The sequence below is a fragment of the Candidatus Nitronereus thalassa genome, from assembly GCF_032191465.1.
Taxonomy (GTDB): domain Bacteria; phylum Nitrospirota; class Nitrospiria; order Nitrospirales; family UBA8639; genus Nitronereus; species Nitronereus thalassa.
Map to the genome: position 1 here is coordinate 339,364 of NZ_JAQOUE010000001.1, position 57,671 is coordinate 397,034.

The following is a 57,671-nucleotide window of genomic DNA, read 5'->3' on the forward strand; positions in this document are numbered from 1 at the left end:
GCCGAATATCAGATCAAACACCATTTCCAATTTTCATTGAATACGCCATGTTGAGGAATAAAAAATTTCTAAAAACCTGTTTTGAAATATAAATGGTAGGAGGTTGTTTCGTGCATTATAACCTACAGGTTCAGGTCAAATGGGCTAGGATCTCTGCTGGAGGCCTTGGGTTGGCATTGCTGCTGAGTTTGGGATTGGCCTATGGTCAGCCCGGACCTACGCTCATTCATCAGGCGGAGGAGTTTTTTCCCGATCAAATCGGCAACGAATGGCGTTATCAAGGTCGTATTGTTGAAGGGAATGTGAACCAGATTGCGGATTCCACCTTTGAGAATATATCTTCCGTGACCGGGATGGAAATGAAAGATGGTGTCCAGGTGACGGTCTTTCATGATACCAATCCTGGCAATCAAAATCCGACGGACAGTTATTATCTTCGGGATGCTGCAGGGATACGTTATTACGGCTCTAAGCCGGGGACGATGTTAGAACAACAATTAGTGCCCTACCAAATCGTGCGATTTCCGTTAGAAATTCCGAGTTCGTTTGAACAACTGAATCGTACAGGGTTAAATCTTGGATTGGATCTTGATCATGACGGCCAAGCGGAGAAAGTGGACGTCTTGGCGACCGTGACTATTCATGGTCAGGAGCCGATCACGGTTCCCCTTGGAACCTATAAGAATGCTGTGCGCATGGAAGCCCAAATGAAGCTGCTGGTACATTTATCCCGGGCAGGTACGCAAGTGAAAGGATTCGACTCCATGACTATATGGTTTGTCAAAGGAGTTGGTTTGGTGAAATATGCCGAGCGTCAAATGATTCCCAATCCTCAAAGTGGGAAAGATCGAATTATTGAAATTACTGAAGAACTTGTGGAAGCCAAATTACGAGGAGGCACTCAATTATTGAGTCGGAGCAAATCCACGTCGCATGGTGTTCTCACTCGTCACACGTTGGACCATGAATTGTTGCAGATACCCTTCCCCTCCCGCCTTGGTGCCCACCCCTGACAGACGATGTCCGCCAAAGGGTTGACGGCCAACCAGTGATCCTGTGATGGGTCGATTGATGTAAAAGTTTCCCACGTCGAATGATTCCCGAGCCTTTTGGATATTCATGGGGCTTCGCGAATAAATTCCTCCAGTGAGTGCAAAATCTGATTGCATGGCCATCGTCAATGCGGCTTCAAATGACTCGGCCTTTAACACGGATACCACAGGTCCGAAAATTTCTTCTTGCGCCAGTCGGTGATGCGGTTGAATGTTCCCAACGATCACCGGACCTTGAAACCACCCCTCTTGGTCCATCACCCGGTCGAGCAGCACTTTCCCCTCTTGATGAGCAATATCCACATATTGCCGAACCTTCAGCAATGCGCGTTCGTCGATCATGGGACCCATATGATTTTTGGGATCTTCCGGAGCTCCCACATTCAAGCTGCGAGCTGCTTGAGTCAACCGATCAATAAAGTCTGCATATACCGGCTCCAGTGCAATGACTCGTGAACATGCCGAGCATTTTTGGCCTTGATATCCTGTAAAGGAATAGAGCACTCCCTGTACAGCCTCGTCCAAGTCCGCGGTCTCATCGATGATGATGGCGTTTTTTCCACCCATTTCTGCAATGGCATGAGGCACATGATGTTGTCCTGGTGCCACTTTGGAGGCTTGTTGGATGATGTGCAGTCCTGCTTCCTTGGATCCAGTAAAGGCGATGACGTGAATTTGGGGATGCGAAACCAGGGCTTTCCCAACCTCAGGTCCACCAGGCATGAAGTGAAGGACGCCGGAAGGCAAGCCGGCTTCTTGGAATAGTTGAAACAGGTGGTAGCCCATCATCGGGGAACGTTCGGAAGGTTTGAATAGTACTGCATTGCCTGTGACTAAGGCAGAGGACACAAGACCGGTGGGAATGGCTAATGAAAAATTCCAAGGAGAAATGACCACGGCAAGCCCACGAGGACGCCATTCGAGATGGTTGAGCTCCCCAGGAGCTTGCCCAAGTCGTTGGGGGCGACCCAAGCGACGCATATCGCGAGCATAAAATTCGAGAAAGTCGATGGCTTCGGCAATGTCGCCATCGGCTTCTCGCCAGGGTTTGCCAGTTTCAAAGATTTCCCAAGCTACCAACTCATGGCGCCGTTGACGGATCAATTCGGCGACTCGACACAAATAATCCGCACGGGTATCCGGCGTCGTAGTCCGCCAATGTTTCCAGGCTTTTTGTGCGGCTTGAATGGCGGCCTCGACTTGCGTTGGAGCATAGATGGGTATGCGCGCGATAATGTCCTTTGGTCTACTTGGATTCGTAGAGACAATTTCGTCTTTCAATGATCCAAGAGAGGAAGGGACAGGAAAAATTATAGTCTGCCCAAGTTCCTTTTTGACCTTCTCAAGAGCGTGACGCATGGCCTGTCGTGCTGGTTCTCGTGAAAAATCAGTATGTGGCTCATTTTCAAATGGTGATTGGACGTTTTGAGAATGAGGCAGAGGGGGCGATCCCGAAACAGAAAAGGGTTGTGGGGGTGCCAATAAAACCTCTAGGGGAGTTTCGTGATCTCGCTGCTTCGAAATGAAGGATTCATTCGATGTATTTTCCAACAGACGTCGAACAAGGTACGCCATCCCTGGTATGAGTTCTCCCACGGGAGTGTACACGCGAACCCGGCGCCCATATTGCACAACAGCATGTTGCAAGCTCTCGGCCATACCGAACAGCGATTGATATTCGTAATCCTGTGGGCCGAAGTTATTTGCTTGGGCGATGGCTTCTGCATGGGCCAGGCTTCGTAAATTATGAGTACCAAAGGCTGGGCGGAATAGGGTGGGGTGGGCAAATAGTTTACCGCTGATGTATTCGAAATTGGCATCAGTTTCTACTTTGTGCCGTAAGACGGGAATTGGCCAACCACGCTGTTCGTTTTGAATATTTTCTGCGTCCCAATAGGCACCCTTGACCAATCGAATCGTAATGGGGGTGCCCCGTTGACGGACCCAATCAACTAATCGATCAAGCGTGATGTCGGCATCACGAAGATAGGTTTGGAGAGCAATTCCGGCATAAGGAAAATTGCGATAGTCAGGTTCAGAAAGAATACGCATAAAGATTTCGTAGGTGACATCTTTAAGTTCGTATTGCTCGAGATCGAAGGTGATCGAAGCCGGAAGTTGAGTGGCAAGATTAAGGATGGGGCGTAATCGGGAAGCCACCCCTTCAAAACTGCCTTCAGGGTCAGCCGGGTCAAGCTGTGAATAGAGAGCAGAAATTTTAATTGAAAGATTGGTCCGAGGAAGCAAGCCGTGATGGTCCTGTTCCAATAGTGTATTAGTGGGCCATCGTTGAGCATGATCATGAAACACTCGAAGGGCATCGAGGCAATGATCTCGATAGGCATCTGATTCAGACTCACTTACCGTGGCCTCACCAAGAAGGTCAACCGAGGCACATCGCCCAGATCGCCAAAGTTTCTCAAGAACCGGCATTGCATTGGCCATGGAGTCACCGGCCATAAATGTATGGGCCATACGCAGGAATTGCCTACGCAGTACCAGGGCCCCAATATGCGACCCAACCCAAAAACTGGGAAGTTTATTGAGGGACCATTTCAATGGTTTGGGAAGGATTGGCGTACTACCAAAATATTCCGCGAGTACCCGAGTAAATTGTTCATCGGTTTTTAGTGTAGGCAGAACATCCACAAATCGAAACAATTGCACCTTGAAGTCCTCATCCCGCATCCCCCAGTCCATAAGCAAGTCGTTCCACCAGCGTTGGCTAAGTATTGTTGTGGTACTGGCCTTTGAATGTTTGGCGAGGGTTCGGCCGATTTGTTGAATGGATGATTCGAGGAAATTTTCAGAGGTCATATTCGTCCTCCCTAGTCTGTCATAAACATTATACCTTTTCGGTATGTCCGGAGTAAGAGTACAGAGGGAGGAGAATGGTCTTGGGACCTTAAAATCAAAAGACAGTTCTCGGGAAGAACTAAAAATCCTAACAGGGGGAATATGAGATCAAAAATAAGAGGAATTAGATAATGTGGGTGACTTACGAAGAGACCACTTCTGTGCAGGAGGTTATGGCTCGGAACATGGTTTGACCAGGCGTGCGGTGATGTTGCCGTTGGGACCCAAGTTGTTCACAAACGTGCCGGATAAGGCTCGGTCTTTTTCGCTAAACAGCAGGCTTTCTTCTTGAATAATTCCCCGAGGGAACACCCATCGAATGTAGACTGTATCACCCTGGACTTGAATGGTCGCAGGTCTGGGATCCATCCGGTCATACTGCGAGGGTGGGGGGTAAATCATGAGGGTTTTGTGATCACCATGGTTTTGATGGTTATGAATGAGCCATTGCCAGGTGCCACAGAGCCGGAAGAGCCCCTGAGCATTCGTTTGTTCTTTTTGCCATTGTCGTAATTCATTCCAGAGGACTCGGGCTTGACGCTCTGTTTCTATTTGTAGCTTCATCAACGCTGTACGCAAGAAGGCTTGGTGTAAGGGAAGATAATATTGATGGACATAGCGTGCCGCGTAGGAATCTTGGTCCGCCGATGAAACTTCATGATTGTCCGAGGTGTTTGTGGTCTCCATCCTCCAATATTCATATAACCGTTGGGTAATACCTTGAATTCCCTCCTTCTTTGCGATGGTCAGCCATCTTATATTTCCATTTATTTCGGCGGAGTATTGTTGGTGAAGATAATGGGCATAGTCCGGAAAATCAGTCAATGATGCATTTGGGGATTCTTGAACATTTTTGAGTTCCAGGTAGATCGCAGCCCATTGTTGGACGTGATGCAGCGTAGATTGTGGTAATACACTTTTAACCCAGTTTAGTTGTGCCTTCGATGTCTTTGGAGGTAAGGATTCTGGACTCGCTTTTTCTGTTTGAAATGTGTTTTCCAATTCAGTGGCATAATGCCATTCGGCTGTATTCGCGCTTAGTTCAACCATTTTTTTAATAAGAAATTCTGGTAGTGGCGTGTTTTTCCGGGAGCGATTTCGAAACTGGGAGCTTGGAAGTGCTTGGACAAACGGTCCCATAATGGACTGCACTAGCTCTTGGGCCTGGGAGTCCGATGTCACTTCATGAATTGCGGGAGATGCCTTTAGCAAAAAGTGTTCGAAGTTCAACTCTTGCGCATGAGCGGATGATGGAAAAAGTGTCAGGTGAAATCCTTGGGCATAAATAAAGGAAAACACGCAAGCCGCGAGGAACATTAGTCGCGATGCCGATCCAGAAACTATTTCTGAAAGAATAGGTCTTGGTGGTTTGGGCCTAAAGGATGGGAAGGAAATGGGGCGACGGAGAAAGCCACACACGGTTACACGTCGGTTTAAACCTTGAGGACCTTGTTGATGAACGCCAAGGTTTCTTCCCACGCCTTTTCAGCGGATTCGGCATGGTAGACATCGGGTTTGGATTCATTAAAAAAGCTATGAGTTGTCCCAGGGTAGGTAATGATTTGGAGGTTTTTGTCCGCATCGTCCGCAGCCGTTTTGAAGGCATCGAGTTCGTCCTTAGTGACCAGGTCGTCTTTTTCTGCCGCATGAATCAGCAGTGGACAGAGCATCCCTTGGATATGCTCTAGGGAGCTTGTTGGGTTTCCATAGAACGCTACGGCAGCTCGTAACCGTCGCCTGCGACACGCAAATCGAATGGCGAGGGTCCCGCCAATTCCAAATCCAATGACGGCATGAAAATTGCGTCTTGTCTGATCGAGCAGTTCGTCTTCGGCAATGTTTGTGTTGAGCCATTCACAAGAGGCATTAATGTCTTCGAGGACCGTTTCTTGGTCCATTCGGTCAACCAGGGCATCGGCGACTTCGGCATTAGCGGTAATCATCCCTCCCTGGCGTCCGTAAAGATTGGGGATTAATACCACATAGCCCTCACAGGCCAATCGAGTGGCCACCGCCTTTATCTGTCCATTGAGCCCCCAACGCTCGTGGAGTAAGACAATTGAGGGGAATTTGCCCTTTTCTTGGGGGAAAAAATGCACCCCTTCGACTTGAGCTTCTTTGGGGATCCGAGTTTGGGCATAGGGATCCACCATTTTGTCCTTATGAGTGTCAAAAACCCCCTTACTCGAAAAGCGAACCGAACTGAAACCGATTTGGTTTGGAGTAAAAGGAGTCTCACGTTTTAACATGGGATTTTTCCACTTTCTAATGATTTAATCGCTAAAGGGACAGGCTATTAAGACCGAAAAGAACTATATCGACCGTGTCAAAGTCTTGTCAACGAAACCCTTCTCTCAGCGCGATGAGAAGGAACACACTATAAGGCCCCAAAAACCTAAGCAATTGATGGCTCATTTCGGAGCATATTTATTGGTGATTTTTCACTCAAAGTAAGGACGATCCCTATGCGTAATCCAATGTTGAAAATGACAATGTCCGTGACCTTGACCATTGCGTTGATCGCCACAGGGTGGGGGTGTACGCAAATGTCAGCGGAGGAGAAAAAAGTTGAACATATCTCAAGGGGACAGGCTTATTTCGCTGAGGAAAAATATCGGGAAGCCCTGATTGAATATAAAAACGTCGTGCAGATCGATCCGAAGGATGCCAATGCGCATTATCAATTGGCGCTGATTCATATGAAACTTGGGGGAATGAGTGACCTCCAAGCGGCATTTGGGGAATTGGCCACCACTGTTGACTTAGATCCTTCGATTCAAGATGCCCAAATTAAATTGAGTGAGTTTTACTTATTAGCCAAACAACCGGAAAAAGCCCGAAAACATGCGGATATTGTATTGGCTTCTGCGCCTCAAGATCCTAAAGGGCATTTATTGCGGGGAAGGTCTCTGATCATCGAAAAAGAATTTGATCAAGGAATTGAAGAATTTCGACAGGCCATTCAACTCGATCCAGATAATACCAATACATACATTGATTTGGCCAAAGCCTATATTGGATTAAAAAAGCCTGAGGATGCCTTTGCGGCGCTCAAGGAAGGGTTGGCGAAACAACCAAATTCCACGGAGTTGATCTTAACCTTAGGTGATATTTACCTCATCACCGGGAAGGTCGATGAGGCGGAACAACGGTATCAGAAGGCGTTGGAGTTGGAACCGGACAACGAGGCCTTTTACATTAAACTGTCCCGATTTTATCAGTTAGTGCGGAAATGGGAGAAAGCTGAAAAGACCTTACGCCAATTAGTTGAGAAAAAACCGCAAAGTGAAGTGGGGCATATCCAACTAGGGGAATTTTTCGTTCAAATAGGAAAAGGGGATGAAGCCATCGCCCATTTTCAAAAGGCGTTAGACCTTAAACCTGACTCAGAAGTGGCTCAGGAAAAAGTCATCACTTATCATTTGGATGCCGGAAATCTCGACAAAGCTCAACCCCTGATCCAAGGGCTGTTGGATAAAAATAAGAATAACCTCTTAGGGCGGGTGTCCAACGCCCGAGTCCAAGTCATGAAGGGGAATGTGAGCGAGGCCATTGCGACACTGCAACGCGTGATTAAAGAAGAGCCTCGAATGGCTATGGCTCATCACTATTTGGGTATTGCTCATGCAGCGAATAACGATGGGGCACAAGCCGTGCACGAGCTTACTGAGGCGGTGAAGCTCGCGCCCAATATGATCGCGGCTCGTAATGCTTTGGCCGGAATTCGTTTGGCTGAAGGCTCCTATGATCTGGCGATTGAAGGGGCCCAAGCGGCGTTTCGTTTAAACACACGAAATCTTCCCTCTGTTCGTGTTTTGGCTGAAGCCTATTTTCGAAAAGGGGAAATTGCCAAAGCGAAAAAGGTATATGAAGCGATTGTTGAACAACTACCCATGGATGCATCCAGCCAATATCGCTTGGGTGTGATCGCGGCTAATGATAAGGATTACAAGGGGGCCTTGACACATTTTGAGAAGGCGGTCGAAGGTAATCCGAATTTCGTGCAGGCGGTCTCTCAAATTGCGGCGGTGCATCTGACTCAGGGCAAAGCAGATAAAGCTCGTGAACGGGTCATGAACCAAATTAAAACGGTGCCGGATAATCCTTTGCTTCACAACCTCCTTGGTGGCCTCTGGATGCAAGCCAAGAAAATGGATGAAGCTGAACAGGCCTTTCGAAAGGCCATCAGCATCGATGATACGGTTCAAATTTCTTATATGAATTTGGCTGAATTGTATCGCAAGACCGATCGCGTGAATGATGCGGTCAAGGAATATGAAACGGCATTAGCCAAGAACCCCAAACTGGTATCGGCCCACATGATGTTGGGGATGATTGCCGAGCAGCGGAAAGATCATGAAGGAGCTAAAGAGCATTATCGCGAAACCTTGAAAATAAACGACACCTTTGCTCCGGCAGCGAACAACTTGGCCTGGATTCTTGCCGAGGAGGGAAGTAACCTGGATGAAGCGTTGTCTTATGCCAAAATTGCTCGTGAACAACGACCCAGTGATCCGAATATTGCCGATACGTTAGGCTGGATTTACTATAAGAAAAATGCTTATTTGAAGGCCGTGTCGTATTTGAGCGAGGCTGCGGAGAAATTGCAAGACAATCCCACTGTCTACTATCACTTGGGAATGACCCAATTGAAAAAGGGAGATCCAGCAGAAGCGAAGAAGGCCCTTAGCAAAGCCCTGAAGCTGAGTGATCGTTTCCCCGAAGCCGAAGAGGCAAAAAAAACGTTAGCTGAATTATAAGAAGTAACCGTCGTAAAATAAATAAAAAAGCCCGGCTTTGTCTTAACCAAAAAGCCGGGCTTTTTTTATGTCTAACAGGAAAATTCGACTAATTCCGCATTCTTTAACCCGGCCTCAACCATCTCCTGAATGGCCAATCCTTCCTCCGCTTTGCAAATGTCATGTGAGCGACATTTGGTGTTCGGGTGCGGCGGGACAAATAATGTACAGCAATCCTGGTCCGGTTCAATGGAAGTGTCAAACGTCCCAATTTGTTGCGATTCGTTGGTAATTTCAATTTTGTCCATGCCAATGAGTGGTCGCAAAATGGGCAGCTTAGGAATTTCACTGACCACCTGAATGTTTTCCGCGGTTTGGGATGCCACTTGCCCAAGGCTGTCTCCGGTAACCAAACCCCACGCCTGTTCTTTTTCGGCGATGTGATCGGCAATGCGCATCATCATCCGACGATAGAGGACCACTCGAATCGGGGCTGGAGAATCCAATACGATTTGTCGCTGAATTTCACCAAAGGGGATGAGGAAGAGCCGAGAATAGAGTTGATACCGTGTTAAATGCTTCGCTAAATCTCGAACTTTTTCCTCCGATGCCCTGGAGAGATACGGCCGACCGTGAAAGTGTACAAACGTCACTTTGCAGCCACGCTTCATCATGCGATAGGCAGCCACTGGAGAATCAATCCCGCCTGAGAGCAAACACACCACCTTCCCGCTCATGCCAGTGGGTAACCCGCCCGGACCCTGTTGGCGATTTAGAGAAAAATACGTTGTGTGATCCACGATCTCGATAAAAATCGTCAGGTCCGGCTTATGTAGTTGAACCGGTTTTCCCGTAATCTCATGAAGGTATGCCCCCACTTCTCGATTCACTTCCACGGACGTGTGAGGAAATCGTTTATCCGCCCGTTTGGTCGTGACGCGAAAGGTGTGGAAGGATTGAGTGGGGAGTTGTGCTTCAATGGCTTTACAGAGGGGTTGCAAGTCTGGGTTTCCATAATCGATAGGGAGGGAATATGCCAGAGAATAATTGACCACGCCAAAGGTATGCCGAATGCCATCTTCGATGGCTGTCCATGGCGTACCGTCCTGGAAGCTGACCTTCACCCTCCCCGGGAGGGAGTCAACTTGAATGCCGTTATGGTGGCGAAGGGAATTTCGGAGGTGTTGCACCATCCGTTGGATAAAGAATTTTCGGTTCCCACCCTTGAGGGCCAATTCGTGATAGTGCACGAGGGCACAGGGCATTATTCAGACGCCTCCAAAAAGCGTTCAGCATCGAGAGCGGCCATGCACCCCGTACCCGCTGCCGTAATGGCCTGTCGATAGTGAGAGTCCTGCACATCTCCGGCGGCGAAGACTCCGGGAATATTGGTCGCGGTGCCATGTGTAGTTTGAATATAGCCGTTGGCATCTGTGTCGATCTGTCCCGTGAAAATCTGGGTGTTGGGGGTATGCCCAATGGCTACAAACACCCCTTTGCAATCCAGAGTCTCGGGTTGGTTGGTCACGGTATCGCGGAGTCGAATGCCGGTGACCACTTCGTCTCCCAAAATTTCATCAGGAACCGCATTCCAGCGAAACGATAATTTGTCATTTTTCATGGCTTTATCTTGCATGATTTTTGAAGCTCGAAGTTTATCGCGTCGATGGATGACCGTCACATGGCTGGCAAACTTCGTTAAAAACGTGGCTTCTTCCAACGCACTGTCTCCGCCACCAATCACAGCGATAGGCTGCCCTCGGAAGAAAAATCCATCACAGGTCGCACAGGTAGAGACTCCATGCCCAAGGAGCCGGCTTTCGGAAGGAAGCCCCAATAAATTTGCAGAGGCACCGGTGGAGATAATCACCGATTTGGCCTGGATCGTTCGTTCGTCATTAATCGTGATAGTAAACGGACGTTGGCTAAAATCCACCTTGGTCACATCCGCAGCCTCGAAGGTGGTCCCAAAGCGTTCCGCTTGGGCTCGCATATCCTGAATAAGTTGCGGCCCCATAATGCCCGTGGGAAAACCTGGAAAGTTTTCAACATCGGTGGTAAGGGTGAGTTGCCCTCCAGCTTGTGAACCTTCCAGCATATAAGGGGCGAGGTTGGCGCGAGCGGTGTAAATGGCAGCCGTGAGCCCGGCAGGGCCTGATCCAATAATCACAACGTTGTGCATCTGACAAATCCTTGGGTTGAAGATGAAAATTTTTTAAATACGGGTATTAGGAACTATGATACCGATTTCGTCCTGGTCCTGAAAAGGTAAAGAGGTCTTCAGGTTGAATGCCGGTTAGGGCTTTGCTTTTCGATGGTTCCGAGATTCGTGGGTTTTCTGTTGGGCTTGGGCCAAGAGGTCACCATAAAGATTATGAACTTTTCCTCGAAGTTCACCGAGGGGCAAAGTGCCATCAATCAGATAATCCGCCAATTTTTTTTTGTCCCGCATGGGAAGTTGGCCACGTATGCGGGCCAAGGCTTCCTTTCGAGACATTCCATCCCTTCCACAGGCTCGAGAAATTTGGGTGCGTTGATCGGAGGTCACTACGATCACGCGATCCATTCGAGCATGCGCATTGGCTTCAATCAATAAGGCCGCATCATAAATAATGACGGCATCAGGGTGTTGCTTGGCGATGGATCTGGCGATGTTCGCTTGCTCGCGAGCGACCCGCGGGTGCACGATAGCATTTAAGTTTTTCAGTTGCTTGGGGTGTCCAAAGACCCGGGCAGCGAGGGCTTGACGATTAAGGGTCTGGTCATCGTGTAGAATGTTTGTACCGAAGGTCGCCACCAAGTCTTTCCAAGCCGCCCGTTTGGGTTGGACTACGGACCGTGCGAGTTGATCGGCATCGATCACTTCCGCCCCGCATTCTTGGAACATTTTTGCCACGGTGGTCTTTCCTGACGCTAAACCTCCGGTTAAGCCAACAAGTAACATGGGAGCCCATATTACCGAGATTTCCCCTAGGCGTCGAGTGTGGAAAAGATGGAGTCTCACCCCTTCGACACTTGACCGTCTCTCAGAATTTCCTGTATTTGCCTAAGAAGGGTGTCTCAATATGTGATTGAGGCGGGGGGGAACCGCGTACCGCTCCTGAAAAAATGAAACATATGAAATTTCTATCAACCACAATCATCATTTTGGGGTGCCTCCTTTGTGGAGCAAGTCTGGTCACGGCCCAAGAGGGTTTTCTCCCCCATGGATCCGAAACACCTGGTGGGGCGACATGGGTTGTGGCGTTAGATGGAACCGGGCAATTCATTTCCATTCAAGAGGCCATTGATCAAGCGCATAATGGCGATACCATTTTCATTAAGGCAGGAAACTATAGTGAAGACGTGACCGTCCATAGTAAAGAGGGACTGAAAATCGTCGGCGAGGGATGGAAGAAAGTATTTATTGCAGGGTTGAACCGTGTTGGCACGCTTCATATTGGCAAGTGGCCGTATGGCGCGACTGATGTCGAAATTAGCGGGATGTCGATTCAACAACACGGTGGTCTTGGAATAGGTATTTTTAATGGGGCGGGGGTGATGCTTCGAGACATACACGTCAATGGATTAATTTTTGTCCAGCAAGTCCAACGAGTGCGAATCGAACACTGCATTGTGGGTGGCAGTGAAACCACGGGCATGGCCTTTGCTGATTCAGACGCAATTCTCGTGGGCAATATCATCCACGATAATGATCACGGCGTTTCGGTGGGAGGTACCTCGAAAGTTGAAATGAAAAATAATGTGATTACTCGGAGCCTATTTGAGGCCATTTTGGTGGCAGATAAAGGTCAGGCCTCTATTGTCCAGAACACGCTAGTCAACAACGGTGGCGGCGTGAAATTTCAAGATGAGTCTTTCGGAGATATTCGAGGGAATATTATTAGTGATTCAAAAGTGGGAGTGGCATATTCTTCCACGGCGAACGTGACACGATCCTACAACGCATTCCATAACAATGGTGCCCATGATCAAATCAGCGAAACTGCTCCCACATCCTCATCTGGTAATTCCCAACACAATGCACTTTATGTATCTCCACATTTTGTCGCCCCGGATCGTGGCGATTTCAGACTACAAACCGACTCACCGTTGTTGAATGTCGGAGAATTCCCCTTTCTCGGCGCGCTTGGTCCTATCAGCCAATAATATTGCTCCCAAAAATTTTGAGGTTTTCTGCGAATTCCACCTGATTACATTCATGGGATCAAGGCGAGTAGTGTTTGTAGGGTTGGTCGTGGTGTTATCGATTGAGTTAAACCTTGCTAAAAGGAAAGAGTAAAACGTTACTTCTTTGCTTTGGGACGTAAACGAAGAAAGCCTTGGTCGGCGTCGAGGGTGACTTCGAAGTTTCTGAGGAAGGACATCCCGAGGAGGCCGGATATTCCTGAAATTCCATCTGGTAAATCATGGATGGCGACGGCCACATTGGAAGCATGGGCTGCTCCAACTTGGAGGGATTCCAAATTTGACATGCTGACCTGAACCGACCCACCGGCCGTATTGACCGTATTCAAACTCACATCCGATCCCGACAGTAACCCCAGTTCAATTCCGATATCGTACGACAGCACTGTCATCGTGGCACCTGTGTCCACAATTAGATGGGCATCAACCGAACCATTTAGCGTCACTTGGACTACCATAGAACCGCCAATTTTTGTGATGGGGACGGTAATCGTCTCAAGTTCTTCTTTTTTTTTGTCAATGGCCTCGTTATCTTGGTCGGATTGTTCCTTGGTCGTGCCTTCTTTGGTCTGTTCGTATCTTTGTGAGATGGAAGCCCTTTTGGGATGTTGCCGAGGGGGATGAGCCTGTGCTGGATTCGGAATTGGAGAAGGCGCTATTTGCGCCGTAGGTTTTTTCGGATCAAGGATCGTGCAGTCTTCGAGTTGTGCTGGACTGTCGGTTAAAACCACCGAACCTTGGGCGTCAAAACATCGATACATAGTAGCCATGGCCGTAGGGTTGATTGCCACAAGAACAAGGATGGTAAGTCCCCATGCGAATCCTTTCGAGCAAAATGTGGATCTTGTCCGCATCGGTTAGGTTTTATTTCCGTCTTTGGTCAAGGGAATTGTGGCTTCCACGGTTTCTCCAATGCCCTTCAGATATTTCGATAACACGACGGCCGTAGGTTCAATGGATTTCACTTGAATATCCCCTTCTAGTGTTTCTCCTTGCTTCACAATGTATATCGCTTGACCATTGCTCAGGAATACCTGTTGGTCACCTTTTTTGGTTAAGTATCCTAAAAATTGGTATTGCCGCAATTGTTGTTGGGCCTGCTGAGCGGCCAAATTATTCGGTGAAGGTGGTGGAGGAGGTGGCGGTGGGGTGTTGACCGGTGCGGCCTTCGGGGCACGTGGTTTGGGCGGCGTGGCTTCAGGTTTGGCCCGCGTTTTGGCTACGGTGGGTTTTGGTTGATTGGGATCTTTCAGAGGAGCAAAGATGTTTCTGGGAGTATTGAGAGTGATTGGTACAGTGTGGTCTACACCAAAACCCAAGGGACCGGTTTCCCGGGAAGCGGGTCTTGTGGCTTGGATATTTGTGGGGGCGTATTGTTGAGCCTCCTGTTCCATATCTTCAACAATGATCAAGGTGGCTCCAAGAAGGAGGACGCCTATGAGTAGGAGGCCTTTTTCGCGTTTAGTCACGGTGAGGTGAATCCTTTCACGGATAGAGCGCCTTCCGGTTTGAAATACGTTCCAATGCGCATTTTAAAGGCGACATCTTCACCTTTTTTTGATCGTTCAGCCGTTAACTTTTCAATGATGAGATAGGTCCCCGAGGTCTCCAACTCGAATATAAACTTTCGGATGGCCTCATACGGACCAAAGGCATCAAAGGAAATATCCCCCTTTGCTGCGAGTTTATTCTTCTGTTTGTTCTGATGGTATTGCATCCCGGGGATTCGTACGTTGTTGGATTTGGCCAGTGTTGTGATTGTAACTCCCAAATCAGAAAAATCTTCAGGGACGGGTAGTTTATTCCATATTCCGGCTAATTGCGTTTGGGTCGTTTTGGCCTTCTGCCGCTGGACGTGTTGTTGTTGCAATTGAGTAAGCGTGGCTTCCACTTGGGCATGCCGGTCTTCCGTTGGAATAAGCACACCAAAATACATTCCTATGCACCCAAGTAAGCTGGCGCACGTGAGACCGACTAAGGGTTTTAAAAATCGAAGCGTGGTATTGGCAGTTGGTGAGAGTGTCGTGTTTGGCAGATTCATTTAGGCGCTCTTGGGGACTTTTTGTCGTGATGGTTCCTGCCCCTGAGGTTGGTAGGTGACTTCTAAGTTAAACACGAAATAGGAAAACTTGTGTTTCTTGTCTTTGTCCTTTTTCTTTTGAAATTTATGATCGGACAACACAATGTCTCGAAACGCCGGATGTTGTTCGAGCCCATTTACGAGCGCGGACAGGTCCTCTAGTGTGAGGGCGGTCCCGCTTAAGGCGATGGTCGAATGTTGGAAATCTAAGATCACGGATTCCATGGCAATGCGGGAAGGAACGGCGGATTCCAAATCGTTCAATAGTTGGGTCCAGGAAAATTTTTGTAGGGAGGTCAATTCTTTCGCAAAGGTGACTTGTTGCGAGAGTGCCTGAAGTCCTTGATCCGAGAGGTTGTAGCCGTTGGATTCGGCTTGTTGCCGAAATTGTCGAGAGGTTTCCATCACCCGTGCGATGGTTTCTTCCTCTTTGAGAGTCTCGGCTTCAATCTGTTGCGTTTCCCACCAGATCCAACTCATCGTCAATAGGAGGAATACGCAGATACCTGCAAGGCCGGCTTGAATCATTCGAATGGTTGTCAGGCCTTGTGCGGTGAGAGGAATGTGTAATCGAGGGATGTTCATGTTTGACTCGTCGCGGAAAATGCCGGCAGGGAAGTACTCGTCCAAGTCGGCAACCCGGTTAGGGACTTCGGTTTTACATTTGGCGTGCCGGGAAATAAGGGAAAGGCTTTGATTCGTGGTTTGCCAAGTCCGGCCTCCCAAGGAAATTCTTGTTCAATAAGTTCGGAAATTTTCGGCAAGGTTTGATCGGGAGTGTGGCTTCCAATCAAAAATAATGGATAGACCTCATCCGGAGAAAAAGACTTTTCGTACGTTTCGAAATAATATTGTAATGTGCCTACAATTTCATTCGTGAGGAAATCGACGGTTGGTGGAGAAAATGCGTGTAGATTGCTTGGTTCATCAGCAGCCGCAGGTTTTTCGAAATTCTCATGGTTCAAATCTGTTCTGGAAGTTTCTTCCTGATCAGGTTCGGGCTGATGTTGGGTAATGGGCGGAAGCCAGGGTGAAAGGTAACGTAATGGTTTGACGCGTAAAAAGGCTGGAATCTTGTGGCGTATACCAATAAGCGAAAAACCCCAATCCGCAAGATACAGGAAAAATTGGGTGTCCGGTGCAAAGGAAATTCTTCCCTTCGATTGGGAAAGGATTGACTCCATGATGGGTCGGCAGACATTAAACACCGCGAGGCTGGCAAGGTGAATGGATGCGGGAATGAGCCCTGCTTCTAAGCAAGTGTTTTCATAGGCTTGGATAATGTTTTCCTGGATGGCTGTCGCCAGAAGGCGCACAGGTCGATCGGATTTCTGCGAGAGATGCTGAAAAGATATGCGCCTTTTTTCTTTGGAAAGTTTCAGGTCTTGTTGCAAGCGCCATTCGACTAACGCATGTTGTTCCTTGGGGCTGTTTGGGAGCGAGGCCATTTCCAGGATGGTGGTTCTGGCACAGAGATCTGGAAGGCAGAGGGCGATGGGTCTTGGGCCTTTTCGGTGCCCAAAAACAGCCTTGAGATTACTGATGACTTGTTCTTTTTCAAGAATATTCGGCTCTAGGGGAGAGAGGCGAATGGTCCCTGTGGGAATGGGCTGCTCTTCATAGTCGTCAAACGATTGATGGCCGAACCGTCGGTGTATATGGGCCACACCAATGGAATCGGCTGTCATATACAGACCGGCTTTGGGTCGTGTGAGTGGAAATAGTGTCATCCAATGTCCTCAATGGGGGTCACGCGGTTAATTTCCCGAAGGGTCGTTTCACCCCGTATCACTTTTTGCACGGCGTTTTGCCGAAGTGTGGTCATCCCTTGCGCAAAGGCTGCGTTGTGAATTTCCGATGAGGTACGTTCCGTGAGAATCATTTCTTTAATCGACTCATTCACATCCAAAAACTCGGTAATCGCTCGCCGTCCCTTGAACCCGAGACCATTACATTCGTGACAGCCTTTTCCTTCATAGAAGGTATAGGTTTTTGCCCGCTCATAATCGATGCCTGAATCGCGGCATAGGTCAGGGTCGGCCGGAACCGGCACCTTGCAATATGGACAGATGGCCCGAACCAGACGCTGGGCCAAAATGCAGCTGAGGGATGAGACAAAGTTAAATCGTTCAATGCCCATATTGACAAATCGGGAGATGACATCGAACGCATTGTTCGCATGGACAGTGGTAAAGACGAGATGCCCGGTCAATGCGGATTGGATGGCAATTTGCGCGGTTTCGGCATCACGAATTTCCCCGACCATGATTTTATCAGGATCATGCCGGAGAATGGATCGCAGCCCTCGCGCAAAGGTTAATCCTTTCTTTTCATTGACGGGAATTTGCACGATGCCGCCTAGTTGGTATTCCACGGGATCTTCAATCGTAATAATTTTGTCCTCAGGAGAATGTACTTCATTGAGCGCACCATAGAGGGTCGTGGTTTTTCCGCTTCCAGTTGGTCCGGTCACCAGCACCATACCGTACGGCCGGGTGATGGCGCGTCGAAATCGTCTGAGGTCTTCGGGGGGATATCCCATGACATCCAAGTTCAAGCCTCCGACTCCGGTGGTAATACTTGATTTGTCCAGGACCCGAATCACGATGGATTCAGCAAACACGCTTGGAAGAATCGATACACGAAAATCCACCGTGCGCTTTTCCACGTGCAGTTTGAAGCGACCATCTTGAGGGATGCGTCGCTCGGAAATATCCAGTTCCGACATAATCTTGAGCCGGGAAATCAAGGAAGAATGCACGGAGGGCGCAAGGGGTTCCATGGCCGGGTACAGCACACCATCAATTCGAAACTTGACCTCAATGCTATTTTCATTGGGTTCGATATGAATATCACTGGCATGTTTTTGGAGCGCGCTGAGAATTATAGTATCAACTAACTTGACGACCGGGCTTTGATCTCTGGAAATGCTTTCGACCGAAAGAATTTCTTCTCCCTTATCATCCTCTTTGACGAGCACGGGATGCAGTTCCGCTTGTATTCGTGTCAGGGCCTGTTTATTGCCTTCGCTTGCGGCCAGCCCATCTTCAATCGCCGTCTTGGTGGTAACGACCAATCGAACTTCTTGACCTAGGAGTAACTCCAATTCATCAATGGCCCGTAAATTTTGCGGGTCTGTCACAGCAATGGTAAGAAATCCATCTTGACTGGAAAGTGGAGCGAACGGTTGGCGGTGCATCCATTCAACGGGAATGGTGGAAAAGAAATCTGGGTCCACGCGGAACTCATGCAAAGGTTCGAAGGGCAGACCAAACTGTTCCGCGATAGCTCGGGCGAGAGGTTCTTCCTTAACCAGGCCCTCTTCCAGCAATATTTCTCGAAGAGGTGTGGCGGTGGATTCAGCACGCTGCATGCATTCACTCAATTGAGTGGGCGAAAGCAGTTCATGCTTCAATAAAATTTCTTCTAATGATGTGCGTTTAACTGGTGTGGCCATATTAACTCTACAAGATGCGTACTGCGTACAACGTGAAGCGTGAGTGCTTAAGGGAACTATTTTTACACCATATGCCTAGCGCATGACGCATCATGATTCCCATTACACGGTATCCGCTAATTGGAACACTGGGAGATACATCACAATGACAATACCTCCGACTAGAAACCCCATGATGAGCAAGAGCACGGGCTCAATCCAGGTGGTTAATTGATTCAATTGCAAATCCAGTTCGCTCTCATGAAATTCCGCGATTTCCTGCAGCATGGTTTCCAGAGAACCCGTAGACTCTCCCACTTCGATCATTTCGAGAGTCATGCGAGGCAGAAAATTTTCTTGTTTCAATGATGCCGCCAGTCCCATTCCGTCACGAACCCGTAAACTGGCCTCGCTCAAAGAGTGAGAAACGACCTTATTTGTCATGGCCTGCGCCGTGATCGTGAGTGCGGTCAACAGGGGAATCCCACCAGCAAGAATGGTGGCTAACGTTCGTGAAAGACGAATGATTTGGTTTTTGATCATGATGCCCCCGATTAAAGGGAGCCGTAGTAGGACATTGTGAAATTGGTAAAGACCCAGGGGTGTTTTAATCCAAACGTAAAAGAGAATGGGGGTGACGATACCAAACCCAAGGGCCCAGGGACCCCACTGTGAAATCGATCCGACGATGTCGAGGAGAAATTGAGTGGGAGCTGGAAGTTTAGCGGCTCGTTGAGTGTAAACCTCCGCAAAGATCGGCATGATATATCCTAAAAGAAATCCGACCACGCAAAGCCCAACAAAGACCAGAAAAGCTGGATAGGCCAAGGCTTTCGAAACTTTTTCCCGTACGGAAATAATGAGTTTCAGATAGGCAATGTATCGTTGAAGCACATCAACGAGGTTGCCAGTGTGCTCACCGGATTGAATGGTGGCCCGATAGAGATCCGCAAAATATTTCGGCTGTCCTGTCATGGCTTCTGAAATGGCCGCACCTCCACGAATGCCTTCTCTCACATGTTGTAGGGCCACTTGGAAATGTGGGTTGAGGGCCCGTTCGGTCAGAATGTCAAAAGTTTTGAGAATGGGCAGACCGGCTTTGACAAGGGCCAGGAATTGTTGATTGAAAATTAGGAAGTCCCGGAGAGACAGCTTGGTGCCAAAATGAATGCCTTTGGTAAGGTTGGCCTGGGTCTGTTCGCCATCAAGTTCCAGGACGAACAAACCCTGGTTTTCCAGTTGGCTCCGTACGGCACCCTCACTGATTCCATCGGCATGGGCATCGACAATAGTGCCATCGGTACGTGCGGCTCGATAATGAAACTGCGGCATGGGATATCCCCATCACGGGGTGGGTTTGTCCTTTTTACTGGGCATCTCAGCGAGCTCTCCAGGATCAAGATCTTCACCATATGGAATCTTAAGAAATTGCCCCGCGACGATCGTGTGGTTCGTGAGCCCGTTGAGTCGTTTCAATTCATTGACGGTCGTGCCATACGTTCGAGCCAGTTGCCACAAGGAATCGCCTCGGCGCACGACAATCAGGTCAGTGCCGACTATACGGTCTTCAGCTGAGGGGGGATTGGTGGATGACACGGATGGCTTGCTGGCTATTATTTTCTGCTGTTCGACTTCATCTCGTAAGGTCACAATATCTTCGGAAAGTGTTCCCAACGAGGAGCTGAGATTATTCAGAGAGGTTTCGATGGTTCGCATTTGGGTGACCAGTTGAAGCACCTGTGGGGCCGAGGCAGTTTTCGCTCGCAAATGGGTGACTTCCACGCGAAGTTGATCTCGTTCCGCCGTGATGGTCGCGAGTTCGGTTTTCAGTTGTGAAATCTTTTCAGCATGTTCCAGTTCTCGGGCTTTGAGCGCAGCCGTTTCCTGCTGGGCCGACCTTACGGCTGCGGCTTGTTTGGCAGCTTTGATGCGTTCCGAAGCGAGGGCCGCGCGAAAGGTATCGGCCTCCGCCTTGGCTTCAATGGCCATAGTCGAATTGGAATATGCCGGTGGTGGTTTTATCGGAGAGGATGATGATTGCGTTTGGTGGGCACAGCCCTGAGACATCACAACTAGTAAAAAAATCGAGGAGATTTTCACTAAAAAAAGAGATGTATCTTTCATAAAATTTTTACCATTCACTATAGTGCGTGCCATCAAGGGCCGCGAGGTCACTGCCACTATGGACATCAAAAATTCCACCGGGCTCAGCATCATCCGCGTTTTCCTCAAAGACCAATCGCCAACTCGTAGAATCTTTGGTAAAGGGATCGACTGGAATTTGCCGAAGATATCCCGCTTCCACGAGGGCCTCAAGCGTTTGAGGATAGATACCCTGATCCGCATAATGTTGGTCCAACACTGTCCGAAGAGTGGCCAGGTTTTGTTTTAAAGTCGCCTCCCTCGCTTTCACCGCCGACCGTTGAAAGGATGGTACGGCAAGTGTCACTAAAATACTAGCAATGGCCACGACGATCATGAGTTCCAGGAGCGTGTAGCCTGTCCACTTTTTTTCAACGATGGGGTGCATTACCAGTTGCGATACGAGGTGCCGTCGAGGGCTGTCCCCGTGTTCGTAGTGAAAATGTCAAAAACGTCTTCCCCACACCAATCATCGACATCCGCATCATCCTGATAGCAGCGAATACCCCATTCATCAGAATTGGTCATCGGATCGGTGGGTATTTTCCGTAAGTACCGTCTCAGGGAGACCGTTTCTTCAATGGCGGATTCCGCGCCACTCAATTCAATTTTTAATAGCGTTTCGAGAGATTTTGGATATCCCGTGACTCCTGTGTTCTCCTTGCATGACAACTGGTTTTTTACGCAGAGCGGGCCCAAAAGCGTATTATTGTCTCGTGCCCAATCGCGGCGAAAATCATCGATTGCGGTGCGAACGGTTCGCAAGGTTTGACGCAGCTCCAATTCCTTTGACCGCTTGGAACTCACTTTCGTGAGCGGGAGAGCAATGGAGGCCAAAATAAACACGATCACCAGGGTAATCAGTAGTTCAATTAAGGTGACTCCGCGGTCCTGTTTCTTCATTCTATAAAATACGAATGAGGCTATGTTGAACGGTGATCGGCACCGATTGCCCCGATGGGCCTGTTAACTTTGGTTGCTTGATGACAAGGGGAGAATCTCCCTTGGCTTTCGTTTTAAACACAACCGTGGCAAGCTGTCCGCTTCCGCTGGCTGAATGTCCGGTTCGCCCAAATTGCAACACGACGGTTCCCGATTGGGGCGCTGCTGACACCGTCATGGATGATTCCTTTGGAGAAATTCGGAAAAACTGTCCGGGCAATGCCTCGGTAAATTCCAATAGCTCAGGATTATAGGAAATGGTAATTTGTGCCAATTGCGTTTCCGGAATGGATTCTCCTGTTAAGATCATCTCAATGGTTTGTCCCGGACCTGTAGTAATTTCCGATGGCGTCAATACTATTTTCGATGCCAAAGATTTGGGAGGCACGGTCGGTTGTGGCTTTGGCGAAATCGGTGAGGAGGGAGTGCCCTTTTCACTGCTCTTCACCGGTGTGGTACTGTCCGAAGTTGGCTGTTTGCTTTCAGGAAGTTGTGCTGTCTCGTTGTTTGCCACGACGTCAAGGATCGGAGCCTGTTCACGTGGGGAAAATAATGGTTTGGTTGAATATTGGTCGGCAGTTCCCGACCAGAGTGTGTGTTTCACGATGTTGGGAGGCATAACGCTTCGAATGATGCGCGAGGTGAGGACAAGGATAACCTCGGTGTCGACCTTTCGATCTTCCCTGCCAAAGAGGTCCTCTATAATAGGAACATCATCAAGGCCGGGTATCGAATCGCGGGTTTTCCGATCCTCTTCTTGAATCAATCCGGCAAGAACTACGGTTTCTCCATCTCGAAGATTCAATGTCGTTTCGGCGGTTCGAGTGCCAAAACGGAATTGGTTGATGAGGGGGTTGTCCTGCAGGGTGACTTGTTCGCCGATGCGCGTGACTTCCACTTTCAATTTGATGGTGATTTCCCCAGTCAAGTGAATGGTGGGTTCCACATCGAGTTTGACGCCGGTGTCTTTGAATTCGATAGAAGTAACTGTGGACTGCGTTGCAACACTCCCTCCAAGATTTGGATTCGTTGAAGTCGTCGATAACAGAATGGGTTCCTTATCACCGACGTTGATCGAGGCTTTTTGATTATTCAAGACTCGAATTTTAGGGGAAGCCAGAGTTTTGGCATTTGATTCCGTTTTAAAGAAATCGAGTAAGATATTTGAGGGGAATTTAAATAAATAGGAATCCGGGCCTAAACCCGTGAGTTGCTCAAATTTAAATGTCTGTGTGCTAGCGGTCTCCCCGAACGAGGCCGCTGCTGCTGATCCTGGAAAAACCCCTGCTCCGACTTGTTTGGCAAAGCTCAGCCCAATTTTCTCTCGTTGATTTCGGCTGACCTCCAAAACTTCCAATGTAAGTTCGACCTCAGAATCTCGACGATCATTGGCCAGAATGACTTGTTCCGCCAACTGAAGTTTCTCGGGTTCGTCTCGGATCACGACCGTGTTCAACGGTTCATTGACGTAGACCCGTTTGGTCTCGAGGATCGTCCGGAGCAAATTAGCCATATCCTTGGCTTTGGCCGTAGAGAGATAAAAAGTGCGAATTTGAAGGTCTTCATATTGTTGCCGTTTTTGCTTGGTGTCCGGAATGATGAGCAGCGTGTCGGGACCAATTCGCCTCGAAAATAATTGGTTAGTGGATAGGATGAGATTCAGGGCTTCGTCGAACGGGGTGTCTTTAGTGAAGATGGTGACAAGGTCATCGCGGACATCCTTTTCAAAGAGAATGTTGATGTTGGCGGTCCTCGCCAGGATTTCGAAGACTTGTTTCAATCGGGTATTTTGGAATCGAAGGGTGACGGCTTCGGTCGTTCCACCGAGGCTTTTGTAGACCTTCTGTTGCTCTGCAATCGCTGTGATGCCATTGAGGGCTTCAGTCAAATTGGGATCTAATTCAATGGCCTGTTCATAGGCATTCATTGCGTCATCATATCGACCCAAATTCTGTAATTTTTTCCCATCCTCCATGCGTTCTCGCGCATCTTTGAGACGGACAATATCCTCGAGGGCGGCATGGTGTTCCGGTCTGCTTGGGTCTAGCCCTAAGGCAATTTCAAACTCTTGCATAGCTGCAGGGAGTTTGTGCTGGTTCAGCAGCTTCCTGCCTTTCTGGTAGTGAATCTGAGCCGCTTGGATTTTGGCCTGGGAAAGGGCCTTTTCGATTTCTTGATTAAACGGGTCTTTCTTGAGGGCTTCACGGTATGCGCCGACAGCGGCATCCCATTGTTCTTGTTGGACCATTTCCTCGGCGAATTTGATATCAGGTCCGGCGGTACTGCATGCCGTCATGGTCATACAGATGACACCAATTAAAAGAGAGCCCAATATGTACTTGAAGCACTGAATCATGACAGAAAGGCGTATTCCCTCATGGAATGTACAAAGCCAAGAAATTCCTTATGGAATTTCCCTCAAACCACCCTACCATAACTTCAAAAAAAGTGAATAGGGAATTAGGGGATTTTGGTAGCTATATGTGCTTCTTATCGGTTTATTTTCGTTAATGTTAAATCTTGTTTTCCAGAATATGACATTCTTGAATTTACTTAGGTATTTAATATTAAAAATGACAGTAAAGAGGGGGAGTTCGGGAGCTATTAAATATTCGGAGTTTGGATAAGCTTGGGAGAAGGGTAAATTGAATTGTGAAAATATCAGGAAATGAACCTCAGGATTCAGCCCCCTCAGATTCCCCTTGTTCCGGGTTCCCGGGTTCTTCTCCTGCCGGTACGGTTTGGCCCTCTCCGGAGGTTGGCATCTGCTGGCAATTGGCAGGGACGGCTGGATTCGCAGGATTGCTGCCACAACCTGCGGCTACGGCTTCAAAACGGATGCTGTCATAGGATGTGGCGCCTTTGAAGGTTACCAAATCCATTGGTGTGTCGGTGCTGGCACTTCGGACCCCATGAATATCTTTTCCGACCAGGATCAGGTCAAAATCTTTTCCCGTCATCGGGTCTTTGTAAACGTTCTGGAGATACCGCTTGGGGCGTTTGGTCAGGTCTTCTAATTTCATGGGGTATCGATTGGCTCTTGTGGCCTTTTGTACTTCGTAATCAGCCACATATCGTTCGATGGCTTCCTTAATTCGACTGCCCCGAAACAGCAATTCGGCTTCACGATCCCGTTTCATGATTACGGACCAATGTTGACTGACTGCCATGAGCGTGATGCCCAATATCACGACGATAAACATCATGACCAGGTAGGTGGCCCCCTGCTGGTTCGATATTTGAGCCAAGGGTCTCCGAGATCCTGACGAGAAGGAAAGGAAAAGATGCTTCATAATATAAATTAGACCGGCCATTGTTCTTCTCGCCAAGCCATGTCCCAGAACATCCACTCATAGCGAGAACTCGTGAGAAAGTCCCTCATCATTCGGTCTTTTTCAGCCTTTCCGGCTACCTTGGCCTCTCGATCCACCAGGGTGCGCATAAACTGGGTAACTTCGGCAAACTCTGGGGAGCCATACAACTTAAGCCAATCGCCATAAGGATGGTTATCGGGGGGAAGTCCATCTCCCAACAAGTGTTGACCCACCACGCAATATACCCACGCGCACGGGAGTGCGACCACCGTCAATTCCGCGAGTGTGCCGGTTTGGGCCACGCTTCGCATATGACGACAGTAGGCATAATTGGTGGGTGACATTGGCGTGGATCGCATTGCCTTAGCGGTCAATTTCCACTGTTTCCCGTAGGTCTCATGAAGACCCCGTTCGACCACAATGGTTTCTTCCACGAGCTGGGCAAAACGCAGGGCTGTATCAGGGTCATTGGCCCGTTGCGCCCCCAACGCAAATACGCGCGCTAGTTCTTCCAAATAACGTGCATCTTGGAGAATGTAGTATTGAAATTTTTTCAAGGGGAGGGTTCCCTTGCCCAAGGCTTTGACAAAGGGGTGTTTCAATTGAGCATCCCAGATAGGTTTAGCCAATGTTCGCATCTGTTCAGTAAAACTCACAGGGTAACTCCTTAACCTAGATCAAATGGTTAAAATTCCTGAGGCAGGGCCCTTAGTCGATAGTCCGGAAATAAGGGTATCGCATTTCTGATGATGAGAAAAGACCTGAAGTGTCTTCAAATTGTTTTGGGAAATGCGGGAGCCACCCTGAATGAAGTGGATGGCGTCTGAATCGCTATGAAGGAGAACGATTGGCCTCTTTGTACAAGAGGCCAAAGCGGGAGATTACAGGAGAGAGGTTTATAAAAGTTTTCTGGCCGCCTCGAATGCGGCCTCCATATCTGGCATATTAGCCAAATCAGGAGTTACCTGAAGATATTTGATGACATTGTGTTGATCAACCACCATAACCGTGCGCGCGAGCACATGGGGGCCTTCTAACAGCAGTCCAAATGTTCGGCCAAAGTCTCCGCCACGGTAATCAGAAAGAAACGTGACATTATTGATTTTGGCCTCTTTGGCAAAACGACCTTGGGCAAACGGTGTATCCACACTGATGGTATAAAGGTCCACCTGCGCATCGAGGCCCTGGTTTTTCTCACTTAGGTAATGCGTTTGTTGTTCACATACTTTGGTGTCGAGGGAAGGCACGACGCTGATAATCCGAACCTTTCCTTTGGTGGATGCAATATCCAAGAGCGATAAATCATCCTTGGCCACTTTTACGGATCGCAGTGAATCTCCCTGGGCAATACTTTGACCGGAAAGATCTAGGGGAGCGCCACGGAATTGTATACTTGATCCTTCTCCGCTTGAAACTGTTCCAGTAGCCACGGGAATAGAAGTGTAGGAAAATCCCTTATCGGATGAGGGGTCAAGAGTAGCGCAGCCGCTCAATCCAATAATCATGAGGAAACTGCTGAACAGGACGGCTTCAGTGAAGAATCTATTCATGGGAAATACCTTTCATTTCATCAAAATATATTTTAAGACTGTACTCTGTACAGTGTTTTAGAGTACCGGGAGATATACGACTAGGTTTAATTGGTGTCAAGGGTTTTTGAATAAGAAAGGAATGGCTTTTGATTACAGCGGAAATTATCGTCGTGGGGTCAGAGTTGCTGCTTGGGGGGCGGGCGGATACCAATTCGATTTTTTTGGCCGAAATGTTGGCGGAACAGGGGATTGAGGCCAGGTTTAAGACCGTCGTGGGTGATGATATTGAAGATATTTGCGGTGTTCTCGCACAGGCATCAAAGCGGGCTAAAGTCGTACTGGTGACAGGAGGGCTTGGTCCGACCGTCGATGATGTAACTCGTGAGGCCATGTCCAAGCTGACAGAGACATCTTTGCGCCTACGTCCTCGAGCCCTACGTTCGATTCAAGCCCGATTCAAGGTCGTAGGGAGAACCGTGACAGCCAACCAACGGCGGCAGGCCTATTTACCCTCCGGGGCAGACCTCCTTCGAAATACCACGGGAACCGCACCTGGATTTTCTTTGAAATGGAGGAAATGTCGAATTTTTTGCTTGCCGGGGGTAAGCCATGAGGCTCGGGCAATGTTTTTGGATTCTGTGCTCCCCATTTTGGTTAAAGAACACCTTTTCGGGCAGGGTATTGAAAGTCGATCTCTCCAAACGTTTGGCCTTATTGAAGGGGTCGTGGATGAGCGGATTCAGGGGGTCGTCCCGGAAGCAAGTGGTGTACAGGTTGGGATTCTCGCTTCGCCTCTCGGTGTATCGGTTTCTTTAACTCGCCTCCCTAATGCGAATCGCTTTAATGCAAAGATTGGGAATGAAAATAGAGAAAATTTTAATGTTCCGCTTGAAGAATATTTAATGAATTTATCTACAAAATTACAGCCCTTTGTTTTTGGTCTTGATGGGCAACCCATGGAAGAAATTATTGGGCAAGCATTATCAAAGCGAGGACTCACTCTGGCCATGGCGGAAAGTTGCACGGGGGGGCTGATTGGTCATCGACTGACTCAGGTTCCCGGCAGTTCTTCCTACATGGATAGGGGGGTTGTATGCTATAGCAATCAGGCCAAAATGGATCTGCTCGGGGTGACGAAGAACATACTTCAAAAACATGGCGCCGTCAGTGCCCCGGTGGCCAAAGCTATGGCCGAAGGTATAAGGAGCCGAAGTGGGGTCGATCTTGGGTTAAGTGTTACCGGCATTGCAGGCCCTGGTGGAGGCACCCCGATTAAGCCCGTGGGGCTGGTTTATGTAGCCCTTTCCATCCAAGGGAAAACATTTACGAAAGAATTCCGATTTCAAGGGGATCGAAATATGGTTAAACTACGGGCCTCCCAAGGAGCGCTGGATGTGCTTCGGCGATGGTTGTTTGGGATATCTATTGCCGATGATGATTAAGGGGTTTTTGTGAGCCTGCGAACATTTTTAGCGATTGATCTGCCATCATCTCTTCACTTGGCCATAGAGCAAAAACAAAATCAGCTTAAGTCTGTATTGCCTGGAATCAATTGGGTGAAATCAGATAATCTCCATATTACCTTGAAGTTTCTTGGTGATACGCCTGAATCTCAAATCGATGATCTCCGGCAAATTGTGGAACAGGCGGTGAAGGGCACATTGTCCTTTGTGCTGACCTTAAGAGGGTTTGGCGCTTTCCCGGATAAGCGCGCTCCCCGCACTCTTTGGACCGGCATCGAAAGTGAAGAAAATGTTTTGGAGCATCTGGCCGCTCAGGTGGAAGCAGCAGTCGTCTCTTTAGGCTTCCCTGAGGAAGGAAAACCCTTTCGCCCTCATCTTACGTTGGCCAGAATTAAGAAAGATCATCGAGAGCTTGGTCAGGCGATTGAGAAGGCTGGGGTGTTGGCTGATCCCTTTATCTTTGGTCGACTATTGGTCGAACAGGTCACCTTGTTTCAAAGCGATCTCCGACCCACGGGGTCGGTCTATACGAAATTATGGGCTGTGCCGTTGGCCAAGTCCTAAAATACAACTCCCTTTCCCTTTACTGATCTAAAAAGACCGTTGGCCTGTACTCGGGAATTGAGTATGATAGGTCCCCTACGAAGTTTATCTTCACTGTTGAGGAGGCGTTATGAGTGAGCGAAGTGGCGAAAACGAAGGCAAAAAGAAAGCATTAGAGCTTGCGGTCACCCAGATAGAAAAGCAATTTGGGAAGGGCTCTATCATGAAATTGGGGACAGGGGAAGCAGTCGACGATATACCTGCAATATCCACGGGTTCCTTAACACTGGATCTGGCACTTGGGGTGGGGGGATTGCCCCGCGGGCGCGTTATCGAAATTTTTGGACCTGAGTCTTCGGGAAAAACCACGCTGTGTCTTCATGCAATTGCCGAGGCACAAAAAGCCGGTGGTACCGCGGCCTTCGTGGATGCCGAACATGCTTTGGATATTACCTATGCGAAAAAGCTCGGCATCCAAACAGATGACTTATTGGTCGCTCAGCCGGATACCGGGGAGCAGGCCTTAGAAATTGTTGAGACATTGGTGCGAAGTGGGGCAATTGATCTGATTGTCGTGGACTCGGTGGCAGCCCTGGTGCCTCGCGCCGAGATCGAAGGTGAAATGGGCGACTCGCACATGGGCCTTCAGGCGCGATTGATGTCTCAAGCGCTGCGAAAACTCACCGGGGCAATTTCAAAGTCTCTGACCACGGTAATTTTCATCAACCAAATCCGAATGAAAATCGGGGTGATGTTTGGCAGCCCTGAAACCACGACAGGCGGAAATGCCCTGAAGTTTTATTCTTCGGTTCGATTGGATATTCGACGTATTGAATCGATTAAAGAAGGCCAAGAGGTCATGGGAAGTCGTGTCCGGGTCAAAGTGGTGAAGAATAAAACGGCGCCCCCCTTTAAACAAGCTGAATTTGACATTATGTTTGCTCAAGGTGTGTCGAAAGTTGGCGAGTTGGTCGATCTGGGTGTTGAAAAGAAAATCGTAGATAAAGCCGGGGCCTGGTATTCCTATAACGAAGAACGATTGGGCCAAGGGCGAGAAGCTGTCAAGGCGTTTTTGAAGTCTAATCCGGATATTGCCGAAGAGATTGAGCGAAAGATTCGTGAACAGGCCGGCTTGTTCAAGACACCAATTGAGCCACCCACTGACGTTTTACCTGCAGCTGGGAAAAAAGCCGCCAATGCGAAGTAATATCCAAAGAGAAATCGGCATATGAGCACCGACATTATCGATCGTTTAGAAGGCGATATGAAAGTGGCCATGAAGGCCCGCGAGGCCGATCGCCTCGAAGCCATGAGGTTTTTGATTTCCGAAATCAGGAAGGCCGGGATCAATGAGCATCGTGAGCCGACGGATGATGATGCCCTCGTGGTCATTGGACGCCTGATTAAACAGCGGCAAGAATCGATCGAGTTATTTAAAAAAGGTGACCGCGATGATCTTGTGGCCAAAGAAGAACTTGGGGTGGAATTGTATCGAACCTATCTTCCGCAGCAACTCAATGCTGAAGAGCTAAGTAAGATTGTGGCGGAGGTCATCGCCGAAACGTCACCGGCTGGATTGAAGGATTTAGGGAAGGTGATGAAGGCGTTGTTGCCTCGGGTTAAAGGCCGTGCGGACGGTAAGGTCGTCAATGCAGTGGTCAGAGAACAATTACAGGAGGCCTAGCACATCGAGATTGTGCCTTATTCTTAAGGCCAGCCTCTGGCTTCGGACAAGAAACTTTATCGCCAAGGATGGGATTCTCTATGGCAATGACTGCCCATGAGCTTCGTCAATCATTCCTCGATTATTTCTCCAAATATGATCATGCGGTGGTCCCGAGTGCGCCGCTGATTCCCCAAGCCGACCCCACGCTTCTCTTTACCAACGCCGGGATGAACCAGTTTAAGCGCGTGTTTCTCGGTGAAGAAACTCGCTCCTACAAGCGTGCGGTGTCCGTGCAAAAGTGCATGCGGGCCGGCGGCAAGCATAATGACCTGGAAAACGTCGGCTATACCCGCCGGCATCATACCTTCTTTGAGATGCTGGGCAATTTCTCTTTTGGGGACTACTTCAAAGAAGATGCCATCTTCTTTGGCTGGGATTATTTGACTAAAACCATTGGCCTGCCTCAGGACAAACTCTGGGTGACCATTTTTCAAGATGACGATGAAGCGTTTGAGCTCTGGCAGAAAAAAGTCAATGTGCCAACCAACAGAATCGTTCGTTTAGGCCACAAGGATAATTTTTGGCAAATGGGCGACACGGGGCCCTGCGGCCCATGCTCTGAGATTCATATCGACCAAGGAAAAGAGCTTGGCTGTGGCAAGCCGGAATGCGCGGTGGGGTGCGATTGCGATCGATATTTGGAAATCTGGAATCTCGTGTTCATGCAGTTTGACCGGGATGCCGAAGGCACACTACATCCGCTGCCCAAACCAAGCATTGATACCGGCATGGGCCTCGAACGTTTAGCGGCGGTCGTCCAAAAAACGTCGAGTAACTATGATAGTGATTTGTTCCTACCGCTGCTTTCGGCCATTGCAGATCGGACCCGTCATACGTATGGAAAGGATGCCGTATCCGATCGGTCCATGCGCGTGATTGCGGATCATCTGCGCGCCATCACCTTCATGATTGCCGACGGCATTCTGCCCTCGAATGAAGGACGGGGTTATGTGTTGCGTCGCATCCTTCGCCGTGCTTCACGCCATGGCAGACTCTTAGGCACCAAAGAACCATTCCTTCATGAGTTGACCAACGCGGTCATCGATCAAATGAAAGATGTGTATGGCGAACTCAGCCAAGCGGCGGACGTAGTGCGTCAAGCGGTGGAAGGGGAGGAAGAGCGATTTATCGGAACTCTCGACCAAGGCTTGCCGATTTTGAATTCCATGGTGGACGAGGCCAAAGCAGAGATTCGTGGTTCTTTAGATGGCGAGAGCGTGTTCAAACTTTACGACACCTATGGGTTTCCCTTGGATTTGATCGAAGAAGCCGCGCGTGAACAAGGATTAGTCACGGATCTTGAAGGATTTCAGCGTGCCTTGGATGCACAACGCGATCGTGCACGAAAATCAGCCTCTTTTGCCATGGAAGGGGAGAAACCCGTTGTTACGGAATTGATTCAGCAACTCAAGCCTACGGAATTTTTGGGCTATCAGGCGTTGGATGCGGATACCGTGGTCCAAGCGATTCTCAAGAACGAACAATTGGCTGATGATGCGGTTGAAGGAGACGAGGTCGAGTTAGTGTTGAACGCCACGCCGTTTTATCCAGAAGGGGGCGGACAAGTCGGGGATCAAGGCACCTTGGTCGGGCCGGATGGTCGAATCCAGGTGCGCGATACCACGAAGGTGGGCGGCAAACTCTTTTTGCATAAAGGCAAGGTGACGGCGGGTCGTGTGCGGAAAGGCGAACACCTATCGGCTTCGGTAAATGGCGTCACTCGGCACGATGCGGCCCGCAATCATACCGCTACCCACCTTATGCACGCGGCGCTTCGGGAGATTCTCGGCCCGCATGTCAAGCAATATGGGTCCTTGGTAACTCCTAATCGCTTACGGTTCGACTTCTCGCATTTTAAACCTCTGGGTACTCGGGACATCGAGGAAATTGAATCACTGGTGAATGAACAAGTCCGTGAAAATACTTCCGTACAAACAAATGAAATGGGGATTCAGGAAGCCACTCAAGCCGGTGCCTTGGCCTTTTTTGGTGACAAATATGGCGAGAAAGTGCGCGTGGTGGGGATCGGGGAGTTTAGCAAGGAACTCTGTGGCGGTACGCATTGTCACGCGACGGGTGAAATCGGGACATTTCGAATTATTTCAGAGGGCGGGGTTGCGGCTGGCGTGCGGCGTATCGAAGCGCTAACCGGGGTTGGCGCACTTGATTACAGCAAGAAGGTTGAATCTGAAGTTCAGGAACTTGCCGAGTTACTGAAAACAAGTCCTTCGGATGTTGTCACCAAGGCCCGCAAATTAGTGTCTCAGTTGAAAGACAAAGAACGCGAACTCGAACAACTCAAATTGAAAATGATGGACCAGGGCTCCAGCAGTGCAGAAGCCGACGTGCGCGACATCAACGGTGTGAAAGTTCACGTCCAACGGGCAGACGGTTTGTCCATGCAGGAACTTCGTCTATTTTCAGATAAAGTCCGCAATAAGGTTTCCGAAGGTGTGATCGCGTTGGGTTCGGCGGCGGATGACAAAGTCTCCCTCCTAGTCATTGTGACCAAAGATCTCTCCAAAAAAATCAAAGCCGGTGATCTCATCAAAGAAATGGCCACCGAAGTCGATGGCTCCGGCGGAGGCCGCCCCGACATGGCCCAAGCCGGCGGAAAAAATCCTGCTGGTTTGGCGAAGGCTCTAGATAAAGTCTTCTCCTTAGTCGAAGCCAAATTGTAATATTCTTCATTGCGGTTTATTTAAATCCTTCTCAAAATTCTTCCAGAATGAATTGAGTCTGATCCTAATTGAATTACATGACAGTAGAAGCCGAAATAGTAAAGCCTATTGTTTGTCAAGTTCGTTCCAAGTAGACGAATCCAGAAAATTCAGTTCAAGAAAGATATACGATGATCTTCAATGCCCTCGTGGTCGAAAAGACCGGACAAGCAGAAGTTTCGGCAAACGTGCAAGAGTTGACGGACGATCAATTGCCAACAGGAAATGTCACGATTGCGATTGAGTACACCACGGTCAACTATAAGGATGGACTGTGCCTGCAACCGAACAACGGGCTGGTTCGCGATTATCCGCACGTGCCGGGGATAGACTTTGCAGGAACCATCGATTCTTCTGACGATTCCCGATACACACCCGGCGACAAAGTCGTGTTAACGGGTTGGCATGTGGGTGAGACGCATTGGGGAGGGTATTCACAGAAAGCTCGCGTGAATGCTGATTGGTTGGTTCCTCTGCCGCAAGGTCTGACAACCAGACAAGCGATGGCCATTGGAACGGCTGGCTTCTCCGCGGTCCTCGCGATTGTGGCATTGGAAGATCGCGGTTTAAAGCCGGATCACGGACCAGTTCTCGTCAGCGGCGCAGCAGGCGGAGTCGGCTCGATTGCCACAGCGGTGCTCGCCAACCTCGGGTATGAGGTCGCTGCAGTAACGGGTCGGCCAGAGACAGCGGATTATTTGAAGTCGCTTGGTGCACATCGGATTGTCGCTCGCCACGAAATCGATACCATAACCAAGAAGCCTCTCGAAGCAGAGACGTGGGCGGGCTGTGTTGATGCTGTTGGTGGTGAGATGCTCGCACGGGTGATCGGTCAGTTGAAATACGGCGCGTCGGTTGCTGCGGTCGGACTTGCCGGCGGAGCGGCCCTGCCTACAAGCGTGATTCCCTTTCTGCTACGCGGGGTGAACTTACTAGGAATCGATAGTGTTCTGCAGCCTTATGAGCAACGTTTGAGGGCGTGGAAACGTCTGGCCTCCGATTTGCCTTTGGAGAAACTCGATGCCATGATTCGTCCGGCAACGTTGGCGGAGGTGCCAACACTGTGCACCGAGATTTTGAAAGGTCGGATCAAAGGTCGCATCGTGGTCGATGTGAACGCATGACAATGTCCGAGAGTGGGCTAATGAGTAGATATCTATGTTAAAGAATAAAAACTTACACTTCTGGCTATAAACCTGAAAAATTGTCAGATTTTCGTTGCGTTTACCGAAGGAGACACGCAGAATAGGAAGTGGGACTTCTTCTTTATCTACTCTGAAACATTTTCCGTGGAGTGCCACGAAAATGCGTATACGCACCCCTACCGTGGTTGGCAGTGTCGTCCTCCTTGCTCTTGTGGGCGGGCTTGCTTTTCTTTCTCAGCTTCAACCCGTCGGGAACCCTTCCCAGCGTCAGATTCTAGAAATTCCGCAGGGCGCATCATTGTCTCACGTGTCCAGTTTGCTCTATCAACGGCAGCTCATTAAGAGCGATTGGGCGTTTTCGTGGATGGGTAGAGTGCTTGGGGCCGATCGAAATATCATCCCTGGGGAATATGAATTTCATGGAGGAATGGCTCCGGCGGATGTCCTCAACAAAATCACCAAAGGCGAGGTGGTACGATATGCCGTGACGATTCCTGAGGGGTATTCTATTGAACAAATCGCCGGTATCCTCCAGGCAAAAGGGTTGGCTGACCAAGACAGGTTCATTGCACTGACCAAAGACCGTGACTTTCTCTCGCGACTCAACTTTCAAGTAGAAGACCTGGAAGGATATCTTTTTCCGGATACCTATCATTTTACGCGGCAAATGCCACCTGAAAGCATTATCCAGGCCATGGTGACTCGCTTCAAACAGTCTTGGACCGAGCAACTCCAGGCACGGGCCGCCGAATTGGGGATGTCGGTTCACCAAATTATGACGTTGGCCTCGGTGATTGAAAAGGAAACTGGCCTTTCCCAGGAACGGGGATTAATCTCCGGGGTTTTTCACAACCGGTTGCGCAAGAAAATTCCTCTCCAAAGTGATCCGACGGTTATTTATGCATTAGCTCAGTTTGACGGGGATTTACGGAAAAAAGACTTGACGGTGGATAGCCCTTACAATACCTATCGGTTTCGAGGATTACCGCCTGGTCCAATCGCTAATCCTGGAGAGGCCTCTATAAAGGCCGCGTTGTATCCTGTTCCAACCAACTACCTCTACTTTGTCTCTCGCAATGATGGAAGCCATCAATTCTCCGCCACTCTGGACGAGCATAATATCGCGGTCAAAAAATTTCAGTTGCAACAACGCCAGCGTTCTTCGTAAATTCCGTGTATCATGTCTTATGAGCAGCGCCTCACTCAGCTCGGTCTAAACTTACCCAGTGCCCCAAAACCCGTGGCGACGTATGTGCCTTTTGTTCGGGTCGGGGATCTTTTGTTTCTTAGCGGGGTGGTGCCAATCCGTGATGGCAAGATCACTCATCAAGGAAAACTTGGGGGAGACTTCACCAAGGAAATAGGGTATGAGGCGACAAAAATAACGCTCTTAAATGCGCTGGCGAATGTTCGTTTGGCCTTGGGGTCCCTTGATAGGGTCAAGCAGGTCGTGAAATTGACAGGCTATGTGGCGTCGGAAAAAGGGTTCGTGGAGCAACCCTTTGTGATTAATGGCGCGTCGGATTTGCTCGTGGAAATTTTTGGTGATGTTGGTCGGCATGCCCGCGTGGCTGTTGGCGTGGCGGAATTGCCTCTTGGTGTTCCAGTGGAGCTTGAGCTTATTGTTGAAGTCTATCCTGCCTCGGTTTAATTTCCTTGTTGGAGTCAGAGCTCTGATTGTGTTTCTGACCTGCTTGTTGTGGTGGGTTGCTTCTTCGTGGGCTTTGGCCAAAGTTCAACATCTCGCCGACGTAGAGGGATTTTCCAAAGCGCGTGGGTCGCAGTCGATCTATGTTAACGCCCGTGTGTCCACGTGGAAAACCCGCGGGGTCATGTTTTGGGATGTTGAGGGTTCCTTGCTGGTGAAACTGCGGGACGTTGGATTTACTATCGTACGAAACAGTACTGACTCGCATGATCTTACGTTGACCGTCGACTACGCGGAAACCAAGGGCCAGGCCTTTGCCATCAATCGTTTCGGGACAGAGATTGAGGGAACATTTCTCATCAGTCATCAGACAGCAGGGCCGTTGTTCTCCATTCACATTCAGGAAACCTCGGTGCCCATGGTAACGGGTACTCCTCCTTACATTGATGTCCTGCTTAACTTTTTAACCAATCCGTATTACCATTATTTGGGAGAAATCGTGCGGGGTGAAATTCAAGGGAGCCAAGATCCTCACCAAATTCTTATCGATTCCCTATTGGCTGATGTCACTCGACTTCAGAATACCCAAAAACCCGACTCGGTCATGGATCATTCTCGACGGCCACAACATTCGGTGCCAATCGATAAAAATCAATATGCTCCCGTGGCTGCGTATCGGGCTATCGATGAGTTGGTCGCGGCCAACGAAGTTCGTCTTGTGGAGATTCTCAAGTCTATGGTGATGTATCCAGATGTCCATGTACAGATGAGAAGCATTGACGCTTTTGGAGATTTTCGTGTCACCGAAGCTCTGCCCTTTCTTCGACAACTCAGTCTAGAAACCCAGCAGGTTGAAGTTCGCGACGCCGCGCTCAACACTATGAATGTGTTGGCTTCTTTCTCGGAATAACTTACCCATCTTCTTCATTTGACAAGAAAAATTTCTCATTGTTAAAGTGAAAACGTGTTTGTATTTGAAGTGTTTGTGGTCAAAAACCAAGCTGATTTCACGGGGGTTTTCTATCTTATTGTTCCCCTAGCGTAAAGTATTGTGTAACCTTAGAAAGGTTGTATTCCAGATGAAACAGGTAACGTGTGTCACAATTTTTATGGCTTTTATTTGTGGTTTCACCAATCCGGTGAGCGCAGAACTTTTTCCTGCATCTGGTGCTCCAGGGTCAACGGTTACCATCGGTGGCGGTGATTTTGGCGAATTTGTTTCCACGGCGGTTAACCGAGTGGAATTCAATGGCGTTCCGGCCTTGATTCAATTATGGGAAAAGGATTTGGTAATGGTGAAAGTACCGCTAGAAGCGACAACCGGCCCGGTGGTCGTTCTCGGCGGTACGAATAAAAGTACGATGGGTGAGTTTACGGTCCGCCAGGTCAAAATTACCAAAATCGTTCCCTCCGAAGCTGAACCGGGTTCTGACTTGACGATTGAAGGTGAAAATTTTGGCAATACGGCCGGATCTCGTGATCCCAATACCATGTTCGGCGTGAATAATGTGTTGATCAATGGGGTGAAGGCCCAAGTGAAAAAATGGCGTCCCAATAGATTAGAGGTGACGATTCCGACGAACTCAAAAAGTGGTGATGTGGTGGTTCAATTAGCCTCATCCGATCCCCTGCCTGATGGTTCCTGTTGTGCCCCTGTTCAATATGTAGAGAGTAACCCCATGCCCATCACTCTCATTCCGCCTATTAGCTTTTCACCCACCAAAGGTCCCATTGGGAGCAAGGTGGTATTGAGCGGCCAAGAGTTTGGGGAAACCAAGTCTCCAGCAGATATGGTGCTTTTTAATGGAAAGCCTGCGACGATTGCCGATTGGTCTCCCAGGACGATCGTGGTCCATGTTCCACTCAATGCGACGAAGGGAATGGTGACCTTGAAACGAGGCGGGAAAACTCGAAATCTGGGCGAGTTTGATGTCGTCGAATCTCGAGTGGATAAAGTGATTCCTGAAGCCGGTCCAATCGGCACCTTGTTACAAATAAAAGGGGAAAATTTTGGGGTCTATTCTGAGTCGGGATCTACCGCTTATGCCTTTGATTTTGAGCCCGGCCAAAATCGCGTGGAAATTGGCGGTGTGCCCGGGGTGATTTACCGATGGCAAGATAACGAAATCGATGTGTGGGTTCCTTATAGCGCTAAAAGCGGACCGGTCGTTCTTAAACGAGGTGGAATGACGCCTAAACCGGACGGAACTTGTTGTGCTGAAAAGGGTGAAGTGGAATTAGAAGTTGGCCACTTTACAGTTTTGGAACCCACCGTGACTTCTTACTCACCAACCGAGGCCGGGCTCGATGAAATTGTCACTATTAAAGGGACAGGGTTTGGCGATTTTTTGAAAATTGCCGAAGACAGCCGAATTGGGCTGCACCACCAGGCTCACAACTGGCAAAACTATGAGTTAGGGGCGGATGTGTCACGCAGCGAAGTCATGATTAATGGACTTGCGGCGTTGGTGGTCTCATGGAAAGACGATGAAATTAAAATTCGGGTGCCTCGTCGACCTGTGTTTGGGTACGGGTATCCAGGCGGGTTTCATGAGAATCCCACGAAAGGCGAAATTGTGGTGCGACGGGGTTCATGGGATCTGAAAGATGATGGCACATGCTGTCAGCCCAAAAAGTGGGTGAGTGCTGTTGCAGGACATTTTGAGATCATCCCACGCAATCTACCGAGGGAAGATTTCTATTTCGATTATACCCATTTCCCTGAACGTGAATCAGAAAATTAATGAATTCCAAATCCTTCTACTCACTGTCTCTGCTCATAGCAATCCTCCCAGGGTTGCTGTGGTGCTCTTTTGTCTTTGGCGCAAATTTTCCTCAAGCACCGACTCCACAGCAAAGTGGTACTAAGGTGACATTACTTGACACGTTCTTTTTGGACATAAACAACGGGTGGGCGGTTGGTGCGGGGGGAACCATGCTTCGTACCGAGGATGGAGGCTCAACGTGGATCTCCGTCCCGAGGCGCACGTCAGCCCTACTCATGGGTATATTTTTTTCCGGCCACCAACATGGATGGGTCGTAGGACAAAATGGAACTGTGCTTCATTCAGGCGATGGTGGAAAAACATGGTTGCCCCAAACTAGCGGAACCAATTCTCCGCTCTATGGGATGTTTTTCAAAAACCAAACTCATGGTTGGATTGTGGGGGCACGAGGAACGATACTCCACACACAAGATGGCGGGCAAAACTGGTTTGATCAGCAAAGTGGAACCTCGGCGGACCTATTTGGCATACAATTTCTTGATGAGAAGCAGGGGTGGGCAGTAGGAGCACTCGGCGTCATTTTAACAACAAAAGATGGTGGCCAGCATTGGGTGCAGCAAGCCACGGATAGTCCTCAGACTTTCTTCGATATTCAATTTGTCGATAAACAAGTTGGATGGGTTGTCGGGACACAGGGTGCCATTTTTCGAACCATTACGGGCGGCGCTCAATGGGAAGATAAAACCCGGCCATGCGGATCTCCCTGTATTCGCCCCCCGGATTTTTTGAAGATTCATTTCACAGGTTTTCGCAATGGCTGGATCATCGGGGAGCGAGGCGCTTTCCTCGTCACCAAAGATGCTGGGTTCAACTGGCGGGAACCTGAATTACCAGAACCCTACTCTCTCTATGGGTTAGCCTTCCCAGATTCACACACAGGATGGGCGGTTGGGGATCAGGGGACTATTCTGAAAATTTCTGCCAACGGCTCATGACTGAGCACTAGGCCAATCTAAGTTTCCTAATCGAAATTGAATAATACTTAACGCGGTGAGCGGCGCCGTTTCTCCCCTGAGAATCGATGTGCCCATTGATATTGGGGTAAAGGCCCTCTGTTGTGCTTCCCGCTGTTCCTCGGGAGTCCATCCACCTTCCGGGCCTACCATTACCACCACAACTCCATTTAGTTCTTTGTCTAAAGGAAGACTCCCTATCCCGGGAAGTTTTTCTCGTTCAACCAAAATCCCTTTAATTGGTGACTGGCAATTGTCCTCAAGAAAGTCATGAAAAGATGTTGGGGGAAGAACTTCAGGAACGTCCCATCGTTCGGATTGTTGTGCAGCATCTAGTGCAATCCGGGCATAGCGCTCTTGTAAGGATTGAAAGCGATCGCTCCTAGGGCGAACAATGACCCTTTCTGTGATCAATGGGATAATCGTTGAGACTCCCAACTCCGTGGCTTTCTGAATAGCCCAGTTCATATGATCGCCTTTGAGCATGGCTTGTCCTAGGATAATTCTGGCAGTCGATGGATTAGGTCCCTGCTCAGTTTTTAATATTTGGCCTTTCAAAAGGGTTTTGGCCACCGATTGTATTTTGACGTAATGTCGGTGGCGAACGTCATCACACACTATCAACTCATCTCCTTCACGAAATCGAAGACTTTTTGTGAGATGTACGAAAAGCGGACCTTCGATCAGTACGTTTTGGTTGGTGATGCTGTGAGAAGAGATAAAGAAGACTGGCATGAAGTGGGGAAAGGAGGTGTAGCAAAAATAATTTAATCAAACATGTTTTTAACCTTGTCGAAAATGCCTTCGCCATTGGTTTCTCCAGACAAGTCGCTTTCCTTGGCAAAGGCATCCAGCAATTCGCGTTGACGAGCTGAGAGTTTTGTCGGAATTTGAATTTTTATCCGCACGAGTTGGTCACCCATCTGATTACCCTTTAGAGCGGGAGCTCCGATTCCTTTAAGCCGGAGCACCCGGTCATGCTGAGTGCCTTCTGGAACTTTGACGGTCGTTTTTCCTTTGAGCGTGGGGACTTCGACTTTACCTCCTAGTGTCGCCGTTGCAAAATGCACAGGCAAATCAACCAAGATGTCATTGCCTTTTCGCGTAAACACCGGGTGAGGTTTGACCGCAACGGCAACATATAAGTCGCCCGGCGGACCTCCATTCACCCCGTGTTCGCCTTCATGAGAGAGTCTAAGGCGCATGCCGGTTTCGATGCCGGCCGGAATAGTGACGGAAAGATTGCGTTCTTTATAAACTCGCCGTTGTCCCCGACAGGTGGTGCAGGGTTCGGCAATGATTTGTCCGGCCCCTTGGCATTGACCGCAGGTTCGATTAATGGTGAAGAATCCTTGCTGGAGTCGAATTTGACCCGATCCTCCACATCCAGGACAAGACTTAACTGAGCTGCTGGACTTGGCCCCACTCCCATTACAGGATTCGCAAGTTTCCCATCGTGGAATTTTGAGCTTGGCTTCCTTGCCATAGACAGCTTCCTCGAACGTGAGTTCCAAATTATATTGAAGGTCGTTTCCTTGCTCGGCCCGGGAACGTCCCCCGCGTCCTCCTCCAAAAAAATCTTCAAAGATGTCCCCAAAAATATCTCCGAATCCCCCGGCTCCAGCAAAGCCTTCCGCGCCACCAAAACCCTGTGGCCCACCGGAATGCCCGAACATGTCGTAGCGTTTCCGATGTTCGGCATTACTTAGGACTTCATAGGCTTCACCGGCTTCTTTGAATTTTTCCTCGGCCTTCTTCTTCTCATTGGGATCCGATTGAAGGTCGGGATGATGCTGCCGTGCGACTTTCCGAAACGCTTTTTTAATTTCGTCTTCGGAGGCGTCACGTTTTACGCCCAGTACTTCGTAATAATCTCTTTTGGTCACTGAAGCCATCTTTGGTGTTCTGAATGCATGGTGAATAGCATGATCCTTTGACTCAATAAGGATTGATCAAAGGCGTAACGAAATTTGGTTTATTTCTTTTCCTTATCGACTTCTTCAAATTCGGCATCCACGACTTTTTCGTCCTCACTCGTGGTCCCGCCTGCGGAGGATCCATCTGTGCCGGCATTGCCATCTCCAGCTGCCGTGGCGGCACCTTCAGAGGAGGCTGCCTTATACATTTCTTCGGCTAATTTATGAGAGGCCGTTTGCAGGTCTTGCATGGCCGTCTTCATCGCTTCAAGGTCGGTACCCTCCATGGCGGTTCGCATGGCCTTGATGGCATCTTGGATTTTTGTTTTTTCCTCATCGCTGATTTTATCGCCATTTTCCTGGAGGTTCTTTTCCGTACTATATACCAGGTTGTCGGCTTGATTTTTGAGCTCGACGATTTCTCGACGTTTTTTATCCTCTTCGGAATGCGCTTGAGCGTCCTTAACTAATTGATCAACTTCTTCTTTGCTCAGCCCGCTGGAGGCCGTAATTTTAATGGATTGTTCCTTTTGAGTGGCCATATCCTTGGCTGAGACATGTACAATCCCATTGGCGTCAATATCAAATGCCACTTCGATTTGGGGCATGCCACGTGGTGCTGGGGGAATGCCCACGAGATCGAATTGTCCCAGCAATTTGTTATCGTTGGCCATTTCGCGTTCACCTTGAAACACGCGGATAGTCACGGCTGTTTGATTGTCGGCTGCCGTAGAAAAGACCTGGCTTTTCTTTGTCGGGATGGTGGTGTTGCGATCAATAAGCCGCGTAAAAACACCGCCTAAGGTTTCGATACCCAAGGAGAGAGGAGTGACGTCCAGCAATAACACATCTTTGACATCCCCTCTGAGCACCCCGCCTTGAATTCCTGCGCCAATGGCGACGACTTCGTCCGGGTTTACCCCTCGATGTGGGTCTTTTCCAAAAAATTCTTTGACGCGTTGAATGACTTTTGGCATCCGAGTCATTCCCCCGACGAGGACGACCTCGTTAATGTCATTGGCAGTCACTCCGGCATCAGTCAAAGCCTTTTTGCAAGGCTGGATCGACCGCTCAATGAGATCATCCACTAATTGTTCTAATTTGGCTCTGGTTAATTTCAGCACCAAATGTTTTGGTCCTGTCGCATCGGCGGTAATGAAAGGGAGATTGATTTCGGTTTCTTGCGAGGAAGATAACTCGATTTTTGCTCGTTCAGCTGATTCTTTGAGCCTTTGTAAAGCCATTCGGTCATTCTTTAGGTCAATGCCTTGATCCTTTTTAAATTCGTCGACGAGCCAATCAATGATCCGTTCGTCAAAATCATCACCCCCGAGAAATGTATCACCGTTGGTGGATTTCACCTCAAAGACGCCATCGCCAATTTCTAAAATAGACACGTCAAACGTTCCGCCTCCCAAATCGTAGACGGCGATTCGCTCTTCACTTTTTTTATCCAAACCGTAGGCCAGTGATGCCGCAGTCGGCTCATTGATAATACGTAGCACATTGAGTCCGGCAATTTGTCCCGCATCCTTGGTGGCTTGACGTTGACTGTCATCAAAATAGGCTGGCACCGTGATAACGGCATCCGTGACTTTTTCACCCAAATAATCTTCTGCCGTCTGCTTGATCTTGGAAAGAATCATGGCCGAAACTTCTGGAGGGCTATAAGCCTTGCCACGAATGACCACATGAGCATCGCCATTGGCCGCTTCTTCTATTTTATAGGGAAGGCGTTTCTTGGCATCTTGCACTTCTTTGGCAGAGAACTTCCGTCCCATCAATCGCTTGACGGAAAAAATGGTATTTTCCGGATTGGTTATGGCTTGCCGTTTGGCAATTTGTCCTACCAATCGTTCGTCTTTATCATTAATTGCCACCACTGATGGCGTTGTGCGTCCTCCTTCGGAATTCGAAATGACTTCGGGATCGCCTCCGCTCATAATGGCGACACACGAATTCGTGGTTCCAAGATCAATTCCAATAATTTTACTCATTCCTGTTCTCCTTCCATATGCTGCTCATGGCTTTCTTCTCCTTGGGATACCGAAGGATCGTCCGTACTTGCGGTTTTGGCTACTGTGACCATCGCAGGACGTAGGATTCGGTCTTGAAGAAAATAGCCCTTCTGATATTCATCCACCACAAAATTTTCTGCCACTGTTGAAGATTCAACTTGCCCGACAGCCTGGTGTTTCGCGGGATCAAAGGGTTCGCCCGCGCTGGTGACTTGTTTGACACCGACTTTTTCCAAAGTATCCAAAAATTGTTTATACGTAAGCTCCACTCCTTCTCGTAATCCTTCGGTGTCGGATTTTTCTTGGCTGCATTGCAATGCGCGTTCTAAGTTGTCGATCGTTGGGAGCAAATCTTTTAATAATTTCTCATTCGCGAACCTGACGGTCTCGCTTTGATCTCGTTGCGCCCGGCGTTTGTAATTCTCAAACTCCGCGGCGAGCCGTAGATACTTATCATTTAATTCCTGAATTTCGGTCATTTTTGCCGTGAGTTCCGATTGTAAAACTGTGGGCACTTCCTCGTTGGTTGAGGCATCCGTTGTTTCCTCAGCGGAATTTTCGTCCACAATGGTGGATTGGTTTTCTCCCGTCAGGTGGGATTCGTTGGGGGTTGGTCGTTCATCTGATTTGTCCACAGCCGGTTCCTTCACTGATTGTCGAAAACCAAAATTTTTTAAAAAATCGAGGTTTTTCAAAGTGATCTTGATGTCCTGATTTTTTTTAGGTGGCCTATCGGTTTCACAAATACCTTGCGACTGCCGTAAATCATGAAAATCCTGTGTTAACGTTGGGTTTATCGCAATATCATCGGAATTAGGGTCCTGGCAGGTTAATCCCTGCCCAATGATGGCCTGTGTTCAGATAGACATTGTGGGAGGGAAGTCAACCCAAAGTATGAAAAAAATAGGGAAAATATTTACGGGGTGTGGATAACCTGGATAAACCGCTAATCGCCTTTGATCCGATGATAAAGAAGATTGAGCCCTTCAAGCGTGAGATAGGGGCATACGTCTTGGATGGTGCGTGAAATAGGGGCAAGGATTGCGGCGAGGCCTCCGGTGGCAATAACACGGGTGGTTTGACCAATCTCTTGCTGAATTCGAGTTACTAGCTCGTCCACCAATCCGGCATATCCAAAAATTAGCCCCGATTGCATACTGGTAACGGTATCAGTCCCAATGACGCTTTTAGGTCGGACCAATTCAATATCTGGCAGTTTGGCAGTATGGGCGTGAAGGGCATTGGCGGAACTCTTCAGGCCTGGGGCAATAGCACCTCCCAAATATCGTCCATCTTGAGTAATCGTGCAAAAAGTGGTGGCGGTTCCGAAGTCCACAATAATCAGTCCGGTGTGATAGCGAGCATACGCCGCTGCCGCATTCACTAGGCGATCCGTGCCGATTTCTCGAGGATTGGCATATTGAAGGGTCAAATGAAATGGAAAATCCGCCGTGACAAGTAATGGGCAATGGTGGAAATAGGTCTCAACCACCTGCTCAATGACGGGGGTGACCGGAGGAACCACGCTGGAGATGATGGTGCCATCGATACTCGTGGGCTGGATGCCTGCTTCACGCATCAGGGAAACAAACAGAGATCCATATTCATCGGATGTTTTCGTGGTATTCGTAGCCAATCGCCAGGATTTTTTAAGGGTATCGCGATCAAAGACCCCAAAGGCGATTTGTGAGTTGCCGATGTCAATCGTGAGGAGCATGTCAATTTTTAGTGATTGTGGGTTTTAGTTGATAACCAGGAAAATACATGTCTGGAGGATAGCTAATCAAGAGTTAGGATCTGACATGAATGACATCCGCCGAATGAATCTCGATGATCTTTTTTGAATCCTGTTCCAAAGGCGTGACATGAAGAGAGCCTTCTTTTCCAATGGCAGTTGCCCTACCATGAATTGCTTTTGTTTCTGTGAGAACACATCGCACATCCATACCGAGGGTTGAACAGGCAGCAGAATATGCGGCATGGACTTCATCTAGGTAGTTCAGGGCCAGTTGATCATACCACTTTTCTAATTGGTTGAATATGCGAATGAGAAGTCGATTTCGGTTGCACGATTCCTGTTTTTCGAGTGACAGCGATGTGGAGCTTTCTTGAAGCTCTTGCGGAAAATCATCCAGGTCGGCATTCACATTGATCCCGAATCCTATGATAATTACGCATGTTGATTTCTCTCGATTCATGCTCTCACACAAGATTCCACCTAATTTTTTGTTCCCAATCAAGAGATCATTGGGCCATTTCAGTGAGGGGGTGATTTTTTGGTCTTCTTCTATGGCTTTGGAGAGCGCCAGGCCTGTTGCTAATGGAATCCAGGATAAATGAGGTTGCAGTCGAGGATCTCGACATATTACCGAACAATAAATATTTTTGTGAGGGGGTGAGACCCAAGTGCGCCCCAATCTCCCTTTGCCCGCAGTTTGGTGTTCCGCCAGGATCACGGTTCCATGAGGTTCGCCTGATCCGGCTAAGGTTAAGCCAAGTGTGTTGGTAGAAGGCGTTTCGGTGACGATATGTAGGGATTGTCCAAGGTTCTGAGTCTTGAGTCCGGCTTGGATGACACCAGCGTTCAGGGCATCGGATTGTGGTTGAACCAACATGGAGACTGGCCCCTTAGTTTGAGAATGAATTTACGAAGGAAAAGGTCACAATATTTCCAAACTTAAGTCCACGCTCGGAGCTGAGTGGGTAAGCGCCCCGATGGAAATATAGTCGGTACCAGCGGCGGCATATTCTCGGATATTAGCCAGAGTGATTCCTCCGGAGGCCTCGACCAAAGCTCTCCCTTTAATTTGGGTCACTGCTTTGCGGACGACATCTGGAGTCATATTATCGAGTAAGAGTACATCCACCTGTCCCTGAATCGCAGGTTCAATCTCTTCTAATGCTTCAATTTCCACGCATATCTTCACGCAATGAGGGCCGTTTTCTCTAGCTAAATGGCATGCTTGGGTGAGGCTAATGCCGTGGGCTTTAAGAATGGCCAGATGATTATCTTTAATTAGGATGCCATCGTTGAGGGACATCCGATGATTTGTCCCACCACCCATGACCACGGCCCACTTTTGCAGTGTCCGGAGGCCTGGTGTCGTCTTTCTTGTGTCGAGAATTTTAGTGGGATAATCCCGCACAGCGTCGCAATACTGTTTGGTAAGCGTGGCAATTCCAGAGAGGTGTTGAAGAAAATTTAAGGCTACCCGTTCTCCCGTAAGAATCGATCGGGTGTTTCCCTCCAGTGTGGCTATTGTTTGTCCTGAAAGAATGGTTTCCCCGTCACCATGTTCAACGGTGATGGAAACGGAGTGATTGAGTAACTCAAAGACTTTTTGGAGGACCGGTATTCCGGCCACGGTAACCCCTTGCTTTGCCCTAATAACGGCTCGAGTCGTCGTGGAACTTGGAATAAGGGTTTCCGAGGTGACGTCTCCGTAGGAGATGTCTTCTTTAAGGGCCTGTCGGACAAGGGGATCAAGCTCATGGGGTGAGAGCAGGGGAGAAGACATGGTTCTTTTTAGGTAACCATTTTTTGGAGTTGAAGCTCACTGCTCGAAAGAAGAGAAAGCTCAGAGTTAAGGGCGTTGAGTCGATCTTGTGATTCCTGAATGACCTCGGGTTCGGCTTTGGCGGTAAAATCTGGGGAGGCCAGTCTTCCTTGAAGGCGGGTGGCTTCTTTGTGTTTGGTTTGAGTCTGCTTCTTGATGCGGTCCAATGCCTTTTTGAGGTCAACCTCCCCCTCTATGTGAATCCCGACTGTGAAGCTACCTGCCACTAGCTGCAGAACGTGATTCATTGGCCAATCAGTCTGGTTGGAGACTCCAAGTTTCCCTCGAGTAAGTTGTTCAATGTGAGGTTTCAGCGTCTGAAGTTGAGCTACATCTTGGGGATCTTTCGCTGTTGCAGAGAGAGACAGCTTTTTGGCTGGCCCGTATTCGAGTAATGCTCGGCCAGTGCGCGTGATGGTGACGACTTGTTCAATGATACGGAATGCCTCTTCGGCATTGGGATCGACCCAGTCATTGTTTTTCTGGGGGTAAGATTGGATGACAAGGCTGTCCCCTTCATGCGGAATGGCTTGCCAAATTTCTTCGGTGAGAAAAGGCATGAGCGGATGAAGCAGCCGTTGCACGATTTCAAACGATTCGAAAAGCGTGTAACGTGTTGAGCGGTTTTCAGGCGTATCATCGGCTTGTAGCGACGGCTTGATCAGCTCCAAGTACCAATCGCAGTATTCATGCCAAATAAAGTGATAAAGCTGATTGGCCGCTTGATCAAACCGATAGTTTTCCAAACTGATGTTGACGGAATCGGTAACCTGATTCAGTCGAGTGAGGATCCATCGATCGATTAAGGGGCGATCTTTAAAAGGGAGCGCCTGGATTTTGCCGTCCGCATTCATGAGAATAAATCGCGCGGCATTCCAAATCTTGTTGGTGAAATTGCGATAGCCCTCGATCCGTTCTTCAGACAATTTGATATCACGTCCAGGGGAGGCCATGGAGGTCAGGGTAAATCGCAGTGCGTCTGTGCCGTATTGAGACATTTTTGTGAGTGGATCGATAACATTTCCTTTGGACTTGCTCATCTTTTGGCCTTCGGCATCACGAACCAAGGCATGAATATACACATCCTTAAACGGGGGTTTGCCCGTGAATTTCAAGCCCATCATGATCATGCGGGCGACCCAGAAAAAGAGAATATCCAGACCCGTGACAAGGGTGGCTGTAGGATAAAAGGTTTTAAGATCCTGGGTGTCTTCTGGCCATCCTAATGTCGAAAATGGCCAAAGGGCAGACGAAAACCAGGTGTCCAGGACATCAGGGTCTTGAATAAAGTCCTCATTGCTACATGTGGGACATATCTTAGGTGCGACCCGGTCGACAGTGGGAGTTGCGTTCGGAGGAATAATGCTGCTCCCCGCTCCCTGGTCAACCTGTTTGACCTCAGGATAGCAAGTGGTGCAATACCAGGCGGGAATTCGATGTCCCCACCAGATTTGGCGTGAAATACACCAGTCTTTGATCCCTCTCATCCATCCGAGATAATTGTTGGCCCAGCCCTCGGGAATAATTCGAATTTGTCCTGTTTCGACGGCCTGGATCGCCGGGTCGGCAAGAGGCTGAATCTTGACGAACCATTGGGGAGAGAGAAAGGGTTCCACCACGGTCTTGCAGCGGTAACATTTTCCCAAGGCCATTTGATGATCATCGATCGAAGGCATGCGTTCCAGGGCTTGAAGAGCCTCAATGACAATGGGTCTCGCTTTTGCCACTGGCAAATTCGCCAATTGCGAGCGGAGCGAAATTTCCACCCCGGCCTTTTCTAGGGCTGCAGGGTCCAGTTGTGCATGGTAATTCAAAATGGAAAGCCGGGGAAGTTGATGCCGTTCACCAGCATCAAAATCGTTAAAATCATGTGCTGGAGTAATTTTAACGGCGCCAGTGCCAAATTCACGGTCAACAAGTATCGCATCACCAACAATGGGAATCGTCCGGGAGGTCAACGGAAGTCGGATGGATTTACCAATCAGATGGTTATAGCGAGGATCTTCCGGGTGCACTGCGACAGCTGTATCACCTAGTAACGTTTCAGGGCGTGTCGTTGCGATGGTCAAAAAGACATTTGGATCATCTGCAAGGGGGTATTGAATATGATAGAGCTTGCCTTTGAGTTGCTCATGCTCAACCTCAATATCAGAGAGAGCCGTGAGGCAGCGAGGACACCAATTGATTAATCGCTCCCCACGGTAGATTAATCCTTCTTGATGCAGGCGGACGAACACTTCGCGGACGGCTTTTGAAAGCCCATCGTCCATGGTAAAACGCAAACGGGACCAATCACACGAAGCGCCCAAATGTTTGAGCTGGCCGATAATTGTGTCGCCGGACTCTTGCCGCCATTTCCAAACCCGCTCAATAAACGCATCTCGTCCAAGTTGTTCTCGGGAACTGCCTTCGGCATGGAGTTGTCGTTCCACGACATTTTGCGTGGCAATGCCCGCATGATCGGTTCCGGGAACCCAAAGAGCTTTTCGTCCTTGCATACGTCGCCAACGGATTAAGATGTCCTGGAGAGTATTATTCAACGCATGACCAATATGCAGGGATCCGGTGACGTTCGGAGGGGGAATGACAATGGTGTAGGCATCGCCAGGGGCGTCAGAATTTCCAGCGAAATAACCCTGGTCTAGCCAATATTGGCTCCAGCGGGCTTCAACGGCCTGAGGTTCGTAGATCTTTTCAAGTTGACGGGAAGACATAAAGACGAGTTGGGGGCTAAAAGAGCAGGGATCTTAGCATGGGGTGTGGGCCCCCGCAAGGAACTTCAGCTTGTTTTAAGATGAAATTGTGTGATAGATACGGTAAGAATTTTCGCCAGGGATTTTACGGAAATACTGGCGATGGTCACAAATAACATTCACACATAACATAAGGAGCCATGCATGCCTAAGGGTCGAGAGAAAGATCGGGAACTCCGTCGGAAGCACCGCAAGAATCAACAACGTGTGAAAGCCCTTGATCAAGCTCAAAAGAAAGCAGGGAGCAAGAAGTAATCTCATCTTTTTCCTGTCCTGACCTTCATTGCCCCTTCCCTGTGGTTTTTTGATTCCTTTCATCTAAAGTCAATAAACTTCGGTCACTCGTTTTTTCCTCAGGTAAGTTTTATTGGAACTGCGTGTCTTAGTGTTCGCATTGTTTTTCATGTAGAATTTTAAATCCCATGTCCCAATCTCAAATACAGGTGGTGTTTTTCGATGCCGCCGGAACCTTATTTCACGTCAAGGGTTCGGTTGGGGAAGTCTATCTTCGCTATGCAGAAAAGTATGGGGTTGTTCCATCTCCGGAATTAACCACCAAAGTGAATCAGGCCTTTAAAGAAGCATTCCGGCAGGCGCCTCCTGCTATCTTTGCCGTGGATGAACCTGAAAAGCTCAAGCAATGTGAGCGGTTATGGTGGTTTGATATTGTGCATGGGGTGTTTTACCGCGTGGGGATGTTTGGAGGATTTGATGAGTATTTCGATGAAGTGTTTGAAGCATTTGGAACCGCAGATCTCTGGCAGGTATATCCGGAGGTCCCTGGAGTGTTAGAGCTACTGAAAACTCAAGGGTATGAGTTAGGGGTGATTTCTAATTTTGATACCCGATTTTATGGGATTCTTCGTGGACTCAAGTTGGATCAGTATTTTGATTCCATCACGATTTCAAGTTTAGCGGGTGCAGCGAAACCTTCGCCGAAAATATTTCAATATGCCTTGGATCAGCATGCACTCGAACCGGACGAAGCCCTGCATATTGGGGATAGTCGCAGTGAAGATTTCGATGGTGCACGCCATGCCAAATTGCATGGGCTTTTGATTGAAAGGGAAAAGGGGGGTGGAAAAAGTGGGGAAAGAGTAGTCAATTCTTTAACTGGCATTGTTGGTATGCTATCCCAGTTTTCCGCTTAAATTTATAAGCCGCCACCCTTCTCGGGTTTGCTTCCTATAAGGTTTTTTCTCTTAAATCGACCAAAAGGAATTAGGGAAATATTCTATACGCAGTTTGGCGTATATCATGCGTCCTGAACCCCTATATTTGCTGGGTTTTCGACTTGTTTCTTGCCTTGACTTCCCAAAATATAGCTTGATAGACTTTCCTTCCTAACTCCCTGCTTTTATTTAACTTTTCTTTATATAAGTTTGGTTTTTTCTAATGAGCACATTTAGATCACATTGTAACGTCAAGTACTGCTTGAACATTCGTGGGGGAAGTTTATGAGAGATTTTTCCGAGTTTGATGACCTCAATCAACCGTGGCATCGATTAGCTGTATTAGCTGAAGGATCAGAGGAGGATTGGGGCGCTGGTGAAGATTTGGATAGCGAGAAACTTCCTCCTGCTCCTAGTGGAGTTAAAGCTGTAGCTGGCAATGGATTTATCACGGTTACTTGGGAGCCCGTACCCAATGTCATGTATTACAATCTGTATTACCTGACCAGTAAGGGCGTGACTATTAAACCCAATGAATTGACACGTCCTATCGCGAGCCAAGAAGATTTTATTCCGGTGATTGGAGTGACGAAGGAAAAGGGCAATTGCATTGAAGGCCCTTCGAGTCCCTATACCCACAATGATTTAGCCAATGGGCTGTGCTACCACTATGTGGTGACTGCCGTGACGGAAGAAGGGGAAAGTCCTTGTTCCGAAGAGGTGATGTCCATACCGGCTCCCTATCTGCCGGTTTTGCAGTTTGGTGAGGATGGTATTGATGACGGAGAATTTCGTTCTCCGACCGGCATTGCCATTGACGGTGAGGGCTTCATTTATGTGGCCGATACGGATAATCACAGCATCCAAAAATTTGATAAAGATGGAAAGTTTATTGCCCGCTGGGGCGGGGAAGCCGATTCGCAGGAGGGGGCGTTCTATTATCCTCGAGGATTAGCGGCATCTCCGGAAGGACATATTTATGTCTCGGACAGTGGCAATAACCGAGTGCAAAAGTTTGATCCGGACGGCAACTTTATGACGGCCTGGGGCAAATTTGGGTTTGCCTGGCGAGGGGCCGAAGCTGGAAAGTTTGACGTACCTTGGGGCGTGACCACGGATTCCCAAGGAAATCTTTATGTCTCTGACACCAGTAATGCGCGAGTCCAAAAATTCGAGTCGAATGGCACCCCGCTGGTGAAGTGGGGCCGTGATGGCAGTTTTGATGGTGCCTTCTTTTACCCACGCGGTCTAACGGTGGACTTCGTTGGAAATATTTATGTGGCAGATGAGGGAAACCATCGTATTCAAAAGTTTGATCCCCGCGGAAACTTTTTAGCCAAATGGGGGCGAGAAGGCAATGGACCCGGCCAATTTAAATCGCCTTGGGGCGTGGCCTGTGACCCGCTTGGCAATATCTATGTAGTTGATAGCGGGAACCATCGAATTCAAAAATTCGATTCCAGTGGAACCTATCTTTGTAGCTGGGGGAACCGTGGGGCCACCGAAGCCCAATTGAACTACCCTTCAGGAATTGCCGTGGATAAAGAAGGATTTGTGTATGTGGTGGATAGTGGCAATCATCGGGTCATCAAGTTTGCTCCCACGGAAGAAGAATTGGCTCGAGGACGGGAAAAGGCCGAAAAGTCTCAAGTGAGGGAGGCTCATGAGGGCGAATTACCCCTTGTGCATTTAGTGGCAAAACCCGGTGATACAGAGGCGATTCTGAGTTGGTTCGATGTGCCCGGGGCCGTTTCCTATAATTTGTATTTCAGCACCGACCCCAATGTGACCAAAGAAACCGCGACAAAAATTGAAGGCGTGACGAGTCCCTACACCCATAGTGGATTAACCAATAACACTCCGTATTACTATGCCGTCGCTTGCTTGGATGAAGCTGAAAACGAGGGACCCTTGTCAGAGGAGCAAGAAGTGGCCCCCTTGTTGATCGATTTAGCGGCGCCACAGAATCCAGATTTGGTCTTAAATCATGGTGCCTATATGACTAATTCCTTGGATGTAGTGGCGACGATTTCCGCCAAAGACTTAGATACTGGGGTGGCTGGATATTTCATATCAGAAAATCCCATGACGCCAAGCGCCACCCTTCCTGGCTGGATCGAAGTCGAACCGGAGCACAAGTTTGGAGCCACGATTCCTTTTTCGCTGTCTCCAGGAGATGGACCTAAAACCGTCTATGTCTGGTTCAAGGATGTCGGCAACAACACATCAGTTCCTGCCAGTGCCAATATCATATTGAATACCTCTGGTTATGTGTGCACAGGGATGTGGGGTAAACCGGGTCGTGGGGCCTCCCTGTTACACGGGGGGGAATTTATGGCTCCCCTCTATGGGATGACCATTGATCGCCAAGGAAGTCTCTTCGTTGTGGATAATGGGAATAACCGAATCCAAAAATTTGAACGGAATGGAGACTTCATCTTGTTATGGGGAAACTTTGGCCAAGCCAACGGCAACTTCAATAATCCCACAGGTATTGCCTGCGATGGGAAGGGCGATGTGTATGTGTGTGATACTAATAATCACCGGGTTCAGAAGTTTGATGGCAAGCTTGGCCATTACCTAATGAAGTTTGGCGGGCGTGGCAATGGAGAAGGGCAATTCAATGCGCCTTGGGGCATTGCGGTTGACCGAGTGAGAGGCTATATCTACGTGGTCGATAGCGCGAACTTCCGTATCCAGAAATTTGATGAAGATGGCGAATTTATCATGCATTGGGGAAGTTTCGGCAATAACGATGGCCAATTCTATTTTGCCAGAGGGATTGCCGTGGATCAAAATGACGGTATGGTGTATGTCGTGGATATGGGAAATCACCGTATTCAAAAATTTGATACCAGTACCAATGTGTTGCCTCAGCTGGTGGCGAAATGGGGAGGCGGTTTAGGTGCAGGGCATGCCAGCAGTTCCCAAGCTCAAAACCCTGGGCAATTCCGATCACCCTGGGGCATTGCCGTGGATGGAAGTGGAGATGTCTTTGTGACGGATACCGGGAATCAGCGGATTCAAAAATTCGACCGTGAGGGAAATTTCATTACGCAATGGGGCGGCTTTGGCAATGCCCAGGGTCAGTTCAATTTCCCATACGGTCTAGCCGTAGACTCCAAAGGACATGTGATGGTGGTTGATAGCGGAAATATGCGAGTCCAGCACTTTATGCCTGCTGAAGACGCGGAAGAACATATTCGCGAAGAAGCTGAATCAGATTCCCTTGTTGCATTACCTGATGGCAAAGATTCCTAAACCCAATTTTGGGTGAAAAATAGGGGCTTCCAATCTTTGGTATGTGGTTGGAAGCCCTTTTTCTCTCACCACATCTCAATCTGAGACGATCATCGATTTTTATACGAATTCCTGCTATGGTGTAGGCAAGGACTTGACTCACCGTTTTATTCCTGACGTCCATCACCACTGTTTAAGTACACGACTCTTGAGAATTCGAAAGATGTTTCTACTTCCTCATCTATTCACGGCGAGAAAAGGTTAAAGACCATGGGGCTTTGGGATCGAACACGAATTGGGTTAACCTTTGATGATGTGGTGCTTGTGCCGGCGAAATCCGAAGTGCTGCCAAGCGAAGTCGTGACCCATACCCAGATTACGAAAAATATTACAATTAACATTCCGTTGTTGAGCGCGGCCATGGACACCGTGACCGAAGGACGGTTGGCCATCGCCTTGGCCCGAGAAGGTGGCATTGGGGTCATCCACCGAGCCATTTCTCCTGAGTTGCAAGCCAAGGAAGTGGATCGAGTAAAAAAATCTGAAAGTGGGATGATTCTCGATCCCATTACAATTTCGCCTAACCAGACCATTCGTGATGCTCATGCCATCATGGCGAATTATCGGATCTCTGGAATTCCTGTGACCCAAGACAAGAAGTTGGTGGGGATTTTGACTAACCGAGATCTCCGGTTTGAACCACGCCTTGATCTTGCAGTGTCGCAAGTCATGACACGTGAAAAACTCGTGACTGTTCCAGAAGGGACTGATTTAACCAAGGCAAGGGAGATCCTTCATGAACACCGAATTGAAAAACTCCCGGTTGTCAATGATCAATTTGAGTTGAAGGGCCTTATCACCATTAAAGATATTCAAAAACAAATTAAATACCCCACAGCGAGCAAAGATGCGCATGGGCGGTTGCGGGTGGCTGCCGCGGTTGGTGTTGGCATTGATGCCGAAGAGCGGGTGGAACGGTTGGTAAAAGCGGGTATTGATTTAATTGTGGTCGACACTGCCCATGGTCATTCCCAGAGTGTGATCGACATGGTGAAGTATATTAAAAAGGCACATAACAGTTTGGAAGTGCTGGCCGGAAACATTGCTACTGCCAAAGCCGCGAAAGACTTGGTGGATGCCGGGGCTAATGCTGTCAAAGTCGGAGTGGGTCCAGGGTCGATTTGTACCACCCGTATTGTGTCGGGAGCGGGTGTGCCCCAATTAACGGCGATTGCGGATTGTGCTGAAGCCCTGGAGGGAACGGGAATTCCGGTCCTAGCCGATGGAGGAATTAAATATTCTGGCGATATCACGAAAGCCTTGGCTTCAGGAGCCGCGGCGGTGATGATTGGGTCGCTGTTTGCTGGCACGGAAGAGTCGCCTGGAGAAACGGTGCTCTACCAAGGGCGGACCTATAAAGAATATCGAGGAATGGGGTCCTTGGGTGCCCTTGAACGCGGAGGGCGGGATCGGTACGCACAAGAAGGACAAGTCGTCGGCAAACTCGTGCCAGAGGGAATTGAAGGACGTGTCCCGTATAAGGGACCGTTATCAAATGTGGTCTATCAACTGGTTGGGGGATTGAAATCTGGGATGGGCTATTGTGGCTGCCGATCAATTGCTGAGTTGCAAGTAAAAGCTGAGTTCATTCGACTGACCCAAGCTGGGTTACGGGAAGGCCATGTTCATGATGTGGTCATTACTAAGGAAGCGCCAAACTATAGAGCCGAAACTGAATAAAGAAAGTCATCCGTACCGCGTGAACCTTGTGGGGTAAAAGAGGTAAGATCATTTTTCTTACGGATTACGCATTGTGGCTAACGTGTTACGATTTCTTAAAATTATGGTCCTCCTTTATGTGTAGGACTTCTAATCATCTTTCCATTCCACCTCCATGTCGATCCATCACGACACAATTGTCATTCTTGATTTCGGGTCTCAGTATACCCAGTTAATTGCTCGTCGCATTCGCGAATTAAAAGTCCATTCCGTCATTCTTCCTGCCTCAACAACACTCAAATCGATCCGTGAATGTTCTCCCAAGGGGATTATTCTCTCTGGGGGACCAGCGAGTGTCACAAGCATAGGGCGGCCACGTTGGGCCAAGGAAGTGTTGCAAGAAGAGGTCCCCATTCTTGGAATTTGTTACGGCATGCAACTCATCGCACATTATATGGGTGGAAGAGTCGGGGAGGCGAAACATCGAGAGTTTGGTCGGTCTGAATTAACAGTGCTTGATAGCTCGGATTTGTTCAAAGGACTTGAGAAGACTGGACCATTTTCAGTGTGGATGTCCCACGGTGATCGAATCGAAAAGCTACCTCAAGGTTTTAAAGCCATCGCACGAACAGGCAATTCACCCATTGCCGCCATGAAATCGGCCAACCATCGACATCAGTTTTATTGCCTCCAATTCCATCCGGAAGTGGCGCATACGAGTCATGGGAAACAAATTTTAAATAATTTTGTGCATGGGATTTGTGGGGCGAAGGCCACCTGGACTATGGGGTCTTTTCTCCATAATTCCATTAACGAGATTCAAGGACAGATTGGACGGGAAAAAGTCATCTGTGCTTTGAGTGGGGGCGTGGATAGTATGGTGGCCGCGGCCATGACACATCGGGCAATTGGGAAACAGCTGACTTGTGTGTTTATTGATAATGGGGTGATGCGAAAGGATGAAGCCAAACAACTAAAAAAGGTATTTGCCTCACAGCATTTTCATTATCGGATGGTTGATGCATCTCCACATTTTTTGAAAGCCTTGGGTAAAACCAGTGATCCAGAAAAGAAGCGAAAAATCATTGGCCGGCAATTCATTCAAGCCTTTGATCGCGAAGCCAAGACCATTGGGAAGGTAAAATATTTAGTGCAGGGCACGTTATATCCTGACGTGATTGAAAGTATCAGCCATAAAGGGCCGTCGGCCACAATAAAGACGCATCATAATGTGGGCGGATTACCCGCGAAAATGAAATTGAAATTAATCGAGCCCCTTCGAGAATTATTTAAAGATGAAGTGCGAGAGTTAGGCAAAGAATTGGGGCTGCCGGTAGATATGGTGCAACGTCATCCTTTCCCGGGTCCGGGGTTGGCCATTCGAGTACTCGGCTCAGTCAGCCCAGAACGGTTAGCGATATTACGGGAGGCTGACTCCATTTTTATTGATGAGCTTAAGTCCCAAGGGTTCTATCGAAAAACTTGGCAGGCTTTTGCCGTATTGCTCCCCATTCGGACGGTTGGGGTGATGGGGGACCAGCGAACCTATGAACATGTGATTGGGTTGCGAGCCGTGACGAGTGTCGATGGGATGACCGCGGACTGGGCCCAATTACCTCATGACTTTCTTGGGAAGGTATCTAATCGAATCATTAATGAGGTGAAAGGCGTCAATAGAGTGGTATACGACATTAGTTCGAAGCCACCCAGTACGATTGAATGGGAATGATTAAAAAACCAGACACACGTGTTCGGCTTCAAAAAGTAATAGCGGCCAGTGGGTTAAGTTCCAGGCGAGCGGCGGAAGACTTGATTCGACAGGGTCAGGTGACGGTGAATGGCAAAGTCGTGAGTATGCTCGGGACTTGTATCGATCCGGCTATCGACCATGTCAAAGTCAATGGGTGTCATATTGATACTGCGGAACCAGAGGTTTTTGTGTTACTGAACAAGCCCCCTGGTTGTGTCACCACCATGAACGATCCTTTTGGTCGAAAGACAGTGGCAGATTTATTAGGCCGGGTAAAGGTT

General features: G+C 48.7%; 47 protein-coding genes (1 of these 47 running past the window's edge). 19 read left to right on the forward strand and 28 right to left on the reverse strand.

The window, feature by feature from the left end; genetic code table 11:
* Positions 1–110: 110 nt before the first annotated feature.
* Positions 111–1,013, forward strand: a complete 903-nt coding sequence (locus tag PPG34_RS01775; RefSeq protein ID WP_313831417.1) for a hypothetical protein — start codon at positions 111–113, stop codon at positions 1,011–1,013.
* On the opposite strand, the gene PPG34_RS01780 is transcribed toward PPG34_RS01775, so the two are convergent.
* The 3 genes from PPG34_RS01780 to PPG34_RS01790 all read right to left on the reverse strand — a co-directional run bounded on the left by PPG34_RS01780 (position 906) and on the right by PPG34_RS01790 (position 6,157).
* Entirely contained in the window at positions 906–3,869 is a 2,964-nt protein-coding gene (locus tag PPG34_RS01780; protein ID WP_313831418.1) for a proline dehydrogenase family protein, read from the reverse strand. The two genes, PPG34_RS01775 and PPG34_RS01780, sit on opposite strands and share 108 nt — an antisense overlap.
* A 210-nt stretch (positions 3,870–4,079) precedes the next feature.
* Complete coding sequence (locus PPG34_RS01785; RefSeq protein WP_313831419.1) at positions 4,080–5,225, reverse strand: hypothetical protein; 1,146 nt, start codon at positions 5,223–5,225, stop codon at positions 4,080–4,082.
* A 116-nt stretch (positions 5,226–5,341) separates the two neighbouring features.
* Positions 5,342–6,157 carry a dienelactone hydrolase family protein gene (locus PPG34_RS01790; RefSeq protein ID WP_313831420.1) on the reverse strand — a complete coding sequence of 272 codons (816 nt, stop codon included), beginning with the start codon at positions 6,155–6,157 and terminating at the stop codon, positions 5,342–5,344.
* Positions 6,158–6,373: 216 nt separating this feature from the next.
* Here PPG34_RS01790 and PPG34_RS01795 point away from each other — a divergent pair, with 216 nt between their 5' ends.
* On the forward strand, positions 6,374–8,668 hold the full coding sequence (locus PPG34_RS01795; protein WP_313831421.1) for a tetratricopeptide repeat protein: 2,295 nt from the start codon (positions 6,374–6,376) through the stop codon (positions 8,666–8,668).
* 71 nt (positions 8,669–8,739) lie between these two features.
* On the opposite strand, the gene thiI is transcribed toward PPG34_RS01795, so the two are convergent.
* From thiI to coaE, 3 genes are all read right to left on the reverse strand, one after another.
* Complete coding sequence (gene thiI / locus PPG34_RS01800; RefSeq protein ID WP_313831422.1) at positions 8,740–9,912, reverse strand: tRNA uracil 4-sulfurtransferase ThiI; 1,173 nt, start codon at positions 9,910–9,912, stop codon at positions 8,740–8,742.
* On the reverse strand, positions 9,912–10,829 hold the full coding sequence (trxB, locus tag PPG34_RS01805; RefSeq protein WP_313831423.1) for a thioredoxin-disulfide reductase: 918 nt from the start codon (positions 10,827–10,829) through the stop codon (positions 9,912–9,914). Before trxB ends, thiI begins: the two co-directional genes overlap by 1 nt.
* Before the next feature lie 114 nt (positions 10,830–10,943).
* Positions 10,944–11,591, reverse strand: a complete 648-nt coding sequence (gene coaE / locus PPG34_RS01810) for a dephospho-CoA kinase (protein ID WP_313831424.1) — start codon at positions 11,589–11,591, stop codon at positions 10,944–10,946.
* 173 nt (positions 11,592–11,764) lie between these two features.
* Between coaE and PPG34_RS01815 the strand changes: the two genes are divergently transcribed.
* Positions 11,765–12,796 (forward strand): pectinesterase family protein, encoded by a 1,032-nt coding sequence (locus PPG34_RS01815; protein WP_313831425.1) that lies wholly within the window; start codon positions 11,765–11,767, stop codon positions 12,794–12,796.
* A 137-nt stretch (positions 12,797–12,933) separates the two neighbouring features.
* Here the strand turns inward: PPG34_RS01815 and PPG34_RS01820 are convergent, their stop codons facing one another.
* The 14 genes from PPG34_RS01820 to tpx form a co-directional block, all read right to left on the reverse strand.
* Positions 12,934–13,689, reverse strand: a complete 756-nt coding sequence (locus tag PPG34_RS01820) for a retroviral-like aspartic protease family protein (RefSeq protein WP_313831426.1) — start codon at positions 13,687–13,689, stop codon at positions 12,934–12,936.
* A gap of 3 nt (positions 13,690–13,692) precedes the next feature.
* The gene (locus PPG34_RS01825) at positions 13,693–14,304 is read right to left on the reverse strand and encodes a hypothetical protein (protein ID WP_313831427.1); all 612 of its coding nucleotides are present in this window, start codon (positions 14,302–14,304) and stop codon (positions 13,693–13,695) included.
* Entirely contained in the window at positions 14,301–14,876 is a 576-nt protein-coding gene (locus PPG34_RS01830) for a type 4a pilus biogenesis protein PilO (protein WP_313831428.1), read from the reverse strand. The genes PPG34_RS01825 and PPG34_RS01830 overlap by 4 nt, the downstream gene beginning before the upstream one ends.
* Positions 14,877–15,500 carry a PilN domain-containing protein gene (locus PPG34_RS01835; protein ID WP_313831429.1) on the reverse strand — a complete coding sequence of 208 codons (624 nt, stop codon included), beginning with the start codon at positions 15,498–15,500 and terminating at the stop codon, positions 14,877–14,879.
* A complete protein-coding gene (locus tag PPG34_RS01840) occupies positions 15,497–16,645 on the reverse strand; it encodes a hypothetical protein (protein ID WP_313831430.1) in 1,149 nt (382 codons plus the stop codon). The genes PPG34_RS01835 and PPG34_RS01840 overlap by 4 nt, the downstream gene beginning before the upstream one ends.
* Positions 16,642–18,372, reverse strand: a complete 1,731-nt coding sequence (locus tag PPG34_RS01845; protein ID WP_313831431.1) for a GspE/PulE family protein — start codon at positions 18,370–18,372, stop codon at positions 16,642–16,644. Before PPG34_RS01845 ends, PPG34_RS01840 begins: the two co-directional genes overlap by 4 nt.
* A gap of 102 nt (positions 18,373–18,474) precedes the next feature.
* Positions 18,475–19,683 (reverse strand): type II secretion system F family protein, encoded by a 1,209-nt coding sequence (locus PPG34_RS01850; RefSeq protein WP_313831432.1) that lies wholly within the window; start codon positions 19,681–19,683, stop codon positions 18,475–18,477.
* 12 nt (positions 19,684–19,695) lie between these two features.
* A complete protein-coding gene (locus PPG34_RS01855) occupies positions 19,696–20,475 on the reverse strand; it encodes a LysM peptidoglycan-binding domain-containing protein (RefSeq protein ID WP_313831433.1) in 780 nt (259 codons plus the stop codon).
* Between the two features lie 7 nt (positions 20,476–20,482).
* On the reverse strand, positions 20,483–20,881 hold the full coding sequence (locus tag PPG34_RS01860) for a type IV pilin protein (RefSeq protein WP_313831434.1): 399 nt from the start codon (positions 20,879–20,881) through the stop codon (positions 20,483–20,485).
* On the reverse strand, positions 20,881–21,396 hold the full coding sequence (locus PPG34_RS01865) for a type II secretion system protein (RefSeq protein WP_313831435.1): 516 nt from the start codon (positions 21,394–21,396) through the stop codon (positions 20,881–20,883). The genes PPG34_RS01860 and PPG34_RS01865 overlap by 1 nt, the downstream gene beginning before the upstream one ends.
* A 1-nt stretch (position 21,397) precedes the next feature.
* Positions 21,398–23,737, reverse strand: coding sequence for a secretin N-terminal domain-containing protein (locus PPG34_RS01870; protein WP_313831436.1), 2,340 nt, complete (start codon positions 23,735–23,737; stop codon positions 21,398–21,400).
* A gap of 373 nt (positions 23,738–24,110) precedes the next feature.
* Positions 24,111–24,683 (reverse strand): type II secretion system protein, encoded by a 573-nt coding sequence (locus PPG34_RS01875; protein WP_313831437.1) that lies wholly within the window; start codon positions 24,681–24,683, stop codon positions 24,111–24,113.
* A 53-nt stretch (positions 24,684–24,736) separates the two neighbouring features.
* On the reverse strand, positions 24,737–25,405 hold the full coding sequence (gene tenA / locus PPG34_RS01880; protein WP_313831438.1) for a thiaminase II: 669 nt from the start codon (positions 25,403–25,405) through the stop codon (positions 24,737–24,739).
* A gap of 240 nt (positions 25,406–25,645) precedes the next feature.
* On the reverse strand, positions 25,646–26,299 hold the full coding sequence (tpx, locus tag PPG34_RS01885; protein WP_313831439.1) for a thiol peroxidase: 654 nt from the start codon (positions 26,297–26,299) through the stop codon (positions 25,646–25,648).
* 128 nt (positions 26,300–26,427) lie between these two features.
* Here tpx and PPG34_RS01890 point away from each other — a divergent pair, with 128 nt between their 5' ends.
* The 11 genes from PPG34_RS01890 to PPG34_RS01940 all read left to right on the forward strand — a co-directional run bounded on the left by PPG34_RS01890 (position 26,428) and on the right by PPG34_RS01940 (position 39,247).
* Positions 26,428–27,723, forward strand: coding sequence for a competence/damage-inducible protein A (locus tag PPG34_RS01890; RefSeq protein WP_313831440.1), 1,296 nt, complete (start codon positions 26,428–26,430; stop codon positions 27,721–27,723).
* 9 nt (positions 27,724–27,732) lie between these two features.
* Positions 27,733–28,308: an RNA 2',3'-cyclic phosphodiesterase gene (gene thpR, locus PPG34_RS01895; RefSeq protein ID WP_313831441.1), complete on the forward strand. Its 576-nt coding sequence runs from the start codon at positions 27,733–27,735 to the stop codon at positions 28,306–28,308.
* Between the two features lie 109 nt (positions 28,309–28,417).
* On the forward strand, positions 28,418–29,494 hold the full coding sequence (recA, locus tag PPG34_RS01900) for a recombinase RecA (protein WP_313831442.1): 1,077 nt from the start codon (positions 28,418–28,420) through the stop codon (positions 29,492–29,494).
* Positions 29,495–29,515: 21 nt separating this feature from the next.
* Positions 29,516–29,971, forward strand: a complete 456-nt coding sequence (locus tag PPG34_RS01905) for a GatB/YqeY domain-containing protein (protein WP_313831443.1) — start codon at positions 29,516–29,518, stop codon at positions 29,969–29,971.
* An 80-nt stretch (positions 29,972–30,051) separates the two neighbouring features.
* A complete protein-coding gene (gene alaS / locus PPG34_RS01910; protein WP_313831444.1) occupies positions 30,052–32,694 on the forward strand; it encodes an alanine--tRNA ligase in 2,643 nt (880 codons plus the stop codon).
* 173 nt (positions 32,695–32,867) lie between these two features.
* Positions 32,868–33,857 carry an MDR family oxidoreductase gene (locus tag PPG34_RS01915; RefSeq protein ID WP_313834259.1) on the forward strand — a complete coding sequence of 330 codons (990 nt, stop codon included), beginning with the start codon at positions 32,868–32,870 and terminating at the stop codon, positions 33,855–33,857.
* A 181-nt stretch (positions 33,858–34,038) separates the two neighbouring features.
* On the forward strand, positions 34,039–35,046 hold the full coding sequence (gene mltG, locus PPG34_RS01920) for an endolytic transglycosylase MltG (protein ID WP_313831445.1): 1,008 nt from the start codon (positions 34,039–34,041) through the stop codon (positions 35,044–35,046).
* Positions 35,047–35,058: 12 nt separating this feature from the next.
* A complete protein-coding gene (locus PPG34_RS01925; protein ID WP_313831446.1) occupies positions 35,059–35,529 on the forward strand; it encodes a RidA family protein in 471 nt (156 codons plus the stop codon).
* On the forward strand, positions 35,501–36,436 hold the full coding sequence (locus tag PPG34_RS01930; RefSeq protein WP_313831447.1) for a HEAT repeat domain-containing protein: 936 nt from the start codon (positions 35,501–35,503) through the stop codon (positions 36,434–36,436). The genes PPG34_RS01925 and PPG34_RS01930 overlap by 29 nt, the downstream gene beginning before the upstream one ends.
* Positions 36,437–36,605: 169 nt before the next feature.
* Positions 36,606–38,270, forward strand: a complete 1,665-nt coding sequence (locus PPG34_RS01935) for an IPT/TIG domain-containing protein (RefSeq protein WP_313831448.1) — start codon at positions 36,606–36,608, stop codon at positions 38,268–38,270.
* 125 nt (positions 38,271–38,395) lie between these two features.
* A complete protein-coding gene (locus PPG34_RS01940) occupies positions 38,396–39,247 on the forward strand; it encodes a WD40/YVTN/BNR-like repeat-containing protein (protein WP_313831449.1) in 852 nt (283 codons plus the stop codon).
* On the opposite strand, the gene PPG34_RS01945 is transcribed toward PPG34_RS01940, so the two are convergent.
* The 8 genes from PPG34_RS01945 to PPG34_RS01980 all read right to left on the reverse strand — a co-directional run bounded on the left by PPG34_RS01945 (position 39,242) and on the right by PPG34_RS01980 (position 49,470).
* Positions 39,242–40,000, reverse strand: coding sequence for an RsmE family RNA methyltransferase (locus PPG34_RS01945; protein ID WP_313831450.1), 759 nt, complete (start codon positions 39,998–40,000; stop codon positions 39,242–39,244). The genes PPG34_RS01940 and PPG34_RS01945 overlap by 6 nt on opposite strands.
* Positions 40,001–40,032: 32 nt before the next feature.
* Positions 40,033–41,160 carry a molecular chaperone DnaJ gene (dnaJ, locus tag PPG34_RS01950; protein WP_313831451.1) on the reverse strand — a complete coding sequence of 376 codons (1,128 nt, stop codon included), beginning with the start codon at positions 41,158–41,160 and terminating at the stop codon, positions 40,033–40,035.
* Between the two features lie 80 nt (positions 41,161–41,240).
* The gene (gene dnaK, locus PPG34_RS01955) at positions 41,241–43,178 is read right to left on the reverse strand and encodes a molecular chaperone DnaK (RefSeq protein WP_313831452.1); all 1,938 of its coding nucleotides are present in this window, start codon (positions 43,176–43,178) and stop codon (positions 41,241–41,243) included.
* Complete coding sequence (gene grpE / locus PPG34_RS01960; RefSeq protein WP_313831453.1) at positions 43,175–43,834, reverse strand: nucleotide exchange factor GrpE; 660 nt, start codon at positions 43,832–43,834, stop codon at positions 43,175–43,177. Before grpE ends, dnaK begins: the two co-directional genes overlap by 4 nt.
* A 311-nt stretch (positions 43,835–44,145) precedes the next feature.
* Entirely contained in the window at positions 44,146–44,916 is a 771-nt protein-coding gene (locus tag PPG34_RS01965) for a type III pantothenate kinase (RefSeq protein WP_313831454.1), read from the reverse strand.
* A gap of 73 nt (positions 44,917–44,989) precedes the next feature.
* The gene (locus PPG34_RS01970; RefSeq protein ID WP_313831455.1) at positions 44,990–45,814 is read right to left on the reverse strand and encodes a biotin--[acetyl-CoA-carboxylase] ligase; all 825 of its coding nucleotides are present in this window, start codon (positions 45,812–45,814) and stop codon (positions 44,990–44,992) included.
* 45 nt (positions 45,815–45,859) lie between these two features.
* A complete protein-coding gene (gene nadC / locus PPG34_RS01975; RefSeq protein ID WP_313831456.1) occupies positions 45,860–46,717 on the reverse strand; it encodes a carboxylating nicotinate-nucleotide diphosphorylase in 858 nt (285 codons plus the stop codon).
* Positions 46,718–46,725: 8 nt separating this feature from the next.
* Complete coding sequence (locus PPG34_RS01980; protein WP_313831457.1) at positions 46,726–49,470, reverse strand: valine--tRNA ligase; 2,745 nt, start codon at positions 49,468–49,470, stop codon at positions 46,726–46,728.
* Between the two features lie 461 nt (positions 49,471–49,931).
* Here PPG34_RS01980 and PPG34_RS01985 point away from each other — a divergent pair, with 461 nt between their 5' ends.
* The 5 genes from PPG34_RS01985 to PPG34_RS02005 all read left to right on the forward strand — a co-directional run.
* A complete protein-coding gene (locus tag PPG34_RS01985) occupies positions 49,932–50,660 on the forward strand; it encodes an HAD-IA family hydrolase (protein WP_313831458.1) in 729 nt (242 codons plus the stop codon).
* Positions 50,661–50,966: 306 nt separating this feature from the next.
* Positions 50,967–53,942, forward strand: coding sequence for a 6-bladed beta-propeller (locus PPG34_RS01990; protein WP_313831459.1), 2,976 nt, complete (start codon positions 50,967–50,969; stop codon positions 53,940–53,942).
* A gap of 249 nt (positions 53,943–54,191) precedes the next feature.
* The gene (gene guaB / locus PPG34_RS01995) at positions 54,192–55,661 is read left to right on the forward strand and encodes an IMP dehydrogenase (protein ID WP_313831460.1); all 1,470 of its coding nucleotides are present in this window, start codon (positions 54,192–54,194) and stop codon (positions 55,659–55,661) included.
* Positions 55,662–55,815: 154 nt separating this feature from the next.
* Positions 55,816–57,369 (forward strand): glutamine-hydrolyzing GMP synthase, encoded by a 1,554-nt coding sequence (guaA, locus tag PPG34_RS02000; protein WP_313831461.1) that lies wholly within the window; start codon positions 55,816–55,818, stop codon positions 57,367–57,369.
* Positions 57,366–57,671: the beginning of a pseudouridine synthase gene (locus tag PPG34_RS02005; protein ID WP_313831462.1), read on the forward strand. 840 nt of this gene lie beyond the right edge of the window; 306 of the gene's 1,146 nt are visible here — the first part of the coding sequence; the start codon lies at positions 57,366–57,368; its stop codon lies beyond the right edge, outside the window. Before guaA ends, PPG34_RS02005 begins: the two co-directional genes overlap by 4 nt.

Bases quoted from the DNA above. Each gene is read 5' to 3' on its own strand.
- PPG34_RS01780 (WP_313831418.1), bottom strand. From the start codon at position 3,869: ATGACCTCTGAAAATTTCCTCGAATCATCCATTCAACAAATCGGCCGA.
- PPG34_RS01785 (WP_313831419.1), bottom strand. From the start codon at position 5,225: ATGTTCCTCGCGGCTTGCGTGTTTTCCTTTATTTATGCCCAAGGATTT.
- PPG34_RS01790 (WP_313831420.1), bottom strand. From the start codon at position 6,157: ATGTTAAAACGTGAGACTCCTTTTACTCCAAACCAAATCGGTTTCAGT.
- PPG34_RS01795 (WP_313831421.1), top strand. From the start codon at position 6,374: ATGCGTAATCCAATGTTGAAAATGACAATGTCCGTGACCTTGACCATT.
- thiI (WP_313831422.1), bottom strand. From the start codon at position 9,912: ATGCCCTGTGCCCTCGTGCACTATCACGAATTGGCCCTCAAGGGTGGG.
- trxB (WP_313831423.1), bottom strand. From the start codon at position 10,829: ATGCACAACGTTGTGATTATTGGATCAGGCCCTGCCGGGCTCACGGCT.
- coaE (WP_313831424.1), bottom strand. From the start codon at position 11,591: ATGTTACTTGTTGGCTTAACCGGAGGTTTAGCGTCAGGAAAGACCACC.
- PPG34_RS01815 (WP_313831425.1), top strand. From the start codon at position 11,765: ATGAAATTTCTATCAACCACAATCATCATTTTGGGGTGCCTCCTTTGT.
- PPG34_RS01820 (WP_313831426.1), bottom strand. From the start codon at position 13,689: ATGCGGACAAGATCCACATTTTGCTCGAAAGGATTCGCATGGGGACTT.
- PPG34_RS01830 (WP_313831428.1), bottom strand. From the start codon at position 14,876: ATGAATCTGCCAAACACGACACTCTCACCAACTGCCAATACCACGCTT.
- PPG34_RS01835 (WP_313831429.1), bottom strand. From the start codon at position 15,500: ATGAACATCCCTCGATTACACATTCCTCTCACCGCACAAGGCCTGACA.
- PPG34_RS01840 (WP_313831430.1), bottom strand. From the start codon at position 16,645: ATGACACTATTTCCACTCACACGACCCAAAGCCGGTCTGTATATGACA.
- PPG34_RS01845 (WP_313831431.1), bottom strand. From the start codon at position 18,372: ATGGCCACACCAGTTAAACGCACATCATTAGAAGAAATTTTATTGAAG.
- PPG34_RS01850 (WP_313831432.1), bottom strand. From the start codon at position 19,683: ATGCCGCAGTTTCATTATCGAGCCGCACGTACCGATGGCACTATTGTC.
- PPG34_RS01855 (WP_313831433.1), bottom strand. From the start codon at position 20,475: ATGAAAGATACATCTCTTTTTTTAGTGAAAATCTCCTCGATTTTTTTA.
- PPG34_RS01860 (WP_313831434.1), bottom strand. From the start codon at position 20,881: ATGCACCCCATCGTTGAAAAAAAGTGGACAGGCTACACGCTCCTGGAA.
- PPG34_RS01865 (WP_313831435.1), bottom strand. From the start codon at position 21,396: ATGAAGAAACAGGACCGCGGAGTCACCTTAATTGAACTACTGATTACC.
- PPG34_RS01870 (WP_313831436.1), bottom strand. From the start codon at position 23,737: ATGACCATGACGGCATGCAGTACCGCCGGACCTGATATCAAATTCGCC.
- tpx (WP_313831439.1), bottom strand. From the start codon at position 26,299: ATGAATAGATTCTTCACTGAAGCCGTCCTGTTCAGCAGTTTCCTCATG.
- recA (WP_313831442.1), top strand. From the start codon at position 28,418: ATGAGTGAGCGAAGTGGCGAAAACGAAGGCAAAAAGAAAGCATTAGAG.
- PPG34_RS01905 (WP_313831443.1), top strand. From the start codon at position 29,516: ATGAGCACCGACATTATCGATCGTTTAGAAGGCGATATGAAAGTGGCC.
- alaS (WP_313831444.1), top strand. From the start codon at position 30,052: ATGGCAATGACTGCCCATGAGCTTCGTCAATCATTCCTCGATTATTTC.
- mltG (WP_313831445.1), top strand. From the start codon at position 34,039: ATGCGTATACGCACCCCTACCGTGGTTGGCAGTGTCGTCCTCCTTGCT.
- PPG34_RS01925 (WP_313831446.1), top strand. From the start codon at position 35,059: ATGTCTTATGAGCAGCGCCTCACTCAGCTCGGTCTAAACTTACCCAGT.
- PPG34_RS01935 (WP_313831448.1), top strand. From the start codon at position 36,606: ATGAAACAGGTAACGTGTGTCACAATTTTTATGGCTTTTATTTGTGGT.
- PPG34_RS01945 (WP_313831450.1), bottom strand. From the start codon at position 40,000: ATGCCAGTCTTCTTTATCTCTTCTCACAGCATCACCAACCAAAACGTA.
- dnaJ (WP_313831451.1), bottom strand. From the start codon at position 41,160: ATGGCTTCAGTGACCAAAAGAGATTATTACGAAGTACTGGGCGTAAAA.
- dnaK (WP_313831452.1), bottom strand. From the start codon at position 43,178: ATGAGTAAAATTATTGGAATTGATCTTGGAACCACGAATTCGTGTGTC.
- PPG34_RS01965 (WP_313831454.1), bottom strand. From the start codon at position 44,916: ATGCTCCTCACGATTGACATCGGCAACTCACAAATCGCCTTTGGGGTC.
- PPG34_RS01970 (WP_313831455.1), bottom strand. From the start codon at position 45,814: ATGTTGGTTCAACCACAATCCGATGCCCTGAACGCTGGTGTCATCCAA.
- nadC (WP_313831456.1), bottom strand. From the start codon at position 46,717: ATGTCTTCTCCCCTGCTCTCACCCCATGAGCTTGATCCCCTTGTCCGA.
- PPG34_RS01980 (WP_313831457.1), bottom strand. From the start codon at position 49,470: ATGTCTTCCCGTCAACTTGAAAAGATCTACGAACCTCAGGCCGTTGAA.
- PPG34_RS01985 (WP_313831458.1), top strand. From the start codon at position 49,932: ATGTCCCAATCTCAAATACAGGTGGTGTTTTTCGATGCCGCCGGAACC.
- PPG34_RS01990 (WP_313831459.1), top strand. From the start codon at position 50,967: ATGAGAGATTTTTCCGAGTTTGATGACCTCAATCAACCGTGGCATCGA.
- guaB (WP_313831460.1), top strand. From the start codon at position 54,192: ATGGGGCTTTGGGATCGAACACGAATTGGGTTAACCTTTGATGATGTG.
- guaA (WP_313831461.1), top strand. From the start codon at position 55,816: ATGTCGATCCATCACGACACAATTGTCATTCTTGATTTCGGGTCTCAG.